The following is a 57,671-nucleotide window of genomic DNA, read 5'->3' as shown; positions in this document are numbered from 1 at the left end:
CGTGTATATTTATGAAGGATTTCTACAACATTTAAAGTCTGGAACTGGTCTAAAATCAGCGGAGCAAGGGTCTTTAAGAAAAGCTCCGGATGTCAATCATGCATCAATTCAGGTATCTAAGCGAAGCTTAGATATTCCTATGAGTGCGCAATCTCGACTAGAGACGGAGGACATTGAGTTTCTATATGATATGGAATTCTTTATTAACCGTCAGCTTGGAGAGGCACAAGGGGTTCCATTTGATGAAGAGCAATTCCGGAAGTTGTTGTCCATAAATGGAGACTCTATCATCGTGATTCCTGACGACGAAATCATTAAAGTTCATGTGCATTCTAAGACTCCAGGTGAAGTTCTGAATCTGGCTTTGAAATATGGTGAAATTACGCAAATTCATATTCTGAATATGCGTGAACAGCATCGTGATTTGCTGTCATCAGGTGTAGATATTTCTCCGATGGCGGAAATATTTGCTGATATTCCTATGAATGCAGAAGTTCCAACGCCAGCATCAGCTGAACCTCCCGCAGATGAAATAGCGCCTTATGGATTCATTGCGGTGTCTTCTGGACAAGGTATTTCAGATATTTTCACAAGCTTGGGTGTAGACGCTATTCTGTCTGGTGGACAAACCATGAACTCAAGTACCGAGGATTTCGTGAATGCGATTTCAGCTATCTCTGCGCAACATATTTACATTCTACCGAATAATTCCAACATTGTACTGGCTGCGCAGCAAGCTCGGGAGTTGTTGGAGGGAGAACGCAGTGTAACGGTTATTCCAAGTAAGAGTATACCTCAAGGAATGGCTGCTGCTTTTGCCTTTTTGGAAGAAGAAAGTAATGATGTCAATACTGAGAATATGTTAGCAGCTATTGCACATGTGAAATCAGGTCAGGTTACTCATGCGATTAGAGATACGGTTATTGATGAGCTAGAGATTAAGGCAGGACAATATATTGGTATTCAGAATTCAAAAATTATAACGGCTAATGCAGCGTTACTTGATACCTGCCAAAGCTTGCTTTCCCAAATGCTGGTGAATAATGATGAGATTGTGACTGTGCTTACAGGTGAAGAGGCTGATCCTGAAATGACTGCACAACTGGGTGCTTGGCTAGAAGAGAAGTATCCTAAAGCTGAAGTAGAGATTCATGAGGGCGGACAGCCTATTTACTACTATCTATTCTCAGTAGAGTCTTAAATATTCGTTATGTTACATGTAAGAGGAGGGATTTCTTTGACGCATACCGTTATTGTCACGGATAGTACATCTGATATTCCAGAAGAGTTAGCGAAGAGTCTTGGTATTCACGTTGTCCCACTTCGTCTGCAGTTCGGAGACGAGTCGTTTCTGGATGGAGTGGAAATTTCGGCCAAAGAATTTTATGAACGGTTAGGTCAGGCTGAGCAGTTGCCAACAACATCTCAGCCTTCTCCTGCGGATTATGTACGGGTGTACGAGCAAATTCAACAAGATCATCCAGGTGCATCTATTCTTTCTATTCATATTTCTTCTGCTTTAAGTGGTACCTATCAATCTGCTCTTATTGCTAAATCGATGATGAATGAGAATGTGGATCTTACTGTTGTGGATTCCCTATCGGCCTCTTATGGTTTTGGTCTACTGGTTGTACATGCTGCACGTCTTGCTCGTCAAGGCATAGCGGTAGAGGATATTGTGGTAGCCGTAGAACAAATGCGTAAGGGTCGTAAGCTTTATTTCCTTGTAGACACGTTAGAATATTTGCAAAAAGGCGGAAGAATCGGTAAAGCTGCTGCTTTGTTTGGTACGCTACTTAACATTAAGCCGATTCTCTCTATTGACCAAGATGGCGTTATATATCCCGTTGAGAAGGTCAGGGGCCGTAAAAAGGCGATTGCACGAATGATCGAATTATTTCAACAAGACTTAGGTAACATTGAAACAATAAATGTGGCAGTGGGCCATACAGCTAACCCTGAATCTGCTGAGCCTTTCTTGGAAGAACTCTCAGTTCATTACAAGCTAGAAGAAGTCGTGTTAACGAATATCGGTTCTGTTGTAGGCAGTCATGTGGGAACAGGGACAATCGGAATATTTATATGGCCGGCTTAAATGAGGTGTAGATGATGAATATGAGCTTTCAGTTGAATGAAATTTCAGTTAAACAGGTTCGTGGCGTGAGTTCTCTTAAAGAAGGAGAGCTTCACGCTTTTGGTATTTTTACGGTCAAAGATTTACTGGAGTATTATCCTTATCGTTATGAGGACTACCGGCTTCGTTCTTTAAGTGAAGTGAAGAGCGGAGATAAGATCACCATTCAGGCTAAGGTGATAGGGATACCTGTCATGCAGCGGTATGGTAGTAAATCACGCTTAAGCTGTAAGATGATGGCTGAAGAGCGTATGTTTACAGCGACTTGGTTCAATCGTCCATTTCTACGTGATCAATTGACAGCAGGTCGTGAGATTATATTGAATGGTAAGTGGGAACAACAGCGGATGCAGCTGACCGTGTCAGATTCGGAGTTTCCGGATCAAGGCGTGAAGCGAGGCGGTACGCTGCAACCGGTCTATTCTATAGGGGCTAAGATCACGCAGACGTGGATCCGTAAAATTATAGCACAGGCGCTACAGCAATATGGCGACTTGATTCCAGAAATACTTCCACAGGACATCTTGCAAAAGTATAAAATGTTGCCGCGTAAGCAGGCTATTTCTATTATTCATCTTCCCGAGGATACGAAGGAAGGACAACGAGGCAGACAGCGGATGGTGTATGAGGAGTTATTCCTGTTCCAGTTGAAGATGCAGGCTTACCGAGCGGTGACTAGAGGGCGAATGGATGGCGTAGTACATACTGTGGAGAATGCCGTGGTGCGCGAATTTGTTAGAAGTCTTCCTTTTGAACTAACCGATGCTCAGAAGAAAGTGGAACTGGAAATCTTGCGTGATATGCGAGCAACGTATTGTATGAATCGATTGCTTCAAGGTGATGTCGGATCAGGTAAAACCATTATCGCAGCTATTGCGCTGTATGCATCGGTGCGTTCAGGATTCCAAGGTGCGCTGATGGTACCTACCGAGATATTAGCCGAGCAACATTTGCGATCACTTGTCCGTTTGTTCGAACCTTTTGGAATCTCAGTTGGGCTACTGACAGGAAGTGTGACGGGACGTAAACGTAAGGATCTACTGGCATCATTACAAATGGGAATGATCGATGTCGTCGTAGGGACGCATGCTTTGATTCAAGATGAGGTATTCTTCCGAAATCTTGGATTGGTCGTCACGGACGAGCAACATCGCTTCGGAGTTAATCAGCGTAGCGTGTTACGTCGTAAAGGCTATAACCCAGATGTATTGACGATGACAGCGACACCGATCCCTCGTACGCTGGCGATTACAGCATTTGGTGATATGGATGTCTCTACGATTACGGAGCGTCCTAAGGGCCGTATACCGATCACTACGTACTGGGTGAAGCATAGTCTGATGGACCGGGTCCTTGGATTTATCTCTAAAGAAGTAGATCAAGGTCGGCAGACGTATCTGATCTGTCCGTTAATTGAGGAATCAGAGAAGATAGACGTGCAGAATGTGATTGATCTTCATGTTCAAATGCAACAAGCTTTTCCCTCCTATCGTGTAGGCATACTGCATGGTCGAATGACACCAGCGGAGAAAGAAGAAATCATGCAGGCTTTTAATAACAATGAAGTGCAACTGCTTGTATCAACTACGGTCGTAGAAGTTGGCGTGGATGTTCCTAATGCTACGCTTATGATCATTATGGATGCTGATCGGTTCGGGCTCTCTCAATTGCATCAGCTACGAGGTCGTGTAGGACGTGGGAAGCATGCTTCATTCTGTATATTAATTGCTGATCCCAAGTCTGAAATTGGACAAGAACGGATGCAGGTTATGACGGAGACTGATGACGGATTCGAAGTGTCTCGCCGGGATCTTGATTTACGTGGGCCTGGAGATTTCTTCGGCACGAAACAAAGTGGGTTACCCGAATTCAGACTCGCGGATATGGTGAGTGATTTCGCTGTGTTGGAACAAGCTCGAGATGATGTGTCTGTATTAGTGGGTGATGCTTCTTTTTGGACATCCGCCTCGTATGAGCCACTTCGGAATTACCTACAACAAGAAGAGGTTTTCCAAGAAAATCTGATGGATTAGGCACATTGGACAACCCTGTCGTCATATACTGAGAGAGATTGAATTGACGGGAGGTGCCTATCTTTGGGTTATCAGCAGTATGGAATCAGCCCGCAGTTAGTAGAGCGGATTAAGCTTAAAATGAAAAATCCAGCTATGAAAGAGCGTGTTAAAGGGCTCCTTGATGGCATTACTAAACAGGATTTGCAAAATGGTCCTAAGGTACAGCGATTAGTGAAGTCAATAGGAAGTCAGTTGCATGAAAAGTTTACACCTACGGAAGAAGAACAAATTGTTCGTTTTGTCTTAAGTCAACGTATTGATCCTAATAATACATTTCATCTGATTAAATTATGGGGTATGTTTCGGTAGTTCATACTTAATGCGTAAATCCCTCGGGGGATTACCCCGGGGGCTATTTTTCTTGAATTGTCTACCATTATTTTCATTAGCTAGATGAGAAACTTGTTATCGAATCTTGAATTAAGTTCAAATGTATATACCTATCTTTTTTTATTTCATGTCAAACGTTGTGCCGTCAATGCTTACGCTCTTGATGTCCATATCACCCAAGAAAGCATAGTTGGATTTGGTATCAAGATTGTACAGCCACTGGAATCCATTTTTCGTGGTACTAGTGGAACTGCAGTTCAGAATGATCTCTTTACCGTCGGCAGCGATCACCTTAACTTCAGGAATATATTTAGGCAAGGCATTATTCGTGTCATCTGTTTTGCCCTCAATAGCCACACCGATGGAAGAAACACTTACTTTGGTGACAGTCAGCTTTTCATTTTCAATAGCCAGGTTGATATCCTTTATCTTTTGCTTGCCCGAAGTAATGGTGAAATCTATCTCCCATGGTCCTTTAACCACTTGGGTGCCATCCGCAGTTGTTATTTTATCGGCTGTGATGGTCGCTTTAAACCCTTCAATGTTGTCGAGAGAGGCCATCTCAAACAGGCCGATCAGCTTTTTATTGTTGTCTACAAGCTGAAGGTTAATATTAGAAGAAGTTCATCATACGTGTAGTTAGATGGTGGTTTGATGTTGGAAATGAGTGGGATTAATAGGATCTCTAATGGACATCTATTGAAAGAGTTGAAAATAGCATTGGAATATAGTCTTGAAGGCAGAAGTAGATTATTTCGATATATTGAATAAAAGTTTATGTTTAATCGCTACGGGATTAATTTCTCGCAGCTTGTGCGGAGAGTTTCATACTATATGATGGAATGCCAAGGAGGGAATATTCAATTTGGAATTGTCTACTCCCAAGCTGGTTCATCAACCGTACTCCTTACATATGCGAACATTGGAAAAGCCGAACATGGAAGTATTTGAAGCCTATTTCTGGGTGGCCGTCTCTTTCATAACCGTAGCCAAACTTCGCACATATCGTCCAATCCTGACGCTGACCTCAGCTCGCATATAGTCTTTAGTCATCACAAATTGATCCTCCATTCCACGACAAATATAGCGATAGGTGAGTTCGGAATCACTCTTGCTGTCTTCAAATACGCGAATACTTCTTTCAAAAAGAACCTTTTTAGATTTCTGTATATCTTCTCGTATATGGTTAGCGAGCACTTTGGCGGCTGTGGAGTAGAGTAACTTAAGCATCTGAGGAGACATTTCTACTTCGAGGATCTTTTTCTCAACAATGTGGAGTGCGACAGGAAGAAGGATGTATTCCCGCATCATGTCCATTTCCTTTCTTGTTAGAGGCTCTTGAGGCTTAGGAGAGGTGTCATTGTGAATAGACAGGGCTAACGATTGTTCTTTGTGCTGAGGTAGCATCATACGACTCGATTCCCACAATCCATTGCCTTCTAGTTTTTTACTCATTTATAATGACCTCCGATTTTATGCGATCTTTCTAATGCCTGGCCTGAAGTGGTCAGTGATGATGCTCTTATGATAGCCATACTGCCGAAACGATCTTTTATCGTATCTGTGACTTTATCTAGCGCTCGTAACTTGATCTGATCTTCAAATAAAGTTAATTGATATTCCTGATCAGATGCAAAGTTGCTAAGGGTAAGTCCAATGCGACGCACGGGAAGGGTATCCCAGTAACGGTAAAAGAGTGTCTTGGCGGCTTCAAAGACGATATTCGTGTTATTAGTTGGATCAAGCATCTTCATTTGTCGAGAGAAACCTGTAGGATCTTCGTAAGGGCTACACATACAACTCACTGAAATGACGGAACCCATATAGCCCTTACGGCGACAGTCGCGGCAGACCTCTTCTGTGAGCTCTAGAAGTATCGTATTTACGTGATCCATTTCAATATAGTCCTTAGGTAATGTGATCATATGACCGACGGACTTAGGTGCTGTATTAAAAGTACCCGGTGTCACAGGGGAGTCATCCAATCCGTTAGCTGTTCTCCACATGACCTCCGCTTGAATGTTACTTTGTTTCCCAAAACGCGCTCGAAATTGTTCTTTCAAACGAGGTAAGGGCGTTCTCGCAATATCACCAATGGTGTGCATTCCCAGACGTAAGAAGTGTGACGTCATACGAGAGCCTACGCCGAACATTTTGTTTACAGGTTGTGGCCATAATAAGGCTTCGATGTCTGACTTAGGTAAGGTGAATATGCCACTTTTGTTCTTTTTTGCCCAAATGTCAGTTGCGATCTTGGAAAGCATCTTATTGGAGCTAATACCTACCCGTACATTCACGCCTGTCTGTTTAAGAACTTTCTGTTGTATGGATTGGGCCATCGTTGTAGGATCTCCGAACATACGTAGACTTCCGGAGACGTCAAGGAATTGCTCGTCTATGGAAAATATCTCAACGAGGTCGGTATACTCCTTGTAAATTTGTGTGATCATAAGCGAAACATCAATATAATGTTGCATTCTGGGACGCATGATGACGAGATCAGGGCATTTGTTCAGGGCTTCACCTAATCGTTCTGCTGTAGTGACTCCATAACTCTTGGCTATAGGGCAGGCGGCTAGAATAATACCTGAGCGACGTGCGGGATCACCGGCTACAGCAACAGGTCTATCCTTGTATTGAGGATGCTCTACTTTCTCCACACTAGCGTAGAAGCTTTGGCAATCTGCCAGGAAAATAACCCGTTCACGTTGCTTACTCATATTAACCGCCTCCACGTAAGCTCATAAGCATAGTGAATATTTCTGCCTTTATTAGACCTCGCAACATATTGAAATGATGAATATAGCCACGAACTTTATATTCAACTTCAACGCCGAGCGTATTCAGTTCAGTATTCAAGATGCTAATATGTCGTTGCTTCATGCTACGCTTGAGCTTTTGCAATACAGGATATATGGATTGTTCAACATCTCTCAGCTGACAAATAACATATTGGTATATGATTTTATTGTTATAGATCATTAAATGGTCTATATCCCTGGCTAACATATCTAACAAGATAGGTAGCAGGGTGTATTCCTTAATGATTTGAATATCTTCTTCTGTCTCCATACTTAGATTACTATTCATATTTCACACCACCATAATGAGAACGTACATTCTTGTTTTATTATACACCGAACAGACGTTCGTTATGCAAGTGTATTTTTTGGAAGTAGGCTACATTAAATGTTCTGGCGGTCCCTTCGTTACACCTATCTAAGGGGTGGGGGTCGGTTTTGCTCATAAAACAAAGACTTTATCTGGCTTGTAGGCTTGATTGTTACGTGCCAGACCTACTAGTATGCGAGCTAATTTCCCACATAACTTCATAATTGACTTCATTCATTTCAGCTTTTTGACCTGAACATTATGTTGATGCAAAGCCATGAATTCTTTGTTCGTCATACTTGGATAATTCCAATACAATAGGCATGAAAAATCGGACAGAGTGAGCGCAACCGTTTCTAGGTGCTTTCACTTGTCCGTAAATTATTTTCATATTCACTGCAATCCATACTTCAGAACTTTATTTGTTACTTCAAGACATTTGGGTGACAAATATGCTTTGAAGTACTAGAAACCAGCAAATATATTGAACTAACGTTCCCCGTTAGAATTCCTATGAAACAAATAATTTGGAATTTGAATAAAAAAGAGCGCCTCTGTACGATGGGAGTACGAAACGGGTCTACAGCCCGCTGTACTTACTTAATATCTTATAAGAAATTCTTGAAATTACAGAAATTTATCCAATAGGGGGATGCTATTATACAAGTATAAATAAAGACGAGGTGATGATATGCAAGCGAAATTGGCAGCGGACGCCATTCCCCTCCCCAAAAAGCGGAATTCATGGATAAGAACGATAAAAAAGTATAAAGTGATGTATGCTCTCTTGTTCCCGGCATTAGTTTACTTTGCCGTATTCAAATACATTCCTATGGCGGGAATCATTATTGCTTTTAAAAACTATAACCTTGCTTTGGGACTATGGGATAGCCCATGGGTGGGATTTAAAAATTTTACAGATTTTATGAACGGCGTTTATTTCTGGGACATCATGAGAAATACGATTATCATATCGCTGTATAAGCTATTGTTCGGTTTCTCCGCTCCCATCGTACTTGCTTTGCTGCTCAATGAAGTTTATACCCAATGGTTTAAGAAAATCGTACAAACGATCACTTATTTGCCCCATTTTCTATCATGGGTCATTGTTTATGGAATGATGGTGGCATTATTAGCCCCAGGGGATGGTCTTTTTAACATGATTTTGAAGGAAATTGGTGTTGAACCCATCTCATTTCTAACGGAACCTGCCTGGGGCAGACTGCTGATCATCTTATCTGAAATATGGAAGGATATTGGATGGGGAGCGATATTGTACCTTGCAGCATTAGCAGGAATCGATCCAAGCTTATATGAAGCGGCTCGGATTGATGGCGCTTCCAAGTGGAGACAGCTATGGCATGTAACATTTCCCGGCATTAGAGGAGTCATGATTCTGATGCTGATCCTTAAATTAAGCCATATTCTGGATGCTGGCTTTGACCAAATATTCATGTTTGCCAACAGCTTTAATCAGGAGAAGATCGACATTATCGACACTTGGGTATACCGTGAAGGGTTGGAGCGTCTTAAGATTGGCTTGGCTACTGCTGTGGGATTGTTTAAAGCTGTCATCGGATTTGCTTTAGTTTTGGCAGCAAATAAGCTCGCCAAAAAATTCGATGGGCAAATTTGGTGAGGTGGTTTCAAAATGATCAATTTGACAATCGGGGAAAAAGTCTGGCAAGCAGTCGTTTATTTTATTCTTATTTTGCTATCCCTACTTTGCTTACTACCCTTTCTATATGTGGTTGCTGTTTCAGTGACGCCAGAATCGGAAGTGTTAAGAAGAGGAATTGTTATTATACCAGAAACCGTTACCTTTCTAGCATATAAGGAAGTATTCATTTCTCATGGTATCGGGCAGGCGTATAAAATTACATTGTTTCGAACGATTGTAGGGACTGTGCTTAATGTGTTTTTTACGGTAATAGCGGCTTATCCGTTATCCAAAAAATATTTGCCGGGGCGAAGCTCATTTTTACTATTCATTGTCTTTACCATGATGTTTGGGGGAGGATTAATTCCGACATATTTACTAATCCGCTCTCTGGGATTGCTAGACAGTCCGTGGGTATTGATTATTCCACAACTCATTAGTGCATTTAATCTGGTGATCATTAAAGGCTTTTTCGAGCAATTGCCTGCTGAAATCGAGGAATCAGCGAGGGTAGACGGTGCAAGTGAGCTTCAGTCGTTATGGCGGATCATTTTACCACTGTCCTTGCCCGTCCTTTCCACAGTTTCCTTATTTTACGCAGTCGGGCATTGGAACAGTTATTTCGATGCTATTGTTTATATCAATGATTCCAACTTAATGCCGCTTCAAGTTATCTTGCGCAACATCCTGCTTAACGTCGCAACACAAAGCGCTGATTCGCTCGCCAATTCCGGAGCTGTTAGTACGTTCGCTGTGCAAATGGCTGCAGTTGTCGTGACTACGGTTCCGATTTTGATCGTTTACCCATTTATGCAAAAGCATTTTACCAAAGGTGTGCTCTTGGGATCGGTTAAAGGTTAAAAGGCATTCCAACCTGAGTTGTTACGGGGAAACCGTGATAATATATAAGCAAAGGAGAGGTCATTATGCAACGTAAAGCGATTACATTTGCTATTCTGACAGCAATAGTGGGTGTGGGAACGGTATTGTCAGGATGTGGGGAACAAAGAGAAGTTATATCGACAGCTTCGAGTAATTCGCAAGGCCAGCCTAACCAGTTTGCGAACAAAATGAAAATCTCGATGTTTAACCAAGGCACTTTCAACGCGGCTGCTCCGCTTCCTCCCCGTGAAGAAGATATCCAACGCCAAATGTTGGAAAAAGAAGTGAATATCGACTTGGAAATGATGATTCCTCAATCAGGGCAAGCAACGACTAAATTAAATACGCTCATTGCTGGCGGAGATATTCCAGATTTGATCTTCTTGAAGAGCCGGGCTGATCTCGCGCAATATTATGACCAAGGTGTTCTTGCGGATTTGACACCGTATCTGGATCAATTTCCTGAATTGCAGAAACGTTTTAGCAACGACTCCTGGGAGGCGATGTCCTATCAAGGAAAAACCATTGGAGTTCCAGGTTATGATAATGTAAACGGTATCAGTCGAAGCTTCTTCATCCGCAATGATTGGCTGAAAAAGCTGAATATGGAAGTGCCAACGACACCTGACGAGCTATTTGAAGTTATGAAAGCCTTTACAGAGAAAGACCCGGACGGTAATGGCAAAAACGATACGTACGGATTCATAGGCGGTATGAATAAAGAAGGCAATCTGCAAACCTACGGCTTCGATAGTTTGATGTGGATGTTTGGCGTCAATCCTCCCTCAGCCATTGAAGTGAAAGACAATAAACCGGTGTTACTGTTTACCGACCCAAAAATGAAAGAAGCGCTCGCTTATATCAATAAAATGATGGAAGCCAAAGTTGTAGATCCAGACTGGGTGACGATGAATTCGCCCGATTTGTTGGACCAAAAGTTATTTAAGGGTAAAGTTGGCTTCATGATAAGAGATGCCCGTAGGCTGGAACCAGATTATCAGCAGAAAATGAAAGAAATCAGTGGAGAGGTGCCGGAATGGATCGTCATTCCTCCAATGATAGGTCCTTATGGTGATCAAATTGTAGAGAGAAAATCGTTCCAAGGCAATTCATGGGCCATATCCAAGAAAGCGGATAAGGACAAAATCATTCGGATCTTGTCAATGCTGAATTATCTCTTTACGGACAAAGAAGCATATCCGAATTTTGCATACGGAATTAAAGGGATTCATTGGGATTGGGTGGACGGCAAGATCAAAAATAAAACCTCCGAATTATCGAAGGAAATGAAAGAAAAGTACCAATGGGTCGATCATTATAGAATGCCGCGTCGTGGTGATGATGCTGAGTACTTCAGCTTCCAGAATCCTAAGACGGCAGAAGCTTTTAAGAACAATCAGAAATACGTGGCGCCTACTTTGCCCGGGAATTTATTGACTGAAGACCCGAGCGATACATTGGCAGCTGACCGCCAGCGTTTCATTAATGAAAGCTTGGTCAAATTTATGACTGGCAAAGACCCTCTTTCCAACTGGGAGAATTTCCTCCAAACGTTGGATACCAAGTTTGACATGCAGAAATATAAGGACAACGCAATCAAGCAATTTAAAGAAGCAGGCATAATCAAGTGAATTAAACGAAGAGAGTGGCTATAAGTAGCCCCTCTCTTTATTGTCATATGCTATTATTAGTTTAATACGGATATAAAAGGAAGATGATCGATGCGAAGAAGAATCAGCTTGCCTTTAAAATTATTTTTTATCGTGTTTGCATTTGTATTAAGCTGCATAATCTTAATAAGCCAATTGTCTTATCGCTATGTCCAAAAGGAAATAAGAACCACAGACATTTATTACACCAACCAAATACTTGACAAGGTAGATCAGTATTTCACAGTTAATTTTTCCTCCTTCCAGACGATCCTGTTCTCGGTCGAAACATCGGTGAAAGCCAACATTGACAATACGGAAGTGATTAAAAAGCAATTAAGAGAGCTGTATGAACTCAACAGTAATTACGTCAGTAATATTTATTTGATCAAAAGCGATTTATCCATTCTAGGCGGAAGTACACCTACCCGAATATTCGATGAACCTTTATCTGAAAGAGAACCTTTGTTTGAGGCGGCTGACAAGAACAGAAGGACTACATTTGTCAGTGATCCTTACAAATCTAAATATTCCGGCTGGACAGTTACGATGGTTCGATATCTGAACGGCGCTCCATTTCCTATGGCCATTGCGGTAGATTTGGATCTAAATGCCATTGAAGAAACCTTGTTCAAGATTAATAAAAAAGAACAAATGAATTTGGCTCTAATCACCGCATCGGGGAAAATCATCGCCGGATTTTCGGAAAATAAAGGACCACTGAATATTCAAGATCATACTTTTTCAATCGGTGAAACGTCAGCGGAACAAATTCTGGATACTACAGAAACAAGCCTTCAACTGCATACCAAGGATGGCATTCCGGTCTCCCTTTTGAAAAAACCGACTGAGAAATTCAACTGGACCATCATCTCGATCAACGATGAGTCACGCTTGAAAGCTGCTTTGTCCAGATTGGAAACCTATTATATCGAGCTTCTAGCTGCAGGTCTTCTCTTAAGTCTGCTCATTTCCTTTTTTATTGCCAAATATATAAGGAATCCACTCTATGCGCTCAAAACAAAAATGAAGCGGGTGGAGCAAGGCTTCCTCACAACTACAATATCGATTAACCGAAACGATGAGTTTGGAGATCTTTCCCGAGCATTCGATCGTATGCTGCAGCAAATTGTGGAATTGATTCAGCGAGCGGAGCTTCATAATGAACTTGAGCGGAAGCTGGAAATCCAAGTGCTGCAGTCTCAAATAAACCCTCATTTTCTGTATAACACGCTTGGTTCTATCAGTAATGTCATACGACTCGGACAAATAGAGAAAGTAGATGTGGTGATCGAGTCTCTCATTTCAATATTGGAATACGGGATAGCCGACGCTTCGGAGAAGGTTTCACTACGTCAGGAATTGCAAAATGTATCGGACTATATCGCGATCCAGAACATCCGTTATAACAGGCACTTCCACTTGATTGAGAATATCGAAGAAGGGTTATTGGATTTTCCGGTTTTTCGAATGCTGCTGCAGCCCCTTGTAGAGAATAGTATCTTCCATGGTTATAACGGAGGGGGGATCGAAGGCCCTATTACTATTCATGGGTACAGGGAGGGTGGCATCGTCATCATAGAAGTAGTTGATCAAGGCGAGGGAATTCCAACTGATAAAATAAAGCATATTTTAATTTCAGAACCGAGTGATGTGGAAGTGAAAAGGAAAAGAATCGGGTTAAATAATATTCATGGCCGAATAAGACTTCACTACGGAGAACAGTTCGGGCTCCAAATCATAAGCATACCTAAGGAAATAACCCGTGTTCGCGCCTTATTCCCAGCAGGCTAGTTTAAAGGAGATGGATGATGGTGAGAGACTACACCTGCGTCATTGTTGACGATGAAGATCTAATCATTCAGAGATTGGAATTGTTTTTTAACGAGCTCTCCCATAGGGATAGGCGATTTCATTTAGTGGGAAAAGCGAATAATGGGCTGAAGGGGATAGAGGAGATCGTAAAGCTTAAGCCGGATATCGTGATATCTGATATCGTTATGCCGCGTATGGATGGAATTTCCATGATTGAGCAGCTAAAGCCAAAGCTTCCCCATACCCAATACATTCTTTTGACCGCCTATTCATCCTTTGAATACGCCCAGAGAGCTATTCAAGCCAACGTATTGGAGTACATTGTTAAGGTTCCGCTCAGGGAAGCAGATTTGGATCGAGCTTTAGATAAGGCAGCCGGGATTTTAAATGAGGTTAAGAAAAAAGAAGCGGAATTTCAATCGTTAAACGTATCCGTGCTTGAAAATAAATATAGAGTCCACAAGCAATTTTTTAACGAGCTTATCAGAGGCGAAATTCCTTCTCATCGGGCATCTGATTTTGCCAATCGCATGCAGTTCCATTTCTTTCAAGCCAACTATTGCTGCTTCATTGTTGAAATGAATCTGTATGAAAGTTTCCGAAACGAATATTCAGCGTCTGATCAAAACATCTTGAAATATGCGATTACGAATATAATCGAAGAAACTGTGATGAATGGTGGCAGAGGTGTAGCTGCGGATCTATCCGATAATCGTTTAATTGGCTTTCTTTCCTGGGAAAATAATCGCAGTGATATGGAAACGGAATATGCTTGCCAGACATTGGGGGGGCAGATCGTCTCCCATTTGCATCAATATTTGAATCAAAGGGTATCCGTCGCTTTTGGAGGTCCGCACCGAGGCTGGGAATCCATCAAACAAGCTTACACGGAAGCTCAAAATGTGAGTGATGATTTCTATTATCATACAGAGAAAGTAGTAAAAACACCCATGCATCGGTTCCATTACCATAATGACAGAAAAGAGGACTTCCAGCAGAAACTGGCTGATTTTCTTGCTTGGGTGAAAAGAAAGGTTCCCAAGGAAGAGCTGGAGAAAGCATTTGCTGATCTGAACCAATTTGTTACGGACCATAAAATCCATAAGTCCATCATGGCGCCTATGCTACGAGACTTGTACAGAGACATTACTGTGAAGTTTAAATCGGGGAACAAGTTGACCACGGAAGTAGCAGAGTTTCCTATAGAATTTATGGATTTTTGGGAGCAGCTTGCCTATATTGGCGACTTCACATTCGAATATGTACACGCTGGTCAACTTTTACATCGTGTAGAAATCATGAGTGCTATGCGGTTTATAGAGAAAAACCTGAAACAGCGATTAACGCTCGAGGCGATTGCCGAGGAAGTGAATTTAGCTCCATCGTATTTTAGTAGCTTATTCAAAAAAACAATGAACGAGGGCGTTATCAGCTACATCAACCGTAAAAAAATTCAATTAGCTCTCGAGCTGTTAAATGTTCAGGATTATTCTTTATTGGAATTGTGCGAGGAAGTAGGAATTGTGAATGAAGGTTATTTTTGCAAATTATTTAAAGAATATACGGGTGATACTCCTAAGCAATATCGGATAAAAATGACACGGTATGAATCCAAATAAGGTTGTAAAAAATGTGTGAATTTTTCGCGAAATCATGTAAAAAAAAAGGGAACAAAAGGATTACCATGATAGAAGGATCTAATCATGGAGGTTATCAAAATGGAGCTTATTAAAGCAGATGTAACCGTCGTAGGCGGAGGTATTGCTGGGATATGTGCTGCCATTGCTGCCGCACGCCAAGGGCTGCAAGTTTCACTTATTAATGATCGACCGGTTCTTGGGGGAAATGCGAGCAGCGAGGTCAGGGTTCATATCAACGGGTCGGCATATCTCGGAAAGAGTCCATCCTATTATGCACGCGAGGGCGGGTTGGTGGAAGAACTCAAGTTGAAGATTTTTCACTATAATCCGTTATACAACAAGAAGCTTATGCTTTCGCTTTCGGATACGGTCTTGTTGGATATGGTCTATGATGAGCCTAACATTTCTCTATTTCTGAATACATGCGTGCATGAAACGGGCATGGAGAACGGCAGAATTAAATGGGTGGAGGGCCTTCAATTGGCTTCCGAAAGAAAATTTCGTTTTGAAAGTCGAACCTACATCGATTGCTCCGGAGATGGAGTTGTCGGATATCAGGCAGGTGCTCTCTTCAGATGGGGGAGAGAAGCGAAGCATGAATACAAGGAAGAATTGGCTCCTGAAGTGGCGGACCATTACACCATGGGCGATACGATCCTGTTTCAAGCCCGTGACGTAGAATATTCCGTTCCATACAAAAGGCCTGGCTTTGCGTATGATATTACGAAGTTGGCCTTTTTCGATAGTATCAGAAAAGGCTTAAACCATCGGGCTTTTCCAAGAAAAATCAACGGGCTTGGCGGATTGTGGTGGCTGGAATACGGCGGACATATGGATATTATCAAGAATAATGAAGACATCGCATTGGAGCTGCGGAAATTGGTGTACGGGATTTGGGATTATATCAAAAATAGCGGCGAATTTGATGATGTAGACAATCTCATCTTGGATTATGTATGCCCGATTCCGGGAAAGCGGGAGTCGAGGCGATTTATTGGGGATCACATGTTGTCTCAGAACGATCTTACAGCAAAGCCGCATTTCGAAGATGCTGTATCCGTCGGAGGATGGTATATGGATTTACATGCTAATAAGGGCATCTACGATGAGGGACCGGCTACAGCATGGAATTTCGTGCCTGGATTGTACAATATCCCTTTCCGCAGTTTATATTCACGAAATATTCCTAATCTCATGTTCGCTGGTCGCAATATAAGTGCTACCCATGTGGCTTTCGGATCTACAAGGGTAATGGCAACCTGCGGTTGTATGGGGCAGGCGGTTGGAACGGCTGCTTCGTTATGCTTGAAATATGAGGTGGACCCCGCGGCCATAGTCGAAGCTCATATGGGGGAGCTGCAGACGCTGCTGCTTCGAGACGGGCAAACGATTGTAGGGCTTCAAGAGGAATTGGATCCTTACTTCGCTGACGGATTAACTATTCGTGCCTCGTCTCAGCGCAGCTATGACAATCTTCATCCAACCGAAGAGATTTCCTTGGAGAAAGGGTTATGTTTGGTCTTGCCGATTCAGACATCCGTGGCTGAAAGCGTACGGATCAAAATTAAAAATATGTCCGAGCATTTGGAAACTCTGCATGTGAAGCTGTTTGGCGGGGAACGGAAGGAAAACTACATTCCCACCAGCGAGTTGAAAGACTACCGCTTGGTTATCGCAGCCGGTCATGACGACTGGATTACGCTAGACTTGGGCTGCAAGAAGCCGGCTGACGACAAAATCTACATCGTATTGGAAGGTACGGCGAGCATTGCCGTATACGGCAATGAAGAGAAAATGACAGGAGCGGTCAGCTTCCATTATCGGCCGGAAGAGCCGTCCAGGCTGAAGAAATTCAATAAGAGCATTTGCTTTGAGGACCTGATGCCATCTCAGAATATGTATAATCCTGAGAATGTCGTCAATGGCTACTCCAGACCTTATGGCCAACCGAACGGCTGGATTTCTGAACGTACGGAAAAACAGGAATGGTTGGAATTCTTTTTTGCAAGCCCCAAAAATCTGGACGAAATCCATCTTGTTTTCAATTCGCAGCTGGATTTGGAGCATTTCGACGATCCTATCGAGCCACTTATCCAAGATTATGATGTGACCTTGACCTTAGAAGACGGTACCGAGAGGGAAATTAAAATCCGTGGGAATTATCTTACGTTGAATAAACATAAGGTGGATGCGAAATGTGTAACCCGAATCCGGTTTGATTTCTGTGCAACTTATGGTTCGCCTTATTTTGAAGTGTTTGCTATAAAATTGTTTGCTCCTAAAAACGATAAATGAGGTCAGGTGAAGTCGCGATGAAGGAATTATTCCCTCGAAGAGGGCTCCCTAATATAATTCAGAAGTTGGAAAATGGGGAAACAGTAACAATCGTCTATTTCGGCGGCAGTAATACCCGTTCTGAAGGATACAGGGTCATGACGGCGGATTGGCTTCGTGAGCAATATCCCAAGGCGGATATCCGCTCTGTGAATGCAGGCATTTCTGGGACAGGATCGGATTTGGGCTGTGCCCGTTTGGAGACAGATGTACTGCGTCATCAGCCTGATCTAGTATTTGTTGAATTTGTCGGTAACGATGGCGGAGATCCCGAATCCAAGGCGCGGATCGAAGGAATTGTCCGTCAGATCCGCAAGCGGAGCCGGTTTACCGATATCCTGTTCGTTTATACGCTGAAGGAGCGGGATGTGGTCGGATTTCAGTCTGGGGAATACCAGAAGGGGGCTCTAATGCAAGATGAAGTGGGCGACTATTACGGTATTCCTTCGATTCATCTGGGCGTAGCGGTCAGTCACTTGGTGTCGGAGGGAAGACTCGTTTTTACCTCAAAGGAAGACGTGTCCATTCCCGGAGCAGTTGTTTTTACGCATGATTCGATCCATCCGACCATTCCCGAAGGACACCAGATATACACGGATACAATCACCCGGTCGTTTGAGAAAATTAGCGAACTTCAAGGTCGCGGGGGAAGGGTCGAACATAACTTGCCTCAGGACCCTTTGGTAACGGCCAATCCTTGGGAGTACGCCGCTATGCTGTCACTGGATAGTCTTACTAATTTTTCGGCAGGATGGTCTTACATGACTCCCGATGATTTTGCTTTAGTGCGCGAGTACAATTGGTTATTCCCCGGCCTATGGCGAGCAGTCGATCCTGGAGAGGCTATCACGGTGCAGTTCGAGGGAATCCATATCGGGCTATTCGATATCGGGGGGCCTGATTCTGGCAGATTGAAGGTGTCGGTGGATGGTGGGGAACCCTTTCTTGTCGATCGATTCACACCACACAACGATCATAATCGAAATCAGTATGTATTCTTGCCGGAGCTCCCGAATGGGAAACATACGGTTCGCTTCGAAGTCGATACCGAGAAGACAGACAAAGCGGCCGTGTTTGAGGCATGCGGCAATGAACGAAGTAGAGAGCATGTTCGGCAGCATACGGATTGGTACGATCAAACGGTGATCCAGCTTGGGAAGTTGTTGTTGGTGCAGCCGCCATTATAATTGATCATTAGGCTTTGTCCAATTGGAAGACCTACATCATATCTGACTGCAGTTGAGCGGTCAGTTATGATGTAGGTTTCTTTTTTTAAATATAAGAATTTATATGTTACATGCTATAAATTATCCTTATATTTCTACGAGAAACGGTCGTCGTCTTTAAAGGACGACAAAGTCGTTTCTTCTTGCTTAAAATCTTATAAGAAATTCTTGAAATTAAAGAAATTTGATGGTTATGTGACATGCTATGATAAAAACGACGGAGCGGAATTAGCCAGAAGGATAAGGCTAATTGCTTTTTTACGATCTTCGAACAAAGGAGGGCATTAATATTTTGAAAGCGCTATCAACTTAAGGGAGGCTGTGAGTTGTATGATAAAAAGGAAGCTGTTTTTCTTAATCGTTTTCATCGTGACGATATTAGTTCCTTTCAGCCTAGTCGGAATAAGGACCGCTTATGCGGAGACCTTACCGTATAAGACGATTATCATCGATGACGGGAGCATCAAGATCAATGATGTTGTGACACCTGATGTGGGTAACGAGAACAACGGATATTCGGCTCCGAATTGGACCACAAGTACAGGGGTGAAGGGGTATGATAACTCCAGTTCCAAATATACGAGTACAGAAGGCAGAACGATATCATGGAAACCACGATTGGAAGCGGGAACGGCGAGAATATCGTTATACAAGCTTAACTGGGAGGATAAGGCGGATAGCAATGTAAAAATTGAAATCGTTCACAATGGAACGACGGATGTTCTCTTTATGGATTTGAGACCTTCATTTGGCGCTCCTGCGGGATGGGTTGATTTGGGAGAGTACTATTTTTCCGGGGTTGGTGAAGAATTCGTTAAATTGACTCGGTCTACCAGCACAACCAGCACGATACTTACTCGTGCTGATGCGGTCAAGTTCGAAGGGAATATTCAGCAAAAAGAGCCTTATAAGACGATCATCATTGATGATGGAAGCATCACGATTGATGATGTCGTCACCACTGATGTAGATAACGCGAATAACGGGTACTCCGCTCCTTATTGGACTACAAGTACGGGAGTGAAGGGATATAATAATTCCAGTTCCAAATTTACCGATGCTGTAGGAAGAAGCATCACATGGAATCCGCGATTGGAAGCAGGGACGGCGAGAATTTCGTTCAACAAGCTTGATTGGGCGGATAAAGCAGATAGTAATGTTAAAATCGAAATTGTTCACAATGGGATTACGGATGTCATGTTTATGGATCTGAGGCCCTCGTCGGGCCCATCGGTCGGATGGGTTGATTTGGGGTCATATTATTTCAGTGGTGATGATAGCGAATTTGTCAGACTGACTCGAACGCAACCTACGACCGGAACGATCATTACGCGGGCCGATGCGGTCAAGTTTGAAGGGGATATCCGGCAGCAAGCTCCGCCGTTGCCTCCGCTGCGCAGCCGTACATTGGCGAATCTCAGTTACACGGAAAAAGGCAGCATCGAGAATGCTAGCTATAAGGCGACCTTCTATGAAGCAGCTTGGGATGGAGGCAAATCCATCGTTCGTGATATGTTCTACAAGGACACGGATACGGGGAACTGGGTGCCTGTCATCAATAATGTGGCGGAAAGACTTGAAGAACAATGGGTCTTATTGGATGGGAATGCGGGGAGTCGAACCAATTACTACGATACGATGAACAAACGCTGGATTACATTCGACGAGATCGATTTCCCCGACAGCCACACTGCGATATTAACCGATTCTTCACATGGAAGCGATTACGATTTTCAAGTGAACTGGTCCATGGCAGGAGAAAAACCTGATGTTTCCTTCGCCTTTACACCTCGCCGGGATGGTAATTATGTGATCGGCTATCAGTCTTTCACAACAGAGCAAATCTCTGGCGTCAATGAAGTGTTAAATGGTTTCAGGTCACATGCAAAAATGGTAGGTTCGGTGGAATCAACAAGCTTAAGGGAGCTAAGCGCTCCAATGAGTCTGGTTGAAAAGAATGACGGTTCGGGGAATCCATTGACGTATGGGGTATTTGTACCTTCGGATGAGCTTCCGGTTGAATTTGAACCGACGGGAGGTGTTACGAAACAAAGGCTTGGCATGAGCCTTGTCAACAACGAAGGCAGCGTGCAGCCAATCTTGTATGCTCCTCAATTTGGGACTTATTCGCAAATGACCGCAGAAAGCACTTATCAATTTCATATGGGACTAATCGCTCAAAAAAGCAATTTGTATGAGTCCTACGCGGATATTCTTCGCAATGAGTACGGTTATTCCGCATACCGGGATAATGTATCAGATCAGTCGCTTACTGACGCGATGTTCAATATGATCGATTTACTTAAGATAGAGCCGCAAGGGGATGACTCTGTTGATTATGTCCCGTCACCCAGCGGGTGGTGGAGCCGTGCCAAGGGCTTTATTGACATCGAAAACGAGGATAGTGTTCGAACAAGCTCGAATGCGGTTCTTTTGGGGGCTTACTATTTGACTGGGGATGACCAGCTTTACGATACGAGAGCATTGCCGTCCGTCCAGTATGGCTTATCGCGAAATGGTATAGGTTGGTCGCCGACGCAGAAGCCAGTATACGGTGTGCCGTCGTTATGGAAAATGGCAACCTTGCCGTTTGATTTTTCAAGCGTATCCGCTGTCAATCAGATGATGGGTACTTCGGCAGGAATTGGGGCGCTGGCGCAGGAAGAGTACCTTGTGCGTGATCCTGACCAGAAAGATCGGGGGCCTATCATTCAGCCCCTTATGATGTATCGTATGACGGGGGATGCACGGTATTTACAGGCTGCCAAGGCTGCAGCCGACAGCTATATCATTCAACATATCGATACTCCTGAATCCGTGAATGTGAGTAAAAATGAGTTTATTTATTATTATAGCAAGCTGTGGATGGAGATCTTGGAGCTTTACGAGGAAACGAAGGATCCCAAATACTTGAATGCCGCGTACAAGGAAGCCAAACGGTACGCCACCATGTTCGTTGCTCGTCCGGTTACTGAAGGCACGGTTACGATTCCGCAGCCGGAGACGTATAATTACGCGGAGTCGTTCCATTGGCCGGAAAGTGGTAAATACGATTATCCTAGGAGCAAGCTCCCTGAAGACGTAGCCGGGGGCGTACAAGCGGAAAGTTGGCTTATTTCACCCAACGGGTTGACATTTGAGGCGGGAAGTACAACTGGCTATTATCGGATGAATGCGCAGGAGGCTCCTTTCATGCTGAGATTGTCGCTCTATACAGGCGATAAACTGCTGCAGGATATCGCTCATAATGCGGTCATCGGACGATATTCCAGCTATCCAGGTTATTACTATAAGGGCTTCGCCATTAGTCAATTGGAGCCGAATTTTCCTCTGGAAGGTCCAAGCGGGGCTACATCCATCTATTATCACCATATGCCGGCGCAGCTCGGGCAAACGATGGATTATCTGATCAGCGAACAATCGCTGAAATCGAATGGGAGTATTTCATTCCCGTCCGTATTCGAAACTAATTTTTTATGGTTCAAATATCATCTCTATGGAAATAAACCAGGTCATTTTTACGGCAATTCCGACGTTTGGCTCTGGATGCCCAAGGGGATTATCCAGACCAATCATCCTCAATTGAATTGGATAACGGGAGAGAGTGGAAATAAATTCTATATCGGATTAAGCAACGAATCGACAGCTGAAGTTCAGACTCCGATCGAATTGAATGCGCAAATCATTGGGTTCAACCCGGTACAAGATTATACCGTAACCATCATCCGCGACAATGGCACACCAGAGCAAGCGGTTATGAGTGGCGGAATCATTCAAGCCACGGTTTCAAGCAAGGGAATAACCGCTATCATTGTGGAGGGGCTAGATATTGATGTGCCGCTGCACCAGGTCAGAACTGCTGATACATCGGATGCAAGCTATTTCTTCGATATCCACAGTCCAATAGATGCGGTTAAAGGCATGCTGATCGTCAAGCCCGACGAAACGGCCTACGATGCTTATGTGCAGGCAAAAACGACGAAACCAGCGACGATCCATTATTCCTTGGATGGCGGGGCTACGTATACGACCATTCCAGATACGATATATCCGATGGAATGGTCGATACGGGTAAACGATTTATCCCAAACCTTCACTTATTATGTGGAATCGGACGGGAAACAGACTCGCAAGCGGACACTCTATCTGCCTGATCAGGTAACGGTAACTCCAGTTCAACCGGATTGGCAGGATGGTTCATCTATCATTGTGGATAATACAGAGGCGGAGACAGAAGGCGTCTGGATACGGGATACAACGGCTAACGACTATTACTATGATAACTATGTGTATGCCAAATCGACTGCCGGCACAGCGACAAGCAGAATTGTATGGCGGCCTGAGCTGCCGGAGAGTGTTACTTACAGTGTGTATTACAAGCTTCCGCAAATAACCGCTACGAGTGAAAATTGGGCAACGAATGCCTCATTTACCGTTTATTATAGCGGGGGCTCCGAGACGGTTACCGTTGATGAGACAACGGCCAATGGGACTTGGGTGCACCTGGGTGCTTATCCTTTTGCAGCAGGCGATAGTGGGTACGTGGAATTAACCAATAAGGCCAATAAGTCACGAGTAGTTGCCGATGCGATGATGTGGGTGGACCCGAACAAGATGCCGCAATTGGAGTCTGCGGTGATCCTGTCGGATCGGGACGAACTTCAGATGACTCAAACCGCACAACTGAGCGTAACCGGCTATTTGGATAACGGTCTGATTGGTGATCTAGCACAGGCAAATGTGCAGTATTTCGTTGATCGAACCGATCTGGCTGAAGTGGACAGTAGCGGTTTGTTGACCCTTCTAAGTCTCGATGTGGAAACGGATCACATTGAGGTATGGGCCACTGTAACGATTGACGGAGTGACCTTAACAACACCGCCTTTGACAATAACGATCAGGGACCTAACGGTTATTGTCGACAGCACGAATACGACTGGGTTATACACGACAGAAGGGTCTTGGAGCCAGAGCAATTTAGCCGGATACAAAATTGGTGTTAAGTCCCGTTACTCTACAGTTCAAGGATCATCAGCGACGTGGAAAGGCCAGTTTCCAGAGGGGAAATATACGGTCTCCATCTACAAGCTCGTCCATACGACGGCAAACGATAATTATGTCAAAGTGGAAGTGAAGCATCAGTCGGTTACCGAGGTCACGTATATCGATGCAACAGTCGGCTCGTCGGGTTGGGTTAATCTAGGAACGTTCGACTTTACTGGAGACGGTAGCGAGTATGTTCGTTTAACCAGGGTTACTCCGACAACGGTAGATCCGCCAACTCTACCTGCCGATATGATCTATACGAGGGTTGATGCAGTCAAGTTCGAACGGCATTCCGTCAGTCCGGCGTTGCCTGCAAATGGGGTGCCAGGTAAACCGACACTTTCGAATAATAGCGGTGTTGCGACAGGCTTAAATGATGGCAATTATGAGGTTACGATGAATATGTGGTGGGGAAACAATGGCTCACTGTATAAGTTGTACGAGAATGGCCAATTGATCCAAACGAAGTCACTGGCCGATGTTTCGCCAGCTGCCCAGACTTCCATTATTCCTATTCAAGGTAAGCCAAATGGAACCTATGTGTATACATGTGAGTTATCGAATTTGTATGGAACGACTTCATGTGATCCACACACCGTCACCGTGGCTGAGGCGAATCCCGGCAAACCCGTGTTGTCCAGTGACAACTGGGATCAAGATGGGAACTATAACATTACTGCTAATATGTGGTGGGGCACGAACGCAGCACAGTATCGTTTATATGAAAATGGCGAACTTATTGAAACGCAATCTTTATCTTCACAAACACCAAGTGCTCAATCGGCCATTACACAAATTTCAGGAAAAGCTCCTGGCACTTATCAATATCGCGGCGAGTTTATGAATGGAAGTGGAACAACGGTAAGTGATGTTATACAAGTCATTGTAAAATAACCCTAAGAGCTGAGTGGATGAGAACGATCCAATCGGCTCTTTTTTTTCTTGGAATTTAGTATTGAGCTATGCAAAATGCTTGTAAATCGATGATGTAAGAAGACAGCATATTTTTGGAACAAATGTCGGAGCATCCGACGGTGTTTAATCTATACTTTAAAGGCTCACAACTGGGTGATATTTACACGATGCTGTTCATGCTAGATCAGCAGGGCGATATCAACCTGTACATGATTTATCTAATCCGATTTCTGTAAAGACTCATAAACGAGCATGATTGAGGAGTTTACATAGTCTCGCAGCAGTTCTATTATAACTCTCAATGCTATGTATTGATGGAGGGTAAAATACCGTTATAAATATAAGTAAGATAAAGATAAAGATAACTATTACGGTACCCTTGTATAGACACTTCATTAAAGAGCATCTGGAGGGGGAAAGCAAATTCTTGAGGAAGAGTAAAAGCGGCGATAATTATAAATTAAAGAGAAGAAAAATGATCGCCTTTTATAAATTAGTGGAAGATAAAAGATAAAGAATAAGTAAGATTAAAAGTTATTGAAGACAGATACTGCTGAGACCCATATCATTCATTCAACTAACGGGACACTTTTATCCTTTGAAGAACATGAAGGATAAGACCTTAGTCACGATCGAGATCGAAAAGTTGGACAAACTGACAAATCAGCTTGTTAAGGAAAACTAAGCAGGGGGACATTGTAAACTATCTAATTAGAAGGAGAGAGATGTTTGTAAAGATCCTCCTTCTTTTTTCGTTATTAATAACGAACTAGGTTTTTGCCGTCAGGAATAATTGTCGGTTTACACACATTTGGATCAAGGTTGAGCCTTCTAACACTGAAGACGATCAGCCATTTTCGCAGATCGTCAGGCTTATGTTTCTCACATGCTTGGTAAGCTTATGTAACATTTATCGATTTTAATAAAAGGTATAGTGACCTAGACGTTGCTTTTCCTTGCCTCTCAATCAGTCCTGTTGTAGTAGCTTTTTTCTATATTTCATTGGCGTCATGCCAACTAGTTTTTTGAAAGACTGACAGAAATAAGGGAAATTATTCATCCCCACCTCAATGCTAATCTGCTCAATCCCTTTGTTGCTAGTTATTAAAATCACACAGGCTTGTCTGATTCGTCTAGCGAGAATATAATCAGTCAACGTAGCGCCTGTTTCTTGTTTAAAGATACGGGATACATAAGATTTGGATACATGCAGAAAATCCGCTAACGTATCGAGTGAAATTTCTTCTGAATAATGTCTTTCAAGCCAATTCATGATTTTTTCAGAATAACGAAGTTGTCGTTGAGGATTCAATCCATTTTTCATCGGATTTCCAAAATCTGTTGCAAAGAGAAATTGAAAAACCTGCAGCAGGAGTAAAGCAAAATTTTGCTGTTTAACATCGAACTGCTGATACTTAGAAAGCCCAACATAATGATGCTGGAATAATTGGCTGATAACACTATTACTATCAATTTGATAGAGCACTTGTTCCTCTAGCTCATTTTTCCACAAATACTGAAAATAAGCATTCAAGTGAGGGAATGAATTGAAATAGGTTTCAAATATAGAGGGCTCAAAGGAGATGATCGTTCGTTCAAATGGGGTATCTGGATGAACTTCGACTTGAATGTGATGTAGTTGATAAGGCTGCAGGTAAAGAAAGGTGCCAGATTGAATAACATATACTTTACGATTTATAATAATCTGTCCGGTGCCTTGATGCACATATAAAAATTCCATTCCTTGATGGAAATGGTAAAACCCCTTGTAAATGTCAGTCGTTATCTTGCGATAGCTAAAGCGATAGGGAATTTCATGTAATGCTACATCTTCAAAGAATTTCATCATATGTAGGCCTCCTGATGATCGACTCAGAATAGTGTAACATGCCCTAATGAATCATGCTAAGAAAACAACAATTCTATGCAACGCAGTGTAACTTTGAAACCTATTGATTTAATATAATGGTAATGGAACCATTGTATAACATATGAGTCAGTAAATGCTCTTTTCATATGTTTAATTATCGTCATTTGGAGGAAAACGATATGAGCTATAAAGTAGACAAAGGTGTCATTCCTACTATTGTAGGATTGTCATATGCTTCTCGTTGATTTTCCGATGGCAGATAAAACTATCAAAGGAGAGACCTACAGAAGCGACATGATGATCATATAATTCTGTAGGTCTCCCTTGAGCAGAACCATTTAATTATAATAATTTAGCATTGCGCATCTGTCATTTCATTGGTGAAGGCACGTTTGTATTCCTGTGGCGACATCTTCAAAGCTGATTCCGGAGCAAAGTGAAATTGCAGTGCACGGCGTCCCTTCGCAGACTGATTGGAAGGCGTGCCATGATGGATCAGTCCATGGAAAAACAACGTACCTCCAGGGGACAAGGGCACCACGACATCTTTATCTACCTGCACACTGCTATCACAGATCTGCCAATCCCTCTCGGCATAATGTGGAATGCATCCTTCCTTTTGAGAGCCTGGAATGATGTGCATACATCCGTTATCTATCGTTGCCTCATCTAAAGCAATCCATACTCCTATTACTGACTTGTTAAAAGCGAGAGGACCAAAGGCCATGTCCTGATGCCATGGCTTTTCACCACCTCCATGTGGGGGTTTCATTAATGCCATGTGCTGAACAAGTACTGGTTTTTCACCTAATACTATCTCCAAGACCCCTAATAAAGTGGGGTGATAAGCAATCGCATGCAAGGTTTCTTCCTCTACGAAATCATAAATCTTTCGAATAGCTAGCTCCTTATCCAAGTCCGTATGCAGTTGATCTTGCGGTTTAGTAAATTGTAATTTGGCTCCTTTCACATCTTTCAACAGTAAGTTCATAAGTCCATCAGCAGCTTCCGTAACTTCCTTAGAGCTAAATAGAGGATCAATTGCAAAAAAACCTGTATCTTTGTACTCAACTACCTGGTCATTCGAAAATTGATGAACATTTTGAATAGGTGTGTATGTCTGATCATACTTGTACATGAATTTAGAAATCTCTTCTTCTGTCTGCCATTTCATAGCTTATATCGACTCCTTATATGAACTTTTTACATTTCAAATATACCAGTTAGGATTTCAAAACCAAATATCTCTAGTTATATAGGATTTGTATATAGATACATAGTGAGTTAGCCTGAATCCTATTGTGATGAAGAGGATAAATTTGAAATGGAGCGCGAAAAATGGATATTCAACCGCCGACAGATTTTCTCCAACACGCGATGATCAAGTGTAGTTATAATTCGGGAAAAGTTAAATGTGAGCCGGGTTGGTCTTGGAATCCTCGTCTCCTTCCACAGGATTGGGATCTTTGGTACGTCATTTCAGGCACGGGCTCAATGAACGTTAACGATGAATACTTTTCTATAAACAAAGGTACGTGTTTCCTAACCCGTCCGATGGATCGTATACATGCGACACAAAATCCCGAAGATCGGCTAACCGTTATCTACCATCATTTTAGCTTAACCCATTCTCTTACACAGCAAGCTTTTCGTTCCGAGGAGCTGCCTTCGAGGTTGACACGTGTTCAGGATTCCTTTGGATTCGAGCAGCACTTGAATCAACTATTGGACATTCTTGATAGGAAGGATATTTGGATCGAGGAGGAGTTCCATTCTTTAATGAAGCATGTTCTTCTTCTCCTATATAAGGCACATGCCTCTCAGGAGGAATGGAGTGAAGCCAAGCTTCGTCAACAGAAAATTATTCAGGGTGTAACGAACTAGGTGAGAGACCGAATCGACCAACGAATTGACTATAACGAACTAGCAGAGGCGTTTGCTTTGAACTCTCGTTATATCAGCCAGATTTTCAAATTGAATACCGGGTATTCTTTAAAAGAAAGCATAACCCGCTTGCGACTGGAACGAGCAGTGACGTTGCTAACAGAAACCCCATTATCCGTATCAGAGATCGCCGATACGCTTGGGTTCACGGACATTTATCATTTCAGTAAGCTTTTTAAAGTCCATAATAATGTAGCACCTTCAGCCTACCGCTATCACTTGAAACCGAGTAATCCGATTTTTTGAAGTAGAGTACCCGTTCAGAACGAGATGATTGGCACAAGTGGTAGAACCGGTTGTTTCCATAATCACATCCAAGTGAAACCCTCCCACATAAATTATTATATAATCCATTTCTATATTTATTTGTACACTAGCAGATTGTAATCCAATGCTCTAAATATAATATTAATTTTTTGTAATGTTAAAATAAACTGTAGAGGATTGAATCGTATGGATCAAGGAGTCATGGATCGTAAGCTTTGGTTGGATTGGATGCTGCGTATAGGTGAGCCCGTATTGGAGGCTCTTAAAGAAAGACAACTTCGAAGTTTAATGCCTGTGCAGGCTGTTCACGTTGATCGCGATTCTTATACTTATTTAGAAGCACTGGGACGTCTGCTTTGCGGGATGGCGCCTTGGCTAGAGCAGCAAGGGTTAACTGGAGATGAGGAGATACAGCGTAGGCGTTTTGCAGTTCTGGCAAGGGAGGCTATTGCTGCTGCAACAGATCCTGAATCCCCTGACTTCATGAATTTCTCTGAGGGAGGACAACCGATTGTCGATGCTGCTTTTCTCTCCCATGCACTTGTTCGTGCCCCTCAGGAGCTGCTGGGGAAGCTCGATGATCGGGTGAAGAGTAATGTAATTGCATGTCTTCAAGCAACTCGGAGCCGTAAGCCTGCCTACAACAATTGGTTACTATTCGCGGCGATGATAGAAACGGCACTCTATTTATTAGATACGAATTGGGATCGGATGCGGATCGACTATGCTTTAAAAAAGCATAGTGAATGGTACTTAGGCGATGGGATGTATGGAGACGGTCCAGTATTTCATTGGGATTATTACAACGGCTTTGTGATCCAACCGATGCTGGTGGATATATTACGTACAGTTGGACCACTAGAAGCTGACTGGGAGCATTACCAAGAGCAGGCTTTACGTAGAGCAGCCCGTCACGCAGCAATACAGGAGAGGCTAATTTCACCAGAAGGAACTTTTCCTGCCGTTGGCCGCTCACTGGCTTATCGTTTTGGTGCTTTCCAACTGCTGGCGCAAATGGCTCTGCAAGATAATCTCACCGATCAGGTCTCTCCTGCTCAGGTGCGCTGTGCTTTAACGGCTGTAATCAGCCGGAGGTCGGAGAGTCGTATATTTCTACAGGTAGTCTCTATCTGTGTGCGTCCGTCTTCCTCCCTCTTGGCCTGACGCCAGATCATGCTTTTTGGTTGGGAGAGGCCGATTGGACAGCTAAAAAGGCATGGTCAGGGCAAAGTTTCGCTATCGACCATGCCTTGAAATAGGAAAGCCAAATCGCAATTCCGATTTGTGCAAAATAACAACATTTCGGTGTCATAAAGCAAAACTAAAAAGATGCCTAATGAAATACAATCATAGTATCCGTTACTAGAAACAATGAGGATGTGAATGCAGTGGAATATACCGCGTTTGGCAAAAAGGAAATTCGGGTTTCGAAACTAGGTCTTGGGGGCGCTCCGCTTGGCGGGGATTATGGTCCGGTCACAGATGAGCAAGTAATAGAGGTAATTGATCGGGCTTTGGAACTTGGGATCAACTTTATTGATACAGCGCCGTTATATGGAAAAGGAGAAAGCGAACGGCGAGTTGGGAAGGCGCTGCAGGGCAAGAGGGAGAAAGTAGTCCTTGCGAGCAAAGCTGTTATGCGCGGTGAACCATATACGTATAATAATACGATTCGCTCTGTAGAGGACAGTCTTAAGCGCATAGGTACCGATTATTTGGATCTCATTCAAATGCACGAACTTGACGAGTCGAACATGGAAATAGGAATGAACGAAACGATCCCCGCTTTTCTTAAATTGAAGGAGCAGGGGAAGGTCAGAGCCATTGGGGTCAATTCATTTAATCCAGCTCTGTTGTTGCCCTTTATTCGGTCAGGGCATATCGATTCGGTACAGACGTTCAGTCGTTATATGCTTATCGATTATTCTGCCATGGATGAGCTTCTGCCTACTGCTCGCGAACATGGCGTATCCGTCATTAACGGAAGCGTATTGGGTATGGGTCTTCTTGCAGAGTCACCAGCGCCATTTATAAAGAAAGATTCGCTTCTAGTTAAAGAAGCAGAGCGTCGAATTAAGGATTTATCCTTCCTTCGGAAGACGGAGCCCAAAGGATTGATCGAGCCTGCAATGCGATTTAGCCTTTCTAGCCCAGACATTTCGGTGACATTAACGGGAACGACTTCGTTACGCTCGCTAGCTCTTAATGCCAGCTATTGTGATGGTGTTGGCTTGTCACAAGATGATATGGAACGGCTGCTTTCGTTATTTCCAGGTCAGCCATTAATATGGTAGAAGGGATGCTGAAGAATGTTTAAGGTAGACGCAAGCATTGGAGCAGATTCATGGAGTGCACAGTGGGTAGATGAAATTTGGCATAAAATTATCGGAAAAGTGGAACGAATGAATGAATCAATCGGTGCTGATTTTCCATATATCTCGGATAATGGAAAATATAATAGAGAAGAAGCAGATTGGTGGACCAATGGGTTCTGGCCTGGCCTGATCTGGCTGGTTTATCGAGAGTCCAAAGTTGAACAACTCAAAGATACAGCTACTCAGATCGAAGCGAAGATGGATAGCGTGCTTACCGAGTTTTACCCGTTGCATCATGACGTAGGGTTTATGTGGAGCTTATCCTCCGTGGCAAAGTACAAGCTACTTGGGTGTGAAGACTCGAAGCGGCGGGCTATGACGGCAGCGAGTCATCTGGTGGGGCGTTACAATGCGAAAGGGTGTTTCATTCGTGCTTGGAACCAACCGGAGCGGGTAGGTTGGGCGATTATTGACTGCATGATGAATCTTCCGCTGTTATATTGGGCGAGTCAAGAGTCCGGCGATCCTCGGTTTCGGCATGTAGCTACCCTTCATGCGGATACGACTTTACGTGAGTTTCTTCGTCCGGATGGATCTACACACCATATTGTATGTTTCGATCCGGATACCGGGGAGAGAAAAGAAGCGCTGAGTGGGCAAGGTTACTCGCCGGACTCAGCGTGGTCGCGCGGTACCGCATGGGCGTTATACGGTATGGCACTTAGCGCTCGCTATACTGGAGATGATAGATATCTCGATGCAGCCAAACGTGCTGCACATTTTTTTCTCGCGAATGTTCCTGATGACGGTTTACCGCCTTGGGATTTCCGTGCTCCATGGGAGGAAGGAATGGCAATGGACTCTAGCGCTTCAGCCTGTGCAGCCAGCGGAATGCTGGAGTTGAGTTTGTTGGTGCCTAAGGGTGAGTCAGAGTTGTATCGCCGTGCAGCCGAGAAGCTGATTTTTAAATTAAATGAAAAATATATGGCTTGGGATGATTCGAGCGAGGAAGCTATTCTTAAGATGGGAACGGCCAATAGGCCAAAGAATACGCATGTTAACGTGCCAATGATCTATGGAGACTATTTCTTCGCTGAAGCGGTCTGCAAGCTACGTGGCGTACATGATACATTCTGGTAGGAGGGAGCACCCAATGACAAGAACAAGCAGATCCAATTCCACAACCGACGCTATCGATGTTCAGGATTCATGGACAGCGCCAACTTGGGCACTCATGGAGCGGAAGCTAATCGATACGCTGAACGATGCAGCAGTTGAATATGTACGTCGCTATACGCGGGAGGACGGGACGATCGTTTGGCGAGACGATTGGCCGGGGATGGATGGGTCAGATGATCCGTATGAAGCGTTTATGAATTTATCCATGTTGTATGTACTCGGTGGCAATGAAGAAATTTTGCGTTTATCTCGCCTCATGTTTGACTCCATTACTTGGCAATGGACGGAATACGGCCAAATTCATAATGAGTTCGACGCTTACTATGACTGGATGCATCATGGTGAAGGATCATTATATTTTTATTTCCTAGGTTTGTCTGATCCGCATCTGCTGAAGAATCGTCAGCGTGCTGTTAAGTTTGCTGAGCTTTACACAGGTAAGAATCCGGAAGTGCCCAACTATGATTCAGAACGAAAGCTCATGCGCTCGCCAATTACTGGAAGTAAGGGTCCAAGATTCCAGATGACGGAAGAGGACTGGGTAACCCATCGAGGTGTGCTGGATGATTATTTGGCACCGTTTGAGGATATTCCTGGTGTTGATTTCTCAAGCGGCAAGTGTAAGTGGTCAGACGATGCTATTTATGGTGAAATCATAAGCAGAATGAATGAACGGAAAGCTAGAGGAGATGTCCCTCTGAATTTGAACGCAACCGGCCTGATGACTAATGCTTATATGTATACGGAAGATGAAACTTATCGGCAGTGGGTATTGGATTATTTGGCTGCTTGGGAAGAGCGTACAGTCCGTAATGGAGGTTTAATACCGGACAACGTCGGATTAAGCGATACGATTGGTGAGTACAACGATGGAAAATGGTGGGGGGGATACTATGGCTATCGTTGGCCGCATGGATTCATGTCCATCATTGAACCTTTAACCAATGCTGGCATGAACGCTGTGCTCCTGACCGGTGATCGGAGTAAGTTAGATTTGGCACGTTCGCAATTGGACCTTAATTGGAACCTTGGTAAAGATATCAATGGGAAATGGCATGTTCCCAATAAACATTTTGATTCTGGCTGGACGGACTATCGAATCCAAGTTCCAACTTACCCAATTTATTTATGGACGATATCGATGGCTGAAGAAGATGCGGCACGTGTTGACCGGATTCCCTATGAAGACCATTTCCGATCTATCGATATGCCTACTATTTCTGGAAGAAATGCGGTAACACGCAAAGAGACAAAGCATTATATTGCAAATACAGTACCATGGTACTTATATATGCGTGGGCAATTCCCTGATTATCCTGAACGTATATTGAAGCAAAATTTGGAGCTGATTGCTGTCCAATTGGAGAAGCTTCGCTCTCCTGAGGGTGACCCAACCAACTGGGATTGGGATCATCCATATAGCATTCATCAGTGGCAGGAATATTCTCCACTCTACTTTGAAGGATTACTGCAAATGATGTTAGGCGCTCCCATGCATATTTCCCATGGAGGATTACAGCATGCGAGAGTACGCTATTTCGATGCAGAACGAAAACGTTGCGGTCTTCCAGAGGATATAGGTGCTTTGGTTGAAGAGCTTGGCGACGAGTTTGTAACTTTAACGCTTGTGAACCTATCTGCATTCAGGCAACGCAAGTTGATCGTGCAAGCTGGTAGCTTTGGTGAGCATCAGTTCACTTATATGGAAAGGTATAACCAAAGAGGTCAGAGAGTTGGCAAGGGAGAGCTCGATGGTAAATGGCTACCAGTAACCCTTGCTCCAGGGGCAGGAATTCAATTAAAGCTGCACATGAATCGCTACGTGAATCAACCGACCTATGAGACGCCTTGGAGTACTGAAGTGAAAGATGCGACAGCGAAGATTATTCGAGGCCGCAACCAAGTATAGGTAGTAATTAAGAGGAGAATGGAATCTATGACTTCCAATCATCAATCATCTACTGAAGATAAAGTTGTCTATCTCGATAGCCATGTCCACTTTTGGAAGCTGGAGCGTGGCGATTATCATTGGCTTAAGCCCAGTAATCCAGTTCTTTACCAGAATTATTTGCCTTCAGATCTGTTAGGTATTGCTGAAGCAGTACGTGGATTTATCGCTGTACAGGCGGCTCCGACAGTAGCTGAGACGGAATTCTTGCTTGAACTGGCACGTAATGATGAGCGAATCCTCGGTGTCGTAGGTTGGCTTGATCCGTTCGCATCTTCATTCGCAGATGAATATAGACATTTACGTAACAACCCACAATTCGTGGGGATTAGGTTGGACCGTTCCGTCTTCGAGCAGTGCAAAGAACAAGTGCCAGATCGTTTGATCGAGCATCTTCGTCTGTTAGAGAAAGATGGTTTTACAATTGATCTACTGATCGGATCAGAGAATATGCCAACCGTAATTAAATGCCTGAGGTGCGTACCTCACTTAAAGGCCGTTATTAATCATTTAGGTGGTCCACCTATTCGAGATGGTGGTAACGGTGAATTAGAGACTTGGTCGACATACATGGATGAGCTTTCTAGTTTTCCTAATGTGTATTGCAAATGGTCTGGCATGATCACACCCGCAGGTGGTATGAATCTCAAACTTCTTGAATCTTATATTCGTCTGACTGCGGATAGATTTGGCCCCAATCGTATTATGTTCGGGAGTGATTGGCCAGTAGCTTTAATGGCGGGCACCTACAACGATGTTGTGCAATTATTCGAGCGACTGCTTCCTGAGGAGTGGGACGATAAGGATCGTACAAGATTACGTAATTTCAATGCAAAGACATTTTATTTTGGTATTGGGGATAACGAAGCATGATTCAAAGACTTCTCTATTACTCGCAACTTCGCAAAGGAATAAAGAGGAAATTTCAGGAAATTATCAAGGAAGAAGAAACCAAGCTGCTTAAAGAATGGGCAGCGTGGGGGTTATCGCATGTCTCCGTGTTCACTTGCGAGCCATATGTTTGTATGTATGCTGAGGTAGTAGGAGGTTCGAGAATATCAGGATGGGATTGGCCGATGTCTTTCGATCGTTACTTAGAAAAGTGGCCACTCGAACCTCAACAAGTTAGTAGTTCTAGAGGGACGTTTTACAGGCTTGCGCTCCCAATGATCGATGTTTTTCATGATGGGGTGCCTAGCGACAGCGATTTTGGGCGCAGAAGCGCTCCTAACGCCGAGCGTATAGGCTCAATTGCCAGATTGAGACCGGAAATGGCATCGAGCTATATCTATTATCATTATCAGAAACAAGAGGAATCCCCGGATAGCTTTAATCAAACGTATATGATCGGTTCTTTAGGTACGTTATTATTCTCCTATCATGAGTTACCATCTGGGGTTAGCCCAATAAAACGTCAAGGATTATTGACTACTAAGTATACTCCGGACAACTGGCATGAGGTGATGTACCCACATTTCGAGCAATGGGAAGAAGCACCTTAGGAGCAGCAGTTGTGGCGTAAAATGGAGCGGGTCATGTGATTGTTAGAAAGCGTGAATAACTAGAAGCGGCCCTCTCAACTAAGAGGGCCGCTTCTAGTTATTTCATATTAAGAAATCTCATGAATATCGCTTACTTTGGATTTAAGTCGATATTCTGTAGGGGTTGTTCCAAAACGTTTTTTAAACAAGGTGAAGAAATGCTTTTTGTTTTCCCAGCCAATTTTTTCGATAATTTCATCTATATACAACGGTGATTGCTTGAGCATTTCCGATGCTTTAACTAGACGGACTTCAGATATGTAGTTGGAGATAGATTGAGAAGAATACTCACGGAACAGTTTGCCTAAATAAGCAGAAGTTAACTTAAATTGATCAGCTACCATAGTGGATGATAAGGAATTGTCCATATAGTGCGTTTCAATGAATCGCATAGCGTTGGAAACGACAATGTCCGATTTTTCGTTTCGGTTTTGTTCAATTTTGCCTACAATCCCCTCTATTAGGGCAATGAACTCCGTATTTATTTGGTCGAACACTTCAAAGGATTTAATTTTATTGTCAAAAGAAACGAAATCAAGACCAAAGGATATGGTACCATTTTTCTCCATGAGGTTCACCATATTAAAAATGCTTGAGGACAAATAAGATAACGTGAACATGATGATATTGTAACTGCAGTCTGTCAATTCCTGAATTAGATTCCAATAGGTAGTTTTAGCCTCTTCTAATCTTGCTTTCTGAATACAGTCAAGGAAATGATGTACAGAAGCGGTATTAATATTGAAATCTGACCACTGAGTTTTATCCAAAGATTGTTGTGTTAGAAGACACGCATGGTTGTATTTAATGCGATATTGGGAAAGATCCAGTGTCCTTTCATATAAGGTGCGAACGTTCATAATCGAGGCTACAGGCTCGCTAATAAAGGCGGACACGCTTATGGAGCAATACTTAGCATACACAGTCTGAATCTCTTGTACCAAGCTCTTCAAACGCTCCAAATGATCCATGGAGTCACGAGCGTCTTCGCTGTTTACTTCCACATTTAATAAGGTAACAACTTGATCCCTCCCCGCATCGATAGATTCGCATTGATAGGAGGGAAGTACGATTTCGTTCGCAATATTCAGAAGAGAATATTTCAATAAAGATTGGTCATTCGAGCTGAAATTAGCATGGAAGACTGCATAATGATCTATTTTGAACAGAATAAGTGCGATACTGCTTTTTGGATCAAAATGAACATTGTGATGCCTGAAAAACGTTTCATAGTCTACCTCTTTCACATTTTTACTCAAGAGGAGATGCTTCAAATAGTTCTGTTTCAATTCGAAAAGATTAGCTTTTCGAAAATCCTCCAGCGAGGTCAACTGATAATGGGTGGTCTGAATGGAGTCCGTGATATATTCGAATTCATTGTTGTGCTCCTGATTAGGTGATTGATTTTTTTGTAAACGACCAATTGTCTGTCTAAGATTTCGCACAGGATAATAGAGATTTTTCGAAAGTAAAAAGCCCGTGATGAGACAGATAATAAGCATAACTAGTCCAATTGTTATTGTAATCGCTTTCACTTTGCTGACGGTTCCAGCAATATATTTGTAAGGAGTAATGTCGACCAGAATCCATGGTGAATTTTCGTAAGAAATATAAGTAATGATGGATGACGTGCCTCTAAAGTTTGATGTAAACACACCTGATGTGTTGGATGAGCTTAATATCTGAGAAACCAAAGGTTCGCCCGACAAGTTGCTTAAGAATAAGTCCTTTTCTTGATCGGAATTCGTAATGACGTTCCCGTCATGATCCATGAGTAAGATATTATTACCGTTTAAGGAATCAGATTCTTGATAGGAAGCCAGCGAATTGAAGATCCAATCCATTCGTACATTAATGACTAGGGCATTTTTCAACTTTTTATCAGGAAAATATTCAGGCAGTATGTAAGAAAATACATTCTCATACTTGATTGGCTCTAATTCTGAAACCGGAATTTTTCTAGGGATAGGTGTGTGTGACAGCATACTCGTTGGATTTTTAAATATTTGAACCAGTTCCTTATCGAAAAACTGTCCTTTCCGAATGACTGGATTCGGTCCAATAGCATAGTAGGTGTTCGTTTTTCCGTTATACACATAGGAGGAATGAATAAATGGGGCACTTTCTAAAGTGGTATCAATCGTTTTCATGCTGTTAAGCTCATCAAGAACAGAAATGTCATCACTACGCATTAACTTGGCTGTATTGGGGTTATTAAAAATGGCTGTTGAGTAGGTTCGTACAGAGTTATTAATTTGCAGCGCATTTTGATAAATCTGGTTCATCAATTTCTGATTGGCTGAATTAATGAGCCCGATACTATAGCTTGTAAAGTTAAAATATAGAAACAAAATGAGTACAAGCATGGTTAACGTAAGCAAAAAGGTAATTTTAGTAAACATGCTATAGAAATAAAGCTGACTAGTATGTAAAAACCTCTTTTTCATGCGAGTCCTCCTTCAAGAGAAAATCAGGTTGAATATCACTTATTATAGGGCAAGTATATAGAATTTGGAATAGATCTAGTCTAGATTGAACTCTTTCACATAATTTAAACCCCAAATTTAAACTGTTTCATCGTTTTTGTAACTATATTAATCGAAACTTTATGAGTTACGATAAATGGCAGAAGGAGGTTGATTCGAATTATGCAGCTCAGAGAATTGAGGAAGGATTTTAGAAAAAACAAAGTTTTACTTGCTTTGACTTTACCACTCGTCATTTATGTATTTATTTTCAGCTATGTACCCATGTTTGGTGCGATCGTCGCTTTCAAAAGATACCAGTTTAACAAAGGCATTTTAGGTAGCGATTGGGTGGGCTTAAGTAACTTTAAGTTTCTATTCGAGTCTCCAGATCTTTGGAGAATTGTTCGTAACACGTTGGGATACAATACCGTATTTATTATTCTTAATTTGCTGGGATCAGTCTTTGTTGCATTACTATTGTACGAAATCACAAGTAAGAAGCTGCTCAAAGTGTATCAGTCAATCATGTTCTATCCTCATTTCTTATCATGGGTAGTGGTCGCTTACATGGCCTATGCTTTTTTAAATCCAAGATCTGGGATGTTGAATCAATGGTTATCAGATCTCGGATTAGGAGCAGTAGATTGGTACAATAAGTCGGGCCCTTGGATCTACATCATGCCACTGGCTAATATGTGGAAAGAGATAGGTGTAAGCGCAATCATTTATTATGCAGGGCTCTTAGGCGTTGATCCTACCTATTATGAGGCGGCCAAAATCGATGGAGCGAGCAAGTGGAAGATTATTACGAAAATTTCAGTGCCTTTTCTTTATCCACTTATGACGATTCTAACGATCTTAGCGATAGGACATATCTTTTCAGCTGACTTTGGCTTGTTCTACCAACTTCCTATGAATTCGCCGACGATATTTAGCTCAACGGACGTTATCGACACCTACATCTTCAGAGCATTAATTGATAATGGCAATATTGGGATGTCAAGCGCAGCCGGATTGACGAAATCGATTCTAGGATTACTGCTTGTTCTTGGAACGAATGCCGTAGTACGCAAAATAAATTCCGACAATTCGTTATTTTGATAAAAGTGGGAGGAGAAGGAATGGTTCGTATTAGGTCATACCGACTATCTAGGTTACCGATTCATTTATTTTTCATCGCTGTATCTGCAGTGTTTATTGTTCCGCTATGGTCCATTATTGCGATTTCACTGTCGAATGAACTTGATATCTCGAACTTTGGTTACCACTTAATTCCGAAGAAGATTGATTTTCAAGCTTACCACTATATATTCGACAATCCCATGACCATTGTTAACGCATATAAAGTTACTGCGATTACGTCAGTAATAGGTACGCTTTTGTCCGTAATTATGATCTCGATGTGCGCGTATGCTTTGTCGAGGTCAGACTTTAAGTACAGTAAGATCATTACCTTCTACTTGTTTTTTACCACATTATTCAGCGGAGGTATTGTTCCTTTCTATATACTAATGACGAAATTTTTACACTTACAAAATACGTATGCGGCATTGATCATCCCTTTATTAGGGAATATCTGGTATATGTTTCTGATGAGAACTTTCTTCAAGCAATTGCCGGACTCCCTAGTGGAATCGGCCAAAATCGATGGTGCAGGTGAGTTGAGAATTTACATTACAATGATCGTTCCACTATCTACACCAGTCTTAGCAACAGTTGGTCTGATGCAACTGCTTATCTACTGGAATTCATGGTTCAATGCGCTTCTGTTTATCGATAAACAGTCCTTGTATCCACTTCAATACTTACTGCAAGTTATGATGAGTAATATCCAAGAGATATTGAGAAATATGACAAGTGGCGGGCAGGTAGATGCAACAATGCTAGCTAATCTACCGACAGAATCAACTAGAATGGCCATGTGTATATTAGCAATAGCTCCGATGCTGTTTGTCTTCCCATTTTTCCAAAAGTACTTTGCCAAAGGATTGACAGTGGGCGCAGTAAAGGGTTAGCCCTGAGTACGAATTTATGACTAGAATTCTATTCTAGTATTAAATTAAATATAAAATCATGGAGGGGTCTACATGGAAAGAAGAAAACGCAAGATAGGCATGGTTTTACCTTTAATTATGACAGTGGGGATGCTAGTAGCAGGTTGTTCCTCAAAGTCGGATACTCCAAGTAATACTAGTACTAGCACAACCAAGGCTCAAACAGAAGTGACTCAAAAAGATGGAGAACTAAAGCCAGTGAAGTTAGTGTGGTACCTGCGAAGTGCAGAGCCGAAAAATATGCCTTCTATTATGGAGAAGGCGAATGAAATTATCAAGGACAAAATCAATGCAACGGTAGAATTCAAATTTATCAATCCAGGAGATTATGAGCAAAAGATGCAGCTAGTCATGTCTTCAGGAGAAGAATATGATATTTCTTTCACAGCAAGCTGGACGAATAACTATTTTGATAATGTAAGTAAAGGTGCTTATGCTCCTTTAGACGAGATGTTGGCGAAATATCCAGATTTGCAAAACATGTTTAAGAAAGAAGTTTGGGATGCGGTTAAGGTGGATGGGAAAACGTATGGCATTCCAAACAACCAAATTATGGGTGATCAACCAGGTTTGTGGATGAAGAAGGATCTTGTCGATAAGTATAATATCGATGTTACCAAAGTGAAGTCGCTGAATGATCTGACTCCAATCTTCCAGACGATTAAGGATGGAGAGCCGGGTGTTTCCGCAATTAGAGCAGGTATTCCGACTTCATTTATGGAGTATGCGCCAATACTTGAAGGAACAGCCGGATTTGGATATGCATTGGATACAAAAACATGGAAAGTATATTTCCAACCTGAGCAGTTGACTAGTCAATTTAAGCTTATGAGAGAATGGTATGAGAAGGGCTTCTTCCCACAGGATGTAGCTACGATTAAGGATGAGCTATCTTTAATTAAGGCAGGAAAAGTATTCAGTCGATATAGCCGTCAAAAACCAGGAATTGATGCCGAACTCAAAACATCATATGGATTTGATGTTAATAATAGTTCAACTGGTCCAGCCGTCATTAGTAAATCGGCTGTTACTAGTACGTTAAATGCCGTTAGCGCCACATCGAAAAACCCAGATCGTGCGATGATGTTAATTAATCTGATTGATACGAATAAAGAGTTGTTCAACTTACTTAAATTCGGTATTGAGGGGCAGGATCACACGAAGGTTTCAGATAATCGTATTGAGACCAAAGCTGATGCGTATACCGTACCTGGCTGGTTGTTTGGCAACGAACTTAATAGTTTTGTCGTACCAGGACAACCGGATGACGTTTGGGAGCAAACAAAGAAGCTGAATGATTCTGCTGTGATTGACCCTTCGATCTCATTTACATTTGATCGTAAAAATGTTGAAAATGAAATTGCTCAATTAAATGCAATTACAGCCGAATATAAGGATATTCTTACAAACGGACTTGATGATGTGGACAAAACCATGAAATCTATGATGGATAAACGAAAAGCAGCTGGTCATGATAAAGTGCTGGCTGAGATTCAAAAGCAAGTTGATGAATGGAGAAAGTCACAGTAATAAGTTTTGACTAAGGTGAATGGGGATCCAGCATAATGTGGTTCCCCATTACTTTTTTTGGAGAGGGATGAATGAAATGCTACAGGATATCACTTTTCGGCAGCTTAAGAATGCGTTGGAGGAGACGCAACATCACCCACGTAAACTTTATGAGGAAGCAAATTCTTCTGATAATTGGAGACGAATCAGGCAAGATGTGAACTACTCGGATTTCTGGAATTCTATGTTGAAACAAGCAGCATATTTGAATGAAAATCCTGTCCGATCGCCGCTTTTTTCAGAGTTCACTTTATTTGGCGATACGGGAAACAGAGGCATATTTCAGACACAGCGGGATCACTTGTATGCGGGAATCCATACGTTCAGCATGCTTGCGATGACAGAGAATAATGAAGAATGGAAGTCAGGACTTGAGAATGCCATTTGGAACGTATGTAACGAATATACGTGGGTTTTACCAGCGCATGTTGGACTCTACCATAACGATTATCCGAACGGCATCTGGGATCAACCAGTCCCACCACGTGAGACGGTAGACCTCTTGTCAGGTATAACCGCATTTACATTAGCGGAAACTGTGTATTTGCTCAAAGAAAGATTGCATCCATGGGTGGTTCATCGCGTGAAAGAGGAGATCGATAAGCGTATTTTTCAAGTGTATTTCGATGACCCAACTCCGCAAAACTGGGAATTGAAAACAAACAACTGGCCGGCAGTTTGCTCAGCAAGTATAGGGGCAACGGCTATTTATATGATAGAAGATAGTGAGAAGCTGGCTGGAATGCTATGGCGTGTGATTGGGGTCTTGAGGAATTTCTTCTCAGGATTTGACGAGCAAGGTGCGACACCGGAAGGACCAGCTTACTGGCAATTTGGATTTTCTTATTTTGTCTATTTTGCAGAGTTATTGAAAGAACGTACACATGGACAAATCTCACTTCTTACGGATAAGAAGGTCGAACGAATTGCACAGTTTCCACAATTTTGCATGTTATCGGGAGGAAAAGTTGTGAATTTCTCCGATTCACCAGATGAAGTAGCCTTCAACGAAGGACTTATTCAACGGTTACAACAGTATGTACCATCTCTACAGCTTCCTGTTGAAGAGTACCAATTTAAGCCGGTTCTGGGCAATTGGTTGGATTCAACAAGACGGATGCTCTGGTCGTCATCTAACACGGAATCAATGGGATTCGCGGAGAGCGGAGAGCGGGTTCAAGAGCAGATCTTCACTGGTAATCAATGGGTAATCTCGAAAGTGAGGGATGCGAGAGATGGAATCACTGCTTTCGCTGCCAAAGGCGGACATAATGAAGAGCCGCACAATCATAATGATCTGGGGCATTTCATTATACATGTCGATGGACAGAACGTACTTGCAGATTTAGGGCAAGGGGTCTATACCAAGCAATATTTCCAACCCGGTTATCGCTACGAAATGATCAATGCAGGATCTCATGGGCATTCGGTTCCGATTGTAGATGGTTGCAGACAAGGTTTTGGAAAATCATATTATTCTGAGATTCTATCCAGCCAAATATCTACTGATAATATTCACCTTGTCATGGATTTAACGAAAGCCTATGCGTGCCTTTCATTGGAACTCCTCACTCGTGAATTTGTATGGAATCGTCCAGTCCATAAGACTCCGCAGTTGGTTATTAAGGATAATGTCCTTTTTAATAAAGTACCTGAATCTTTTCAAGAGGTTTTCATAAGTTCTGTCCAGCCTATGGAGATAAGATCCGGGCGAATACAGATGAATTCTGTGACATTGATCTATGATCCGGAGCAGTGGCAATTGGAGATAGAACACATTTTGTTAGACTCACCCTCTAAAACAGATAATCTGTTTTTTCGAATCGTGTTAAATCGAACGCAGCTGGAACGAGAAATGGTGTCCGAGTTTCTTTTTGAATTGTAATTTCTCGGCGCCACAGGTTAGTCCGTGAGATCTTGATTGCGGGTTTCCTATAGCATATATGCTAGGTTTAGATGAATGGAGGGAGGTAAGTAGTAAAGGAATGGTGGTTGATAGTCAAAGTAATAAGCAGTGCGAGTACCTGCGTCCCTCTGTTGATGAAAAAAATCGAAAAGATAAGAGGTGCTAATTATGAATCATAAAGGGAAAACAAAGGGGAGCAGATGGGCAATTCGCTCCATTAACTTGCTTATGATCTTGATTTTATTCACAGGCATGACTATTACTACATTCGCAGCACCAGTGAAAGCAAATGCAGCAGGCACTGAACTTTACGTATCGTTAACTGGTAGTGACGAGACTGGAGATGGAACGATCGGCTCGCCATTCGCTACGTTAGAAGGTGCACGGGAGGCTATCCGTGAGCTGAAATCGAAGGGACAATTGCCTAATGGCGGTGTAACCGTATATTTGCGCGGAGGGGTATATCCTCGGAACCAGTCGTTCGTATTGAATGAAGAGGACTCCGGAACCGATGAAGCACCAATCGTGTACCGAGCATACCCAGGCGAAAACGTATCGATTTTTGGTGGAGCAACGATGGATACAAATGGTTTTAAACCTGTCACAGACGCTTCCGTGCGAAAGCGGCTTTCAACAACAGCTGTAGATAAAATCTATCAGTTTGATCTACGCGCACAAGGATTTACTAATTTCGGCGAAATCATACAAGGTGGGTTTGGGTTGCCTACGGCTCCAGAGCCGCCGGAACTATTTTTCAATGAGAATGTATTAATGTTAGCACGCTATCCAAACATTGGCACAGGCGATGGATTTCTCCGAATTGGGCAACTCGACGACCCCGGTGCAGATCCCCGAAACTCTGGCGTGGAGTACAATGTTCGTCCCTTACCTCCGAGCTATGATCACGGAGCCACTTTTCGATATCTGGATGATCGACCAAGTAAGTGGTCGGATACCAGCGATATATGGATGTTTGGGTATTGGTTCTGGGACTGGGCTGATGGAACGCTACAAATTAAGGATATTAATAAAGCGACCAAACAAATAAGCACAACTAAGGCCAGTGTATATTCAGTGAAAGCAGGTCAGCGTTATTATTATTTTAATATTTTGGAGGAGCTTGACGCGCCAGGTGAATATTATCTGGATCGCAATAGTGGCATATTATACTTATATCCTCCAACCTCGCTCGATGGCAGTGAGATTGAAATTTCACTCCTAGGTGACCCTCTAGTTTCGATGAACGAGGTTTCCAACATCACATTCCAAGGGATTAAATTTGGATTAACGCGTGGGACAGCGATCGAGATGCAGGGTGGCTCGAACAATATCATTACAGACTCAACATTCTTGAAAATCGGGGATAAGGCTGTAACTATTCTCGATGGTCATCATAATGGGGTAACTAACAGTGAAATTTATGGTACAGGTAAGGGCGGGATCTTGTTAGACGGCGGTAATCGTACGACGTTAACCCCCGGTGAAAATTATGTGGTGAATAATAGCTTCCATGATTTTAGTAGAATCCAACGGACATATACTCCAGCTGTGAACATTATGGGTGTGGGTAATCGAGTTGCTAATAATTTGATTTATGATGCGCCGCACGAAGCTATACAGTTTGTGGGTAACAACCACATAATTGAATATAACGAGATTTATAACGTTGTTAATGAGACAGGCGATGCGGGCGCCATATACGGTGGACGTGACTGGTCTGCACAGGGGACTATAATTCGATACAATTATATTCATGACATTGGCAATAAGTCTGGGTCTGATGAGGTAGGTATTTATCTGGACGATATGTTAAGTGGAATCACTATCTATGGCAATATTCTCTCGAACGTCGACTATGGCATTATGGTTGGCGGGGGACGGAATAATATTGTGGAGAATAATGTTATTTCGAATAACAGAGTTTCTATCTCTCTTGATGTTCGTGGTTTAGGGTGGGCAGCTTATCACTGTACGGCAGGTGGAGCTTTGCTAGAAAATTTGGCTAAGGTACCTTATAAGGAAGATCCGTGGCTTACCTATTATCCGAATCTAAAAGATATATTGACTGATTCTCCTTGCACACCTAAATATAATTCAGTACAAAAAAATGTGATTTATAAATCAGCTGACAAATCTATTGCTGGTAGTGCAACTGCTTCAGGATACTTCCAAGACAATTGGAAGACTACTGAAGATATCGGATTTATCGATTCAGCAAACGGAAATTGGAATCTTCGTGAAGATGCCGCTGTATTCACTCAAATTCCTGGATTCGAATCTATACCATTCGATAAGATTGGATTGAACAAAGGAGTGAAACAGGATGATATGCTCACACAAGTGTCAATGTACTCGCCAACTAGAGCACTCATAGTGGGTAATAGTACAACTTTGTGGGTAATGGGAAATTCGGCGACCGGCCGGTATATAAATCTATTCGGTCATATGACATTCAAGAGCGATCATCCTAAGATTGCCGAAGTCGGAGCAAACGGTGTCGTTCGTGCGGTAGCTCCAGGCAACACACAGATTTCTGTGACTGCGCTGGTTGATGGTGTTATTGTAAGCGATGTGATACCACTTACAATTTATGAATCGAATGTTAATTTCATAGATGGGTTCGACGGATTCGAGGATGGTCTAATCCATTGGGAGACCGTAAAAGGTAGTCCAACCACTAGTACGGAAAAGGCACACAGTGGTATGAAGAGTTTTAAAGTGAACCAGGATTTAGATGTTATCAAACATCCATTTAAAGATGACCAAAATAAAATCCTTACTCTCTGGTTTTATGATAATTTAGTCTCAGGAAGTCAAGTAATGGCTAATGTCACTGGGGTGGACGGTGCTTGGAGAGGGATTGGCCTTTCATTACGAGCATCAACGACAAATTATGTCAAGCGGATTGATGGCGCTACAACATCCACAAATGTTGTGCGTACTACCGGGTGGCATGAGTTCAAATGGGATTACACGTCGGGAACCCATGTTGACATGTATATCGACGATGTGCTGATTGCCTCCCCGACGGGTGTGACCGCGTTCAACGAAGTTGCCATGGGTGATTGGTGGCAAGGGGATGCAGTATCCAACGTTTATTTTGATGATATTAGCATCACGGATGCTACATTATATGAACGTATCGAACTGAGGACACTCAGCGATCTAAATATCGGTGAAACGAAGCAGGTGCAAGTATCCGCCTACCTTCCGGAAAGCGATGTGCCGATGGATGTGACGGGAAGCTCACAGTTTACTAGTAGTCAAACCGATATCGCAACAGTGACAGCCGGCGGCTTGATCACAGCGCTTAAAGAGGGTGAAAGCGTTATCACAGCGACATATGGCAGCCTTACCGCTGCGGTTAAGCTGCAGGTCCAAATGAAAGAAGAACAGCCGACAGCTGTTTTAACCGGACCAAGCACAGTACTTGCAGGGCAGCCCTTCACTGTAAATTTCGGTCTAAGCAACATCACTTCGAACGTCTATGGCCAGGACATCACGATTGAATATGACACAGCTCTTGTCGAGTATGTATCGTCTACGGCGATGAAAACAGGTGTGGATATCTTGTCGGAGAAGGCGAATCCGGGCAAAATCAGGATGATTCTTGCAAGCCAAGGAGCGAACCATGCGGTAATCGGGAGTGCTGAGCTTGTAAAGCTTTCTTTCAAAGCGAAAAGCGTTGCGCAAACGACCACCGGCATGATTTCGGTAACCGGAGCACTGCTTGGTGACGAGCAGGGAAGAGAGTTCCAAGCGCACCCAGCTTCCTTGAGCGTTGAAGTGACGACGTCTCCTCCAGGAGTGCCAGGCGATTCGAACGGAGACAACAGGATCACGATCGGCGATCTTGCGTTCGCAGCTGCTAATTACGGCAAGGACGATAAGAGTGCGGATTGGAATCAGATCAAGACGGCTGACATCGACGGCAATAAAGTAATTGACATTATGGACCTTGCGGCGATTGCGAAGAAGATTCTGGAATAGCAGTGAGGTAGATCAAATGTAGTAGAAACAATTAGAGTCAGAGACTTCTTGCTGACTCTAATTGTTTCTATATGGTACTATCTATACGGTCAGAAAATATAGGACATATATATTGGAGGTAGAGAATGTTTACATCAAACGAACTAGAGTATTTAGAAAGCTTATCGGGTTTAAATCCTATTCAGCAAGACATCAACGTGTTTAAACAAAAAGGGAAGTCAGTTGAACTCGAAGAAACCGGATTAACGAGGGACAAATACTTGGACTTTTCCGAAGCGCGAGTTCGTCAATTCGTCCCATTTTTAAATGAATACGGGGGGATAATGGATCCCGGCGATGGTGAAGAACATGAATATGCAACCGCTTCGTTTGTTAAAGCCGGAGCTATTCTACTAGCCAACGATCGATGCAAGGATCTCCAAGAGCAGATTTTGCTCGCGATGGACTGGGCCAGCACTTGTTTGGGTGAGAATAAGGTCCCTGACGATCACGCGGATTTCACTACGCACATGTTGGTTCGGGCATATCAACTTCTGATTCCGATGGTAGATTCTGAGCGGAGCGATGCGTGGAAAACGCATTTATCCAACATTGAGCCGGAATTAACGTATTGCCAAACGGTTCGAAATTTCCCTGATATTCGTACCGTCCGTAACTGGGCTACGTATGCCATGCATGGAGAAATGATGAGGCTAAGCGAAGGGTTTACAGACTCGATAGCATTCATCGATAAGTACTTGAAACCGCAAATGACGCGTTTTACATATGAAGGACTATATCGCGATCCGAATCTCCCAGCCGCCTATGATTTGGCTGCGCGCCAACAGCTCAGCGGGTTGATCGATGCGGGTTATAACGGCGAGTGGAAGGCCTTTCTAGAAAAGCAACTTCGCAAAGGTGCCCAAACAATGTTGTTTATGCAGTCTACCACCGGTGGAATAAGCTGTGGAGGCAGGAGTAACCAGATTATTTGGAATGAACTGACCTTTGCTAATCTTTGCGAAAGGGAAGCCTCACTGTATGCCAAAGAAGGAGATCTAGAATGGGCAGGTGTCTTCAAGCGAGCTGCAAGAAAATCGTTACAATCAATTCTACGCTGGATAGAGGATCCTATTGAATTTCGTCTGTTGAAAAACAGATTCGACAGCGAGCTTCGAAATGGTTGGGAGTTCTATGCCTATTATTCGACATACAGCTTATATGCTGCTCAAATTGCAGCCTCGTGCTATGAAAGCGCTTATGAGAACATACAAGAAAAGGCATCACCCGCGGATTTAGGCGGATATGTGGTTCCTATTAAGTCTTTCAACCGAATCTATGCTACTACGGGACCCCAGCAAGGCGCTTATCATCTCGTGATGGATACGGCTGCGCAAATGGGTCATGACGCAACCGGATGGGTGCGACTCCATAAAGCGGATTATTTAGAGGAAACGGCTCTCTCTATGGGCATAGCTGGGCTCAATGGTAATATTCACTTGAATTATTTTATGGCCAAACAAGTCATTCCACGCCCGCATACACCAGTAGCTATCGGTCTGACCTGGAGGGATGGGCAGGGTTCATGGCACAGTCTAGCTGATTTTGGGAGAAGAAAGCACGAAACATTTGCTTCCTTGAATGTAGATGGGACACCAACCAAGTCTGAGAAACTACATTGGAATGCCTTGCTTGAGAGTGAGGTTGAAACTAGCGATGCGCTAGCCTTCAAAATACGTTACGAATCTACAGGACTTCAACTTTTAAATGATATGGATTTGCGTACACCGTATGATGATCTGCAACCAGCCTATTTGCGAGGCATTGCTGATATGTTACCAAGACCTGGTATCGAAGGCGTAGCGGCGATCGTGGAAACTTATCGGATTGCAAAAGGTGGTGTGACTACGGCGTGGTCTGTGGACGCAGCAGAGGATTCGGAATTATCTGCAATTGGGGTAACGGTTCCGGTACTCGTGTCTAACGGAGCAGATGAGTCGGTCATCCGCATTGAAGGGAATAAGCTTTTCGTTAATTATTCAAACGTTATCTACTCTATTAAGCCTGATGGTGAATCTGACGAACTGGAGCTAGAGCTTCTTCCTGGGCTGATGCCAAATCGAAATGGGAACTATCGTCTCGCGCAATGGGTTAGCAAGGATGTGAAGACGGAAATTGCACTTCATTTCTCATTAGAGCATAACAATTGATTTCAAATACTGAGAACTTTCCCGTATTTCCACAAAAAAGAGTCATCAAGGAAAAATCCCTAGATGACTCTTAAGTTTATATCCTTATACTATGAACATTCTCGTCCATACACTTCAATTTGAGTTAGTGCTGGGAATGGGGAGGGGTCATCAGATTGAATAAGTTCACTTAACTTCACCCATTCTACCGGCTTAGGCTCTAATGCAATGGTTTGTCTCTCATGCGTTTTGAATAATTGCACGATTTGCTCGCTTCCGTCCGAGCATGTCAGCTTCGCATTCGTCCAATAGTTATCATGAGGAAAGTCTGCTCTAAGAACCAAGCTTAACTTATCGATCTCTACTATTCTTCCAAAATGAACAGTGAGCTCAGCGTCATTCCTTTGATTAATTCCCCATGATTCAAATGGCCAGTTACCATGTGAGTAATTCAAAATGTTTCCATTAATCGCATTTCTAGCTGCAAAGGTAGCTTCACCACGTGTTTCTACATTGGCAGATGCATGCGGGAATAATGTGGCGTTGCCATGCTGATCATAGACATTTCTAGCGAGATTTCGATATGCTTGAATCTCTTCACTTAAAGCTAGACGAGCTGTCAGTAGATGGAAGTTACCCTTAAATGATTTTGGAGAATATGATGAGCGCTTCTCTGCAAAAGGAATGACAAATTTAAACTCTGTTCCAGCCAGATATACAATTTCTGAGCTCATCGAATCCTCTAGTTGAATGACCAAATACAAGTTTTGTGCTGAACTGTTGAGAGCGATAGCATCTCCAGGTTCATATGGATTGGTGTATAACAAACTAACTTGCCCATTCTCTGAATTGCTAGCTTTAATAGAACCGTCATCACCTATGACGGAAAGAGACAATGTACTGCTCATAAATATATACCACCTTAGCTAAAGTATTAGCGATTCATCCAACCACCATCAACGCATAAAATATGCCCATTGACATAATCTGAAGCACTGGAAGCTAGGAACAATACAGGACCTGCTAGATCTTCTGGCGTACCCCAGCGAGCAGCTGGAATTCGTCCTAGTATTTCAGCGCTACGTTTCTCATCTTGACGCAAAGCAGTCGTATTATCTGTTGCCATATATCCTGGTGCAATACCGTTAACATTAATACCTTTCGAAGCCCATTCGTTAGCTAATGATTTCGTAATACCAGCGACCGCATGTTTAGATGCCGTGTATCCAGGAACATTAATCCCGCCTTGGAAAGAAAGCATAGAAGCAATATTAATAATTTTACCACTGCCATGTTCGATCATATTTCTACCGATAGCTTGGCATAGATAGAACACACTATTCATATTGAGATCCAATACAGCATGCCAATCTTCAAGCGCATGGTCAGCGGCAGGGGTACGACGAATAATGCCCGCGTTATTTACTAGAATATCTATTTTACCACCAGCTAACTTAATAGCTTCAGCAGCGATATCAGAAATTTTGCTTAGATCAGACAAATCAGCAGTTATCGAATGAACCGTGCCACCGAAAGATCGAAGCTGCTCAAGTACTCCTGGTTTAGGTTCGTTATGTGTCATTAGAATGATATTTGCTCCAGCCTTCGCTAAGCTGTTGGCCATACCTAAGCCTAGTCCACCACCACCGCCTGTTACAATTGCAGTGCGACCCGATAATTGAAATAATTGATTCATTAAATATTCCTCCACTTATGATTCAATAATTGGCTTGATGAGGTGATTAGCAAACAACAGTTTTGCTTTATGCTCCTCATAAGCATGAATATCAACAGCCGATAGATTTCGATCCGTGATGATGGAACTAAACTCATTCAATTGGGCAAAGGTTAACAATGCCATCTTTCCAAACTTGCTTGAGTCTACCACACAATATACATTTTTGGCGGTTTCTAGCAAAGCCCGTTTCATATCATATAGCTCACTCGTGTAAATCGATAGACCTTGTTCCGGATGGATTGCAGTTGTTGATATAAATGCTTTTTGAATATTCAGCTTGCGAATGAACGTTATCGCTTCATTTCCAACTAGCAAATTACGATTACGATAGCCACCAGGAATGACAAGCCGTATTTTGGTTTTACGAATAAGCTCACTCATTATAAACAGATCATTCGTAATGACTGTAAGCGGTTTGTCTTCCAATAACTTTGCAATGGCGAGCGTTGTACTGCCACCATCGAGGGCGATAATATCATTTTCTTCTATTAATTCAAGTGCTTTTTGCGCAATGTTGTTCTTTTCAGTTATATGCTTTTGATTCGGTATTTGTAATGGAAGCAGTCCAAGGTCCGTAGCGTGTTTCAGGACAGCTCCACCATGGACTCTCGTCAGAAGACTCCTCTGTTCTAGAACTTCTAAGTCATTACGAATGGTTTTTCCCGTGACATCTAGCTGTTCACTGAGATCATGCACCGTTACTTCTCCTTGCTGAATAAGTAGCTCCATTATTTGCTGGTGACGTTTCATACTAGACAAACCAATCATTCCTTTATATACGTAATCGCCCTCATTGACCGAAAAAGAGTCAAAGTTAAGCTCTTACTACATTATATCCTGCATTGCAACATGGTCCATATCATCGAAGATTTGGTTCTCCCCAGCCATTCCCCAAATAAATGTATAGTTGCTTGAGCCTACACCGCTATGGATAGACCAGCTTGGTGAGATAAGTGCTTGTTCGTTGCGAACAACAAGATGTCTAGTTTCTTGCGGCTCACCCATAAAGTGAAATACAACGCCGTCTTCAGGCATATCAAAGTAGAAGTACACTTCAGAACGACGATTATGGGTATGGCATGGCATCGTATTCCACATATTATTTGGTTTCAACATTGTCAATCCCATTACTAACTGACAGCTTTGAACACCCTGTGGATGAATGTATTTATTAATGACTCTCTCGTTAGATGTTGCAGCACTACCCAAATGAGCTGGCGTAGCTTCACTGATTGAAATCTGCACAGTTGGATAGTTTTTATGTGCAGGAGTGGAATTGATATAGAATTTAGCTGGATTAGCAGCATCAACGCTCTCAAACACAACGTCTTGAGCACCAAGACCAATATAGAGTCCGTCTTTTGGTTCCAATACATAAGTAGTGCCATCGACGGTAACTTTACCTTGTGCACCGATATTTATAATGCCAATCTCACGGCGTTCCAAGAAGAAATCAGAACCCATATCTTTACGATCCGCTTCCAGCTTAATAACTGCTGTAGTTGGATATGCACCTCCAGTAATAAAACGGTCAACATGACTGTAATAGAGCATAAGCTCATTCTCAGTAAATAATGATTCCATTAAGAAATCTTGACGTAAACGAGTTGTGTCGTATCCTTTAACTTCTTGCGGGTTTGATGCGTGACGAATTTCCATAGTAAATCGCTCCTTATTATTGGATAATGTTTCCTTAAACAGAATCATACAACAATGTTCATTTAGGTTCAATGTATTTCCGATATTGTTCACAATTAGAATTTGAAATGTTTGAATAGTACCTAAACAACAAAAATACAGAATGAAGTCCTACGTACGTCAAGAGTAAGCGAGTGCGATAAATATGAACAAAGATATTAATAGACTCATTATTGTTACTACCCAAGTATAATTTTTAATTAATTTCAATCATATTCTGTCAATTAAGATAGGGAAATAAGGGGATTTTCATTATCTGTATCCTTATTGAAACTGCAAACATAATTTTAGTGGAAAGTAAAAAGTACCGCACACATTAGCTCATGATGGAGAAAAACTTCATACATTCACAAAAGAACCTTCCGTCGTACAGATGGAAGGTTTCAATACTTTATTAAAAAGATGTTGGAATTCACTGAGATCTAGCTGTACAGGCATAGTTACAAGTCGTTGTTCTCTTTCCGGATTATAGAAAAGGTCGAAATGAGCAAATGGGGTAATCGTAAGGTAATCCCTCGTAAAACACATAGCATACCAGGTTGAATGAGGCAGAAATCTCCTTCCAGAAATTCATAGATGTTACCGTCTATCTCGATTCGGCAAGTTTCTTCATTAATGTAGATGAGTAAATAATCAAGAAGTCTCCAATTTGGAATAGACCCGCAGAATGAAAGAAGGCTGTTATTCAGAGGACTGATTACCAGGTATCTTGAACAAGGTCGTTAGAAAGGGATTATACAAATAGGTGTCGTTGATCATTTATATCGTTTCCAAGAGTTTAGAGTTATTAGGAAGAATTCATGTTGTTAGACAGACTTCTAGTAATATTGTATTGATATTGATCAATCGTTAGTCCTAACTCATACTATTGTAAAAAAAGATATTAAATACGTCGCATATGGGTAGCATGATAGTAACCTGTTGGTGTTCTTATTGTTATGGTAAATTTACTAAATAAAAGATATACTTTTATGATGTTGTTTACGGTTTTCCTTTTAGGATGAAAAAGGAGCATAAGATATGAAGAAGTTAACCATTGAAGATGTGGCACAGAAGGCAGGAGTCTCTAAGAGCACTGTGTCACAATTTCTAAATAAAAGATACAATTATATGAGTGAAGCCACGAAAAAGCGAATTGAAGACGTCATAGAAGAACTCAATTATCAGCCTAACGCTCTGGCAAGAAGTCTAAAGAATAATCGGACTCATATGATCGGTGTCATTGTGGCGAATATTGACTATACGATATCGATTCAATGTATTAGAGCGATTGAGAGCGAACTACAAACCCATGGCATACAGGTCATTATTTGCAACGCAGATGAGAATCCTAAGAAAGAAAGTAAGTATATTGAGATGCTAGTAGCACGACAGGTAGATGGCTTAATCATTTTCCCAACGGGCAACAATGCTGTGGCGTATACTCGACTTATTTCAGAGAATTTCCCAATGGTCTTTCTGGATCGGCTTGTTGAGCAAGTCACGACACATAGTCTACTTCTAGATAATGAAATGGCTGTCAATATCGGCATTCAAGAGTTAGTACACCATCACCATCAGAAGATAGCGCTTATCACATTACCTTATGAGACACATCGTATAACTCCAAGGCTGGAAAGATTGAGCGGGTACAAGAAAGCGATGGAAGAATGTAATCTCAAGATCAGAGATGAGTATATCAAAAGTGTTCCTAAGGAAGATATACAGACAACGATGGAAAAGCTACTTCGTATGCAGGACCCACCTACGGCAATCGTTGCAGGTAATGATATCGTACTCGCAGAGATGTTGAAGTATGCTAGTTCACATCATATTCGAATTCCTGATGATATATCCGTGATGGGGATAGACGATGCTGATTTTGCCCATATTTATAACCCCAATATTACAACCATCGGTCAACCCACATATGACATGGGCAAGCAAGCCGCAAGAATATTACTACAATGCATTGAAGATAAGGGGACGGCAGTTCCTATTATTTATCGATTTGTTCCCCAATTGAATAAAGGAAAGTCTGTTAAGACAATAGGAAGAGATTCGAAATAGATACGTGATGAGCAGCGAATATTTCTTATGATAAAAAGAGTGTTTGGGCGGAAGGTATTTCTGCTCAAACACTCTTTCATTTGTTTTACTTATGGTTAGAGCTTCATAAATGCATCCAATTCCTCACGAGTAGGCAATCCATCACTATCACCAGGTGACATGACAGCAAGAGCACCGATCGCATTCCCACGTCGTGTAGCTTCCTCAACAGAGAGTCCATCAAGCAGCGCACTGACAACACCTACGGCAAATCCATCACCAGCTCCAACGGTATCGACCACATTGGCTACATGGAAGCCATGAACGTATCCTTCTTGATCCGCTGTTTTATAATAAGCTCCCTCCGCACCTAATTTAACGACAACAAGAGAAATACCACGCTCTAAATAATATGAAGCAATATCCTCGGGTTTCTCAAACCCAGTCAATGTTTTCCCCTCACTTATTCCTGGAAGGAACCAATCGCATTTGGTAGCTAAATCGTTAATGGTATTCACCATCGACGCCGTATCTGCCCATAATTTAGGACGTAGATTAGGATCGAAGGAGATCTTCTTTCCTAATTTTTTCATGAATTTCATAGCATGGATAGAGAATTCGTGGCATTCTTTAGATAGTGCCGCGGGTATACTCGTCATATGCATATGTCTGGCTGAAGAGAAATAATCTTCATTGAAATCAGATACGTCTAATTTAGATGCAGCAGAATTCTTACGGAAATATTCTACAACAGGATCGCCTGTTAGAACTTTAGATTTCACTAACATCCCAGTCGAATAGTCTTCTGTAAATGCCACACTTTGGGTATCAATCTTTTCTTGGTTTAGAGCGTCTATGATGAATCTACCAAAATTATCGTCACCTAGTTTGGTCACAAGACCAACATTCAATCCTAAACGGGACAATCCTGTCGCCACATTCGTTTCTGCACCTGCAAGTGCTTTGGAAAAAGAGTTGCTTTCATGTAGTGGTCCGGGTTCATTGGCATAGAACATCGCCATAGGTTCTCCAAAAGTAACTACATCCAAATGAGTATTCATTATAAATGGCTCCTTATAGTATTGGATCAACCAAGTATTCACTGTTTATCCAACGCAGAAAATAAAGTTTAGTAACACTATATATGTAATCGTATTCAAAAATGCTTGTTTAGAAATTATCACATAAATCGGTTTTTAACAATAACTTTTAACCTTATTGACGTGCTGAAATAAATAAATTAATTCTTAAATATTTAAAATCAGTTGATATATAAGGTATTATTGATATTAAAATAACACAATAAACACAACTGATTGAAAAATGATATTGACTAAAATGATAATAATAATTAGTATTTCAAGTGTGACCACAAAATATTTTATTAAGTTTACTAAACTTTATGATAAACAGTAGGAATTTGTTGCTATGGAAAAACGATATGCTACTCATCCTGAACAAGCTAAGTCTTTTACATCGGAAGAATTACGCAGTCATTATCTGGTTCAGGATTTATTCGTTCCAGATGAAGTGAAATTATGTTATACGCTTGAGGATCGTATGATTACTGGGGGGATTCTACCAGCGAATGGACCTGTCCGGTTAGAAGGATATGATGAGATAAAAGCGGATTATTTCATGGAACGTCGTGAATTGGGCGTCTTTAATGTTGGAGGCGGTGGATGGCGAGTCGTATTCATTAGAACTGAAAAGACTGTTTATACATCGGATTAGGAAATAAAGAGGTTATCTTTGAAAGCGATTCAAGTGAATACCTAACTAAGTTTTATGTTGTATCCGCTACAGCACATAAAATATATCCGACTCAAAAACAAATGTTCAAGGATGTGCCTGCAGAAACTTTAGGTACTCTGGGGACGGCGAATAGTCGTGATCTTCGCAGATATATCCATAAAGCCGGTATTCAAAGTTGTCAATTGTGTATGGGGATGACAGCGCTGCAAACAGGTAGTGTGTGGAACTATGCCGACAGATGTCCATAATCGCCGTAGTGAAATATATTTCTATTTCGAATTGGATGAACAAGCGAGAATGTTCCATATGATGGGTGAGTCGACTCAGACTCGACATATCGTCATGAAGAATGAAGAGGCTGTTATTTCTCCTCCGTGGTCTATTCATTGTGGAACAGCGCGACGAACAATTATACG

General features: G+C 42.4%; 39 protein-coding genes and 3 pseudogenes (2 of these 42 only partly in view). 29 read left to right on the top strand and 13 right to left on the bottom strand.

Annotated features, from left to right (window positions below; genetic code table 11):
• The 4 genes from BW961_RS02095 to BW961_RS02080 all read left to right on the top strand — a co-directional run.
• On the top strand, positions 1 to 1,201 hold the 3' portion of the coding sequence (locus BW961_RS02095; RefSeq protein WP_068589650.1) for a DAK2 domain-containing protein. It extends 575 nt beyond the left edge of the window; the window shows 1,201 of its 1,776 coding nt (coding positions 576-1,776); the start codon falls outside the window, past its left edge; it ends in the stop codon at positions 1,199 to 1,201.
• A gap of 36 nt (positions 1,202 to 1,237) precedes the next feature.
• Positions 1,238 to 2,095, top strand: a complete 858-nt coding sequence (locus tag BW961_RS02090) for a DegV family protein (protein WP_139331507.1) — start codon at positions 1,238 to 1,240, stop codon at positions 2,093 to 2,095.
• A gap of 20 nt (positions 2,096 to 2,115) precedes the next feature.
• Positions 2,116 to 4,167 (top strand): ATP-dependent DNA helicase RecG, encoded by a 2,052-nt coding sequence (recG, locus tag BW961_RS02085; protein WP_068589932.1) that lies wholly within the window; start codon positions 2,116 to 2,118, stop codon positions 4,165 to 4,167.
• Positions 4,168 to 4,230: 63 nt separating this feature from the next.
• Positions 4,231 to 4,518 (top strand): stage VI sporulation protein F, encoded by a 288-nt coding sequence (locus BW961_RS02080; protein ID WP_068589653.1) that lies wholly within the window; start codon positions 4,231 to 4,233, stop codon positions 4,516 to 4,518.
• Between the two features lie 141 nt (positions 4,519 to 4,659).
• On the opposite strand, the gene BW961_RS02075 is transcribed toward BW961_RS02080, so the two are convergent.
• The 5 genes and pseudogenes from BW961_RS02075 to BW961_RS31020 form a co-directional block, all read right to left on the bottom strand.
• Positions 4,660 to 5,022 (bottom strand): hypothetical protein, encoded by a 363-nt coding sequence (locus tag BW961_RS02075; protein WP_156510161.1) that lies wholly within the window; start codon positions 5,020 to 5,022, stop codon positions 4,660 to 4,662.
• A gap of 471 nt (positions 5,023 to 5,493) precedes the next feature.
• A complete protein-coding gene (locus BW961_RS02070; RefSeq protein WP_068589659.1) occupies positions 5,494 to 5,994 on the bottom strand; it encodes a YhjD family protein in 501 nt (166 codons plus the stop codon).
• On the bottom strand, positions 5,991 to 7,259 hold the full coding sequence (locus tag BW961_RS02065; RefSeq protein ID WP_068589663.1) for a DNA polymerase IV: 1,269 nt from the start codon (positions 7,257 to 7,259) through the stop codon (positions 5,991 to 5,993). Before BW961_RS02065 ends, BW961_RS02070 begins: the two co-directional genes overlap by 4 nt.
• A 1-nt stretch (position 7,260) precedes the next feature.
• A complete protein-coding gene (locus BW961_RS02060; RefSeq protein WP_082867611.1) occupies positions 7,261 to 7,629 on the bottom strand; it encodes a YhjD family protein in 369 nt (122 codons plus the stop codon).
• A 153-nt stretch (positions 7,630 to 7,782) separates the two neighbouring features.
• Positions 7,783 to 7,941, bottom strand: a pseudogene (locus BW961_RS31020) (IS110 family RNA-guided transposase); the annotation flags it as partial.
• A 400-nt stretch (positions 7,942 to 8,341) separates the two neighbouring features.
• Between BW961_RS31020 and BW961_RS02055 the strand changes: the two are divergent.
• The 9 genes from BW961_RS02055 (at position 8,342) to BW961_RS30880 (ending at position 25,053) form a co-directional block, all read left to right on the top strand.
• Positions 8,342 to 9,289: an ABC transporter permease gene (locus BW961_RS02055; protein ID WP_068589665.1), complete on the top strand. Its 948-nt coding sequence runs from the start codon at positions 8,342 to 8,344 to the stop codon at positions 9,287 to 9,289.
• A gap of 12 nt (positions 9,290 to 9,301) precedes the next feature.
• Entirely contained in the window at positions 9,302 to 10,171 is an 870-nt protein-coding gene (locus BW961_RS02050) for a carbohydrate ABC transporter permease (RefSeq protein WP_068589667.1), read from the top strand.
• 65 nt (positions 10,172 to 10,236) lie between these two features.
• On the top strand, positions 10,237 to 11,823 hold the full coding sequence (locus tag BW961_RS02045) for an extracellular solute-binding protein (protein WP_068589670.1): 1,587 nt from the start codon (positions 10,237 to 10,239) through the stop codon (positions 11,821 to 11,823).
• Positions 11,824 to 11,913: 90 nt separating this feature from the next.
• Complete coding sequence (locus BW961_RS02040) at positions 11,914 to 13,635, top strand: sensor histidine kinase (RefSeq protein ID WP_068589672.1); 1,722 nt, start codon at positions 11,914 to 11,916, stop codon at positions 13,633 to 13,635.
• 14 nt (positions 13,636 to 13,649) lie between these two features.
• The gene (locus BW961_RS02035; protein WP_326110718.1) at positions 13,650 to 15,275 is read left to right on the top strand and encodes a response regulator transcription factor; all 1,626 of its coding nucleotides are present in this window, start codon (positions 13,650 to 13,652) and stop codon (positions 15,273 to 15,275) included.
• Between the two features lie 84 nt (positions 15,276 to 15,359).
• Positions 15,360 to 17,591, top strand: a complete 2,232-nt coding sequence (locus tag BW961_RS02030) for an FAD-dependent oxidoreductase (RefSeq protein WP_068589676.1) — start codon at positions 15,360 to 15,362, stop codon at positions 17,589 to 17,591.
• Complete coding sequence (locus BW961_RS02025) at positions 17,588 to 18,817, top strand: SGNH/GDSL hydrolase family protein (RefSeq protein WP_244555837.1); 1,230 nt, start codon at positions 17,588 to 17,590, stop codon at positions 18,815 to 18,817. The genes BW961_RS02030 and BW961_RS02025 overlap by 4 nt, the downstream gene beginning before the upstream one ends.
• 369 nt (positions 18,818 to 19,186) lie before the next feature.
• Positions 19,187 to 24,796, top strand: a complete 5,610-nt coding sequence (locus BW961_RS02020; protein WP_068589680.1) for a golvesin C-terminal-like domain-containing protein — start codon at positions 19,187 to 19,189, stop codon at positions 24,794 to 24,796.
• 113 nt (positions 24,797 to 24,909) lie between these two features.
• Positions 24,910 to 25,053 carry a hypothetical protein gene (locus tag BW961_RS30880; protein ID WP_156510162.1) on the top strand — a complete coding sequence of 48 codons (144 nt, stop codon included), beginning with the start codon at positions 24,910 to 24,912 and terminating at the stop codon, positions 25,051 to 25,053.
• A 731-nt stretch (positions 25,054 to 25,784) separates the two neighbouring features.
• On the opposite strand, the gene BW961_RS02015 is transcribed toward BW961_RS30880, so the two are convergent.
• A complete protein-coding gene (locus BW961_RS02015; RefSeq protein WP_068589682.1) occupies positions 25,785 to 26,666 on the bottom strand; it encodes an AraC family transcriptional regulator in 882 nt (293 codons plus the stop codon).
• Between the two features lie 373 nt (positions 26,667 to 27,039).
• Positions 27,040 to 27,861: a phytanoyl-CoA dioxygenase family protein gene (locus tag BW961_RS02010; protein ID WP_068589684.1), complete on the bottom strand. Its 822-nt coding sequence runs from the start codon at positions 27,859 to 27,861 to the stop codon at positions 27,040 to 27,042.
• Positions 27,862 to 28,025: 164 nt separating this feature from the next.
• Here BW961_RS02010 and BW961_RS02005 point away from each other — a divergent pair, with 164 nt between their 5' ends.
• The 8 genes and pseudogenes from BW961_RS02005 (at position 28,026) to BW961_RS01970 (ending at position 35,842) form a co-directional block, all read left to right on the top strand.
• Complete coding sequence (locus tag BW961_RS02005) at positions 28,026 to 28,571, top strand: AraC family ligand binding domain-containing protein (protein WP_068589686.1); 546 nt, start codon at positions 28,026 to 28,028, stop codon at positions 28,569 to 28,571.
• Positions 28,572 to 28,877 carry a helix-turn-helix domain-containing protein gene (locus BW961_RS02000; protein ID WP_068589688.1) on the top strand — a complete coding sequence of 102 codons (306 nt, stop codon included), beginning with the start codon at positions 28,572 to 28,574 and terminating at the stop codon, positions 28,875 to 28,877.
• Positions 28,878 to 29,084: 207 nt separating this feature from the next.
• A pseudogene (locus BW961_RS01995) lies at positions 29,085 to 30,031 on the top strand (DUF2264 domain-containing protein); the annotation flags it as partial.
• A gap of 255 nt (positions 30,032 to 30,286) precedes the next feature.
• Positions 30,287 to 31,192, top strand: a complete 906-nt coding sequence (locus BW961_RS01990; protein ID WP_068589690.1) for an aldo/keto reductase — start codon at positions 30,287 to 30,289, stop codon at positions 31,190 to 31,192.
• A gap of 15 nt (positions 31,193 to 31,207) precedes the next feature.
• Complete coding sequence (locus tag BW961_RS01985; RefSeq protein ID WP_068589692.1) at positions 31,208 to 32,353, top strand: glycoside hydrolase family 88 protein; 1,146 nt, start codon at positions 31,208 to 31,210, stop codon at positions 32,351 to 32,353.
• Positions 32,354 to 32,366: 13 nt separating this feature from the next.
• The gene (locus BW961_RS01980; protein ID WP_068589693.1) at positions 32,367 to 34,301 is read left to right on the top strand and encodes a DUF8034 domain-containing protein; all 1,935 of its coding nucleotides are present in this window, start codon (positions 32,367 to 32,369) and stop codon (positions 34,299 to 34,301) included.
• A 27-nt stretch (positions 34,302 to 34,328) separates the two neighbouring features.
• Entirely contained in the window at positions 34,329 to 35,213 is an 885-nt protein-coding gene (locus BW961_RS01975) for an amidohydrolase family protein (protein ID WP_068589695.1), read from the top strand.
• Entirely contained in the window at positions 35,210 to 35,842 is a 633-nt protein-coding gene (locus BW961_RS01970; RefSeq protein ID WP_068589697.1) for a hypothetical protein, read from the top strand. Before BW961_RS01975 ends, BW961_RS01970 begins: the two co-directional genes overlap by 4 nt.
• 107 nt (positions 35,843 to 35,949) lie before the next feature.
• On the opposite strand, the gene BW961_RS01965 is transcribed toward BW961_RS01970, so the two are convergent.
• Complete coding sequence (locus tag BW961_RS01965; protein WP_068589699.1) at positions 35,950 to 38,328, bottom strand: AraC family transcriptional regulator; 2,379 nt, start codon at positions 38,326 to 38,328, stop codon at positions 35,950 to 35,952.
• A gap of 201 nt (positions 38,329 to 38,529) precedes the next feature.
• Here BW961_RS01965 and BW961_RS01960 point away from each other — a divergent pair, with 201 nt between their 5' ends.
• From BW961_RS01960 to BW961_RS01935, 6 genes are all read left to right on the top strand, one after another.
• Positions 38,530 to 39,450: an ABC transporter permease gene (locus BW961_RS01960; RefSeq protein WP_068589701.1), complete on the top strand. Its 921-nt coding sequence runs from the start codon at positions 38,530 to 38,532 to the stop codon at positions 39,448 to 39,450.
• A 20-nt stretch (positions 39,451 to 39,470) separates the two neighbouring features.
• Entirely contained in the window at positions 39,471 to 40,364 is an 894-nt protein-coding gene (locus BW961_RS01955) for a carbohydrate ABC transporter permease (protein WP_068589705.1), read from the top strand.
• A gap of 72 nt (positions 40,365 to 40,436) precedes the next feature.
• Entirely contained in the window at positions 40,437 to 41,933 is a 1,497-nt protein-coding gene (locus tag BW961_RS01950) for an ABC transporter substrate-binding protein (protein ID WP_068589708.1), read from the top strand.
• A 67-nt stretch (positions 41,934 to 42,000) separates the two neighbouring features.
• Positions 42,001 to 43,857, top strand: a complete 1,857-nt coding sequence (locus BW961_RS01945) for a heparinase II/III family protein (protein WP_170878506.1) — start codon at positions 42,001 to 42,003, stop codon at positions 43,855 to 43,857.
• A gap of 189 nt (positions 43,858 to 44,046) precedes the next feature.
• Positions 44,047 to 47,868, top strand: coding sequence for a right-handed parallel beta-helix repeat-containing protein (locus BW961_RS01940; RefSeq protein ID WP_068589711.1), 3,822 nt, complete (start codon positions 44,047 to 44,049; stop codon positions 47,866 to 47,868).
• Positions 47,869 to 47,993: 125 nt separating this feature from the next.
• Positions 47,994 to 50,057, top strand: a complete 2,064-nt coding sequence (locus BW961_RS01935) for a hypothetical protein (RefSeq protein WP_068589714.1) — start codon at positions 47,994 to 47,996, stop codon at positions 50,055 to 50,057.
• Between the two features lie 89 nt (positions 50,058 to 50,146).
• On the opposite strand, the gene BW961_RS01930 is transcribed toward BW961_RS01935, so the two are convergent.
• From BW961_RS01930 to kduI (BW961_RS01915), 4 genes are all read right to left on the bottom strand, one after another.
• Positions 50,147 to 50,944, bottom strand: a complete 798-nt coding sequence (locus BW961_RS01930; protein WP_068589716.1) for a carbohydrate-binding protein — start codon at positions 50,942 to 50,944, stop codon at positions 50,147 to 50,149.
• Positions 50,945 to 50,970: 26 nt separating this feature from the next.
• Positions 50,971 to 51,732: a 2-dehydro-3-deoxy-D-gluconate 5-dehydrogenase KduD gene (gene kduD, locus BW961_RS01925; RefSeq protein ID WP_068589717.1), complete on the bottom strand. Its 762-nt coding sequence runs from the start codon at positions 51,730 to 51,732 to the stop codon at positions 50,971 to 50,973.
• Positions 51,733 to 51,747: 15 nt separating this feature from the next.
• Entirely contained in the window at positions 51,748 to 52,524 is a 777-nt protein-coding gene (locus BW961_RS01920; protein ID WP_326110715.1) for a DeoR/GlpR family DNA-binding transcription regulator, read from the bottom strand.
• A gap of 75 nt (positions 52,525 to 52,599) precedes the next feature.
• The gene (gene kduI, locus BW961_RS01915) at positions 52,600 to 53,433 is read right to left on the bottom strand and encodes a 5-dehydro-4-deoxy-D-glucuronate isomerase (RefSeq protein WP_068589718.1); all 834 of its coding nucleotides are present in this window, start codon (positions 53,431 to 53,433) and stop codon (positions 52,600 to 52,602) included.
• 1,059 nt (positions 53,434 to 54,492) lie between these two features.
• On the opposite strand from kduI (BW961_RS01915), the gene BW961_RS01905 reads away from it, so the two are divergent.
• Positions 54,493 to 55,521, top strand: a complete 1,029-nt coding sequence (locus tag BW961_RS01905; protein ID WP_068589722.1) for a LacI family DNA-binding transcriptional regulator — start codon at positions 54,493 to 54,495, stop codon at positions 55,519 to 55,521.
• 95 nt (positions 55,522 to 55,616) lie between these two features.
• Here BW961_RS01905 and BW961_RS01900 read toward each other — a convergent pair whose 3' ends face one another.
• Entirely contained in the window at positions 55,617 to 56,561 is a 945-nt protein-coding gene (locus BW961_RS01900; protein ID WP_068589724.1) for a sugar kinase, read from the bottom strand.
• A 367-nt stretch (positions 56,562 to 56,928) separates the two neighbouring features.
• Between BW961_RS01900 and kduI (BW961_RS01895) the strand changes: the two are divergent.
• Positions 56,929 to 57,671: pseudogene (gene kduI / locus BW961_RS01895) on the top strand (5-dehydro-4-deoxy-D-glucuronate isomerase) (it continues 60 nt past the right edge of the window).

The organism is Paenibacillus macquariensis, assembly GCF_900156375.1.
GTDB lineage: Bacteria > Bacillota > Bacilli > Paenibacillales > Paenibacillaceae > Paenibacillus_AQ > Paenibacillus_AQ macquariensis.
This window is presented reverse-complemented; position numbering and strand designations above follow the sequence as displayed.

Bases quoted from the DNA above. Each gene is read 5' to 3' on its own strand.
- recG (WP_068589932.1), top strand. From the start codon at position 2,116: ATGAGCTTTCAGTTGAATGAAATTTCAGTTAAACAGGTTCGTGGCGTG.
- BW961_RS02070 (WP_068589659.1), bottom strand. From the start codon at position 5,994: ATGAGTAAAAAACTAGAAGGCAATGGATTGTGGGAATCGAGTCGTATG.
- BW961_RS02065 (WP_068589663.1), bottom strand. From the start codon at position 7,259: ATGAGTAAGCAACGTGAACGGGTTATTTTCCTGGCAGATTGCCAAAGC.
- BW961_RS02060 (WP_082867611.1), bottom strand. From the start codon at position 7,629: ATGAATAGTAATCTAAGTATGGAGACAGAAGAAGATATTCAAATCATT.
- BW961_RS02055 (WP_068589665.1), top strand. From the start codon at position 8,342: ATGCAAGCGAAATTGGCAGCGGACGCCATTCCCCTCCCCAAAAAGCGG.
- BW961_RS02050 (WP_068589667.1), top strand. From the start codon at position 9,302: ATGATCAATTTGACAATCGGGGAAAAAGTCTGGCAAGCAGTCGTTTAT.
- BW961_RS02045 (WP_068589670.1), top strand. From the start codon at position 10,237: ATGCAACGTAAAGCGATTACATTTGCTATTCTGACAGCAATAGTGGGT.
- BW961_RS02040 (WP_068589672.1), top strand. From the start codon at position 11,914: ATGCGAAGAAGAATCAGCTTGCCTTTAAAATTATTTTTTATCGTGTTT.
- BW961_RS02035 (WP_326110718.1), top strand. From the start codon at position 13,650: ATGATGGTGAGAGACTACACCTGCGTCATTGTTGACGATGAAGATCTA.
- BW961_RS02030 (WP_068589676.1), top strand. From the start codon at position 15,360: ATGGAGGTTATCAAAATGGAGCTTATTAAAGCAGATGTAACCGTCGTA.
- BW961_RS02025 (WP_244555837.1), top strand. From the start codon at position 17,588: ATGAGGTCAGGTGAAGTCGCGATGAAGGAATTATTCCCTCGAAGAGGG.
- BW961_RS02020 (WP_068589680.1), top strand. From the start codon at position 19,187: ATGATAAAAAGGAAGCTGTTTTTCTTAATCGTTTTCATCGTGACGATA.
- BW961_RS02015 (WP_068589682.1), bottom strand. From the start codon at position 26,666: ATGATGAAATTCTTTGAAGATGTAGCATTACATGAAATTCCCTATCGC.
- BW961_RS02010 (WP_068589684.1), bottom strand. From the start codon at position 27,861: ATGAAATGGCAGACAGAAGAAGAGATTTCTAAATTCATGTACAAGTAT.
- BW961_RS02005 (WP_068589686.1), top strand. From the start codon at position 28,026: ATGGATATTCAACCGCCGACAGATTTTCTCCAACACGCGATGATCAAG.
- BW961_RS01985 (WP_068589692.1), top strand. From the start codon at position 31,208: ATGTTTAAGGTAGACGCAAGCATTGGAGCAGATTCATGGAGTGCACAG.
- BW961_RS01980 (WP_068589693.1), top strand. From the start codon at position 32,367: ATGACAAGAACAAGCAGATCCAATTCCACAACCGACGCTATCGATGTT.
- BW961_RS01975 (WP_068589695.1), top strand. From the start codon at position 34,329: ATGACTTCCAATCATCAATCATCTACTGAAGATAAAGTTGTCTATCTC.
- BW961_RS01970 (WP_068589697.1), top strand. From the start codon at position 35,210: ATGATTCAAAGACTTCTCTATTACTCGCAACTTCGCAAAGGAATAAAG.
- BW961_RS01965 (WP_068589699.1), bottom strand. From the start codon at position 38,328: ATGAAAAAGAGGTTTTTACATACTAGTCAGCTTTATTTCTATAGCATG.
- BW961_RS01960 (WP_068589701.1), top strand. From the start codon at position 38,530: ATGCAGCTCAGAGAATTGAGGAAGGATTTTAGAAAAAACAAAGTTTTA.
- BW961_RS01955 (WP_068589705.1), top strand. From the start codon at position 39,471: ATGGTTCGTATTAGGTCATACCGACTATCTAGGTTACCGATTCATTTA.
- BW961_RS01950 (WP_068589708.1), top strand. From the start codon at position 40,437: ATGGAAAGAAGAAAACGCAAGATAGGCATGGTTTTACCTTTAATTATG.
- BW961_RS01945 (WP_170878506.1), top strand. From the start codon at position 42,001: ATGAATGAAATGCTACAGGATATCACTTTTCGGCAGCTTAAGAATGCG.
- BW961_RS01940 (WP_068589711.1), top strand. From the start codon at position 44,047: ATGAATCATAAAGGGAAAACAAAGGGGAGCAGATGGGCAATTCGCTCC.
- BW961_RS01935 (WP_068589714.1), top strand. From the start codon at position 47,994: ATGTTTACATCAAACGAACTAGAGTATTTAGAAAGCTTATCGGGTTTA.
- BW961_RS01930 (WP_068589716.1), bottom strand. From the start codon at position 50,944: ATGAGCAGTACATTGTCTCTTTCCGTCATAGGTGATGACGGTTCTATT.
- kduD (WP_068589717.1), bottom strand. From the start codon at position 51,732: ATGAATCAATTATTTCAATTATCGGGTCGCACTGCAATTGTAACAGGC.
- BW961_RS01920 (WP_326110715.1), bottom strand. From the start codon at position 52,524: ATGAAACGTCACCAGCAAATAATGGAGCTACTTATTCAGCAAGGAGAA.
- kduI (WP_068589718.1), bottom strand. From the start codon at position 53,433: ATGGAAATTCGTCACGCATCAAACCCGCAAGAAGTTAAAGGATACGAC.
- BW961_RS01905 (WP_068589722.1), top strand. From the start codon at position 54,493: ATGAAGAAGTTAACCATTGAAGATGTGGCACAGAAGGCAGGAGTCTCT.
- BW961_RS01900 (WP_068589724.1), bottom strand. From the start codon at position 56,561: ATGAATACTCATTTGGATGTAGTTACTTTTGGAGAACCTATGGCGATG.